51 protein-coding genes, 1 tRNA gene and 2 pseudogenes (2 of these 54 only partly in view) are annotated in these 50,136 nt (G+C 59.0%); 36 read left to right on the plus strand and 18 right to left on the minus strand.

Going from position 1 to position 50,136, the window contains the following annotated elements; all coding sequences use genetic code 11:
• A pseudogene (locus A3H92_08135) lies at positions 1–61 on the minus strand (hypothetical protein); it reaches 347 nt to the left of the window's first position.
• A gap of 308 nt (positions 62–369) precedes the next feature.
• Between A3H92_08135 and A3H92_08140 the strand changes: the two are divergent.
• From A3H92_08140 to A3H92_08170, 7 genes are all read left to right on the plus strand, one after another.
• Positions 370–1,188 (plus strand): hypothetical protein, encoded by an 819-nt coding sequence (locus A3H92_08140; GenBank protein OHC74765.1) that lies wholly within the window; start codon positions 370–372, stop codon positions 1,186–1,188.
• A 9-nt stretch (positions 1,189–1,197) separates the two neighbouring features.
• Positions 1,198–1,503: a hypothetical protein gene (locus A3H92_08145; protein OHC74766.1), complete on the plus strand. Its 306-nt coding sequence runs from the start codon at positions 1,198–1,200 to the stop codon at positions 1,501–1,503.
• Between the two features lie 78 nt (positions 1,504–1,581).
• Positions 1,582–2,694: a hypothetical protein gene (locus tag A3H92_08150; protein ID OHC74767.1), complete on the plus strand. Its 1,113-nt coding sequence runs from the start codon at positions 1,582–1,584 to the stop codon at positions 2,692–2,694.
• A gap of 5 nt (positions 2,695–2,699) precedes the next feature.
• Positions 2,700–3,119 (plus strand): hypothetical protein, encoded by a 420-nt coding sequence (locus A3H92_08155; protein ID OHC74768.1) that lies wholly within the window; start codon positions 2,700–2,702, stop codon positions 3,117–3,119.
• An 8-nt stretch (positions 3,120–3,127) separates the two neighbouring features.
• Positions 3,128–3,652 (plus strand): hypothetical protein, encoded by a 525-nt coding sequence (locus tag A3H92_08160; protein OHC74769.1) that lies wholly within the window; start codon positions 3,128–3,130, stop codon positions 3,650–3,652.
• A 79-nt stretch (positions 3,653–3,731) separates the two neighbouring features.
• Positions 3,732–3,807, plus strand: a tRNA-Glu gene (locus tag A3H92_08165).
• 20 nt (positions 3,808–3,827) lie between these two features.
• Positions 3,828–4,604 (plus strand): short-chain dehydrogenase, encoded by a 777-nt coding sequence (locus A3H92_08170; protein OHC74770.1) that lies wholly within the window; start codon positions 3,828–3,830, stop codon positions 4,602–4,604.
• Here A3H92_08170 and A3H92_08175 read toward each other — a convergent pair.
• The gene (locus A3H92_08175) at positions 4,531–4,878 is read right to left on the minus strand and encodes an addiction module antidote protein, HigA family (protein ID OHC74771.1); all 348 of its coding nucleotides are present in this window, start codon (positions 4,876–4,878) and stop codon (positions 4,531–4,533) included. The genes A3H92_08170 and A3H92_08175 overlap by 74 nt on opposite strands.
• A gap of 20 nt (positions 4,879–4,898) precedes the next feature.
• On the minus strand, positions 4,899–5,180 hold the full coding sequence (locus A3H92_08180; GenBank protein ID OHC74772.1) for a plasmid maintenance system killer: 282 nt from the start codon (positions 5,178–5,180) through the stop codon (positions 4,899–4,901).
• 136 nt (positions 5,181–5,316) lie between these two features.
• Here A3H92_08180 and A3H92_08185 point away from each other — a divergent pair, with 136 nt between their 5' ends.
• Genes A3H92_08185 through A3H92_08195 form a run of 3 tightly spaced genes read left to right on the plus strand, consistent with a single transcriptional unit; the run spans position 5,317 to position 9,043 of the window.
• Positions 5,317–7,035, plus strand: a complete 1,719-nt coding sequence (locus tag A3H92_08185; GenBank protein ID OHC74863.1) for a thiamine pyrophosphate-binding protein — start codon at positions 5,317–5,319, stop codon at positions 7,033–7,035.
• Positions 7,032–8,369: a methylenetetrahydrofolate--tRNA-(uracil(54)-C(5))-methyltransferase (FADH(2)-oxidizing) TrmFO gene (locus A3H92_08190; GenBank protein OHC74773.1), complete on the plus strand. Its 1,338-nt coding sequence runs from the start codon at positions 7,032–7,034 to the stop codon at positions 8,367–8,369. The genes A3H92_08185 and A3H92_08190 overlap by 4 nt, the downstream gene beginning before the upstream one ends.
• A gap of 5 nt (positions 8,370–8,374) precedes the next feature.
• Positions 8,375–9,043 carry a hypothetical protein gene (locus A3H92_08195; protein OHC74774.1) on the plus strand — a complete coding sequence of 223 codons (669 nt, stop codon included), beginning with the start codon at positions 8,375–8,377 and terminating at the stop codon, positions 9,041–9,043.
• 36 nt (positions 9,044–9,079) lie between these two features.
• Here A3H92_08195 and A3H92_08200 read toward each other — a convergent pair whose 3' ends face one another.
• The 7 genes from A3H92_08200 to A3H92_08230 all read right to left on the minus strand — a co-directional run bounded on the left by A3H92_08200 (position 9,080) and on the right by A3H92_08230 (position 15,094).
• Positions 9,080–9,817, minus strand: coding sequence for a 23S rRNA methyltransferase (locus A3H92_08200; protein OHC74775.1), 738 nt, complete (start codon positions 9,815–9,817; stop codon positions 9,080–9,082).
• On the minus strand, positions 9,814–10,842 hold the full coding sequence (locus tag A3H92_08205; GenBank protein ID OHC74776.1) for a hypothetical protein: 1,029 nt from the start codon (positions 10,840–10,842) through the stop codon (positions 9,814–9,816). Before A3H92_08205 ends, A3H92_08200 begins: the two co-directional genes overlap by 4 nt.
• 28 nt (positions 10,843–10,870) lie before the next feature.
• Positions 10,871–11,692 (minus strand): CDP-diacylglycerol--serine O-phosphatidyltransferase, encoded by an 822-nt coding sequence (locus A3H92_08210; protein ID OHC74777.1) that lies wholly within the window; start codon positions 11,690–11,692, stop codon positions 10,871–10,873.
• A 4-nt stretch (positions 11,693–11,696) separates the two neighbouring features.
• Entirely contained in the window at positions 11,697–12,380 is a 684-nt protein-coding gene (locus A3H92_08215; protein OHC74778.1) for a phosphatidylserine decarboxylase, read from the minus strand.
• Positions 12,377–13,399 carry a hypothetical protein gene (locus A3H92_08220; protein OHC74779.1) on the minus strand — a complete coding sequence of 341 codons (1,023 nt, stop codon included), beginning with the start codon at positions 13,397–13,399 and terminating at the stop codon, positions 12,377–12,379. The genes A3H92_08215 and A3H92_08220 overlap by 4 nt, the downstream gene beginning before the upstream one ends.
• Positions 13,400–13,495: 96 nt before the next feature.
• Positions 13,496–13,876 (minus strand): hypothetical protein, encoded by a 381-nt coding sequence (locus A3H92_08225; GenBank protein OHC74780.1) that lies wholly within the window; start codon positions 13,874–13,876, stop codon positions 13,496–13,498.
• Between the two features lie 9 nt (positions 13,877–13,885).
• Positions 13,886–15,094, minus strand: coding sequence for a hypothetical protein (locus A3H92_08230; GenBank protein ID OHC74781.1), 1,209 nt, complete (start codon positions 15,092–15,094; stop codon positions 13,886–13,888).
• 146 nt (positions 15,095–15,240) lie between these two features.
• Between A3H92_08230 and A3H92_08235 the strand changes: the two genes are divergently transcribed.
• From A3H92_08235 to A3H92_08290, 12 genes are all read left to right on the plus strand, one after another.
• Positions 15,241–16,230, plus strand: coding sequence for a protein CapI (locus A3H92_08235; protein ID OHC74782.1), 990 nt, complete (start codon positions 15,241–15,243; stop codon positions 16,228–16,230).
• A 128-nt stretch (positions 16,231–16,358) separates the two neighbouring features.
• Positions 16,359–18,011: a flagellar M-ring protein FliF gene (locus A3H92_08240; GenBank protein OHC74783.1), complete on the plus strand. Its 1,653-nt coding sequence runs from the start codon at positions 16,359–16,361 to the stop codon at positions 18,009–18,011.
• Positions 18,012–18,025: 14 nt separating this feature from the next.
• Positions 18,026–19,048 (plus strand): flagellar motor switch protein FliG, encoded by a 1,023-nt coding sequence (locus tag A3H92_08245; GenBank protein OHC74784.1) that lies wholly within the window; start codon positions 18,026–18,028, stop codon positions 19,046–19,048.
• A gap of 67 nt (positions 19,049–19,115) precedes the next feature.
• Entirely contained in the window at positions 19,116–19,754 is a 639-nt protein-coding gene (locus A3H92_08250) for a hypothetical protein (GenBank protein OHC74785.1), read from the plus strand.
• A gap of 31 nt (positions 19,755–19,785) precedes the next feature.
• Positions 19,786–20,166 carry a flagellar motor switch protein FliN gene (locus A3H92_08255; GenBank protein OHC74786.1) on the plus strand — a complete coding sequence of 127 codons (381 nt, stop codon included), beginning with the start codon at positions 19,786–19,788 and terminating at the stop codon, positions 20,164–20,166.
• 27 nt (positions 20,167–20,193) lie between these two features.
• Positions 20,194–21,021: a flagellar motor protein MotA gene (locus tag A3H92_08260; protein ID OHC74787.1), complete on the plus strand. Its 828-nt coding sequence runs from the start codon at positions 20,194–20,196 to the stop codon at positions 21,019–21,021.
• An 18-nt stretch (positions 21,022–21,039) separates the two neighbouring features.
• The gene (locus tag A3H92_08265; protein ID OHC74864.1) at positions 21,040–22,398 is read left to right on the plus strand and encodes a sigma-54-dependent Fis family transcriptional regulator; all 1,359 of its coding nucleotides are present in this window, start codon (positions 21,040–21,042) and stop codon (positions 22,396–22,398) included.
• 93 nt (positions 22,399–22,491) lie between these two features.
• Entirely contained in the window at positions 22,492–24,552 is a 2,061-nt protein-coding gene (locus A3H92_08270) for a flagellar biosynthesis protein FlhA (GenBank protein ID OHC74788.1), read from the plus strand.
• A gap of 15 nt (positions 24,553–24,567) precedes the next feature.
• The gene (locus A3H92_08275) at positions 24,568–25,566 is read left to right on the plus strand and encodes a hypothetical protein (GenBank protein ID OHC74789.1); all 999 of its coding nucleotides are present in this window, start codon (positions 24,568–24,570) and stop codon (positions 25,564–25,566) included.
• Entirely contained in the window at positions 25,566–26,357 is a 792-nt protein-coding gene (locus tag A3H92_08280) for a cobyrinic acid a,c-diamide synthase (GenBank protein OHC74790.1), read from the plus strand. Before A3H92_08275 ends, A3H92_08280 begins: the two co-directional genes overlap by 1 nt.
• 13 nt (positions 26,358–26,370) lie before the next feature.
• Entirely contained in the window at positions 26,371–28,056 is a 1,686-nt protein-coding gene (locus A3H92_08285) for a hypothetical protein (protein OHC74791.1), read from the plus strand.
• Between the two features lie 8 nt (positions 28,057–28,064).
• Positions 28,065–28,442 carry a hypothetical protein gene (locus tag A3H92_08290; GenBank protein OHC74865.1) on the plus strand — a complete coding sequence of 126 codons (378 nt, stop codon included), beginning with the start codon at positions 28,065–28,067 and terminating at the stop codon, positions 28,440–28,442.
• Positions 28,443–28,644: 202 nt separating this feature from the next.
• On the opposite strand, the gene A3H92_08295 is transcribed toward A3H92_08290, so the two are convergent.
• On the minus strand, positions 28,645–30,483 hold the full coding sequence (locus tag A3H92_08295; GenBank protein ID OHC74792.1) for a GTP-binding protein TypA: 1,839 nt from the start codon (positions 30,481–30,483) through the stop codon (positions 28,645–28,647).
• The gene (locus A3H92_08300) at positions 30,476–31,468 is read right to left on the minus strand and encodes a carbohydrate kinase (protein ID OHC74793.1); all 993 of its coding nucleotides are present in this window, start codon (positions 31,466–31,468) and stop codon (positions 30,476–30,478) included. Before A3H92_08300 ends, A3H92_08295 begins: the two co-directional genes overlap by 8 nt.
• Before the next feature lie 158 nt (positions 31,469–31,626).
• On the opposite strand from A3H92_08300, the gene A3H92_08305 reads away from it, so the two are divergent.
• Positions 31,627–32,439 carry a hypothetical protein gene (locus A3H92_08305; GenBank protein OHC74794.1) on the plus strand — a complete coding sequence of 271 codons (813 nt, stop codon included), beginning with the start codon at positions 31,627–31,629 and terminating at the stop codon, positions 32,437–32,439.
• Between the two features lies 1 nt (position 32,440).
• On the opposite strand, the gene A3H92_08310 is transcribed toward A3H92_08305, so the two are convergent.
• Together A3H92_08310 and A3H92_08315 are read right to left on the minus strand one after the other, a co-directional pair.
• Positions 32,441–34,813 (minus strand): hypothetical protein, encoded by a 2,373-nt coding sequence (locus A3H92_08310; protein OHC74795.1) that lies wholly within the window; start codon positions 34,811–34,813, stop codon positions 32,441–32,443.
• Positions 34,810–36,102 carry a diaminopimelate decarboxylase gene (locus A3H92_08315; GenBank protein ID OHC74796.1) on the minus strand — a complete coding sequence of 431 codons (1,293 nt, stop codon included), beginning with the start codon at positions 36,100–36,102 and terminating at the stop codon, positions 34,810–34,812. Before A3H92_08315 ends, A3H92_08310 begins: the two co-directional genes overlap by 4 nt.
• A gap of 227 nt (positions 36,103–36,329) precedes the next feature.
• On the opposite strand from A3H92_08315, the gene A3H92_08320 reads away from it, so the two are divergent.
• Both A3H92_08320 and A3H92_08325 read left to right on the plus strand, forming a co-directional pair.
• Positions 36,330–36,632: a hypothetical protein gene (locus A3H92_08320; GenBank protein ID OHC74797.1), complete on the plus strand. Its 303-nt coding sequence runs from the start codon at positions 36,330–36,332 to the stop codon at positions 36,630–36,632.
• Positions 36,632–36,976: a hypothetical protein gene (locus A3H92_08325; GenBank protein OHC74798.1), complete on the plus strand. Its 345-nt coding sequence runs from the start codon at positions 36,632–36,634 to the stop codon at positions 36,974–36,976. Before A3H92_08320 ends, A3H92_08325 begins: the two co-directional genes overlap by 1 nt.
• A 252-nt stretch (positions 36,977–37,228) precedes the next feature.
• On the opposite strand, the gene A3H92_08330 is transcribed toward A3H92_08325, so the two are convergent.
• Positions 37,229–38,620, minus strand: a complete 1,392-nt coding sequence (locus A3H92_08330) for an argininosuccinate lyase (GenBank protein ID OHC74799.1) — start codon at positions 38,618–38,620, stop codon at positions 37,229–37,231.
• 36 nt (positions 38,621–38,656) lie between these two features.
• Between A3H92_08330 and A3H92_08335 the strand changes: the two genes are divergently transcribed.
• From A3H92_08335 to A3H92_08375, 9 genes are all read left to right on the plus strand, one after another.
• Complete coding sequence (locus A3H92_08335; GenBank protein ID OHC74800.1) at positions 38,657–39,220, plus strand: hypothetical protein; 564 nt, start codon at positions 38,657–38,659, stop codon at positions 39,218–39,220.
• A gap of 70 nt (positions 39,221–39,290) precedes the next feature.
• Positions 39,291–40,541 carry a hypothetical protein gene (locus tag A3H92_08340; GenBank protein OHC74801.1) on the plus strand — a complete coding sequence of 417 codons (1,251 nt, stop codon included), beginning with the start codon at positions 39,291–39,293 and terminating at the stop codon, positions 40,539–40,541.
• 25 nt (positions 40,542–40,566) lie between these two features.
• A complete protein-coding gene (locus tag A3H92_08345; protein ID OHC74802.1) occupies positions 40,567–40,887 on the plus strand; it encodes a hypothetical protein in 321 nt (106 codons plus the stop codon).
• Entirely contained in the window at positions 40,884–42,929 is a 2,046-nt protein-coding gene (locus A3H92_08350; GenBank protein OHC74803.1) for an X-Pro aminopeptidase, read from the plus strand. The genes A3H92_08345 and A3H92_08350 overlap by 4 nt, the downstream gene beginning before the upstream one ends.
• A gap of 87 nt (positions 42,930–43,016) precedes the next feature.
• Complete coding sequence (locus A3H92_08355; GenBank protein OHC74804.1) at positions 43,017–43,424, plus strand: hypothetical protein; 408 nt, start codon at positions 43,017–43,019, stop codon at positions 43,422–43,424.
• Between the two features lie 96 nt (positions 43,425–43,520).
• On the plus strand, positions 43,521–44,054 hold the full coding sequence (locus A3H92_08360; protein OHC74805.1) for an ATP:cob(I)alamin adenosyltransferase: 534 nt from the start codon (positions 43,521–43,523) through the stop codon (positions 44,052–44,054).
• A gap of 75 nt (positions 44,055–44,129) precedes the next feature.
• Positions 44,130–44,888, plus strand: coding sequence for an electron transfer flavoprotein subunit beta (locus tag A3H92_08365; protein OHC74806.1), 759 nt, complete (start codon positions 44,130–44,132; stop codon positions 44,886–44,888).
• Positions 44,885–45,823 carry an electron transfer flavoprotein subunit beta gene (locus A3H92_08370; GenBank protein ID OHC74807.1) on the plus strand — a complete coding sequence of 313 codons (939 nt, stop codon included), beginning with the start codon at positions 44,885–44,887 and terminating at the stop codon, positions 45,821–45,823. The genes A3H92_08365 and A3H92_08370 overlap by 4 nt, the downstream gene beginning before the upstream one ends.
• On the plus strand, positions 45,820–46,707 hold the full coding sequence (locus A3H92_08375) for a 3-hydroxybutyryl-CoA dehydrogenase (GenBank protein OHC74808.1): 888 nt from the start codon (positions 45,820–45,822) through the stop codon (positions 46,705–46,707). The genes A3H92_08370 and A3H92_08375 overlap by 4 nt, the downstream gene beginning before the upstream one ends.
• Before the next feature lie 20 nt (positions 46,708–46,727).
• Here A3H92_08375 and A3H92_08380 read toward each other — a convergent pair whose 3' ends face one another.
• Both A3H92_08380 and A3H92_08385 read right to left on the minus strand, forming a co-directional pair.
• Entirely contained in the window at positions 46,728–47,393 is a 666-nt protein-coding gene (locus tag A3H92_08380; protein ID OHC74809.1) for a hypothetical protein, read from the minus strand.
• 2 nt (positions 47,394–47,395) lie between these two features.
• Complete coding sequence (locus A3H92_08385; protein ID OHC74810.1) at positions 47,396–47,587, minus strand: hypothetical protein; 192 nt, start codon at positions 47,585–47,587, stop codon at positions 47,396–47,398.
• A gap of 168 nt (positions 47,588–47,755) precedes the next feature.
• Between A3H92_08385 and A3H92_08390 the strand changes: the two genes are divergently transcribed.
• Positions 47,756–48,448, plus strand: coding sequence for a DNA-binding response regulator (locus A3H92_08390; GenBank protein ID OHC74811.1), 693 nt, complete (start codon positions 47,756–47,758; stop codon positions 48,446–48,448).
• A gap of 6 nt (positions 48,449–48,454) precedes the next feature.
• Positions 48,455–50,065, plus strand: a complete 1,611-nt coding sequence (locus A3H92_08395) for a histidine kinase (protein ID OHC74812.1) — start codon at positions 48,455–48,457, stop codon at positions 50,063–50,065.
• On the opposite strand, the pseudogene A3H92_08400 reads toward A3H92_08395, so the two are convergent.
• A pseudogene (locus A3H92_08400) lies at positions 50,037–50,136 on the minus strand (hydrogenase); it runs 396 nt beyond the window's last position. The gene A3H92_08395 and the pseudogene A3H92_08400 overlap by 29 nt on opposite strands.

Raw genomic sequence — 50,136 nt, forward strand, 5'->3', positions numbered from 1 at the left:
CCATCGCCGTCGCCGTCGCCATCGCCGTCACCGTCGCCGTCACCATCGCCGCCGCCGCCACCGCCGCCGGAAGCCGAGGCCGGGGTGAGTCCCAGCAATGCCGGCGCCATGTAAACGGCCAGCGCGGTAAGGCCAAGCCTGGTCAGCGCGGCCCTGCGGCCCTCGTTGATTTCGCAAGTTTCCTTGGAGGTTTCATCAGTCGGAACGGTCTGTTCGATAAGGTTTTCGGTGGTGGTCATCGTGACATCCCTCATGTTTTATAATTCAACCCGGACAAAATGTCGCGCTCATGCGAACCTTACCGTATAGTTTGACAAAGCGATCATTAACCGACGATGAATAATATAAATGCTCCTTTCATTTGAAGGAATGTCCCGACCGATTTCCCTGATCGGATGCGGGGAATTAAAGCCGATGATCATGGCGGTTCTTCGCGGCTGGCAAATCCGGGAGGTTGCGTCCGGCGGATCGCCGTTGCCGATCATCGAGATCGAGAAAACCGACAAGGGATACCGCCGCAAATCGCCATGGGTCGATAAACCGGCCGTCTTCACGGACGGCGTTGACGCCGTTTGTGATTTTCTGGTTGACCTGATCAGATACCACATTTCAGACGGGATTCCGCAACTATGCCTTCATTGCGCGGCGGCGGCTTTCACCTCCGACCTGATGATCTTTCCCAGCGCCTACGAGGCCGGAAAAAGCACCCTGTCCGTCCATTTGGCGGCGCACGGCGCACGGCTGTTCGCCGATGATGTCCTCCCTTTGGAGAACTCAAGCAATAACGGCATTGCGCCAGGAATCCTGCCGCGTTTGCGCTTGCCCCTTGCCGACGACGCCGGCAAGATTTTTCATGATTTCGTCGCCCGCCGCCAAGGATTGCAAAACGACCGTTTTCTCTATGTGGGCCTGAAGGAGAATGAATTAGCGCCGCTGGGAACAACGGCGCCGATCCGCAATATCATTATGCTCAAGCGTGATCCGGGAGGAAAAACCGAGTTGGTCCCGGCCAAAAAAAGCGACACCCTCAGGGATTCCATCATGCGAAACTTTTCCGGCAACGTGCCGGCGATCAAGATACTTGACCGTCTGCACGCCGTCGTCGAATCCGCCCGATGCTACGCCCTGCACTACACTTCCGGCGATGACGGCGCCCGCGTGTTGCGCGATGCCTTCGCTCGGGAATAAGATCGGAACATGAACCTTACCCGGCGCTATGTCCGCAACCCGAATGTCGTTGAAAGGACTGTTGATGACGCAACTTTTCTCGTCGGTGCCGACAACAAATCGCTGTATCACCTGAACCCGTTGGCCGCCGCCCTGTGGACGCTGCTGGCCGATCCGATCTCTGTTAACGAGGCCTGCGCCGTCATCCATCAAGCCTTTCCGGACGCAGGAAGGAAAAACATCAGGAACGACGTTGCCGCCCTGATTTCCGACCTGAAAACCAACGACCTTGTCATCATCGGGAAACGGCCTGAAAATACCTCTCGGCAAAGATGAACACAGGATGAATTGCCCGCTCAGCATTAATTCACATTGAACAATGTATTAAGTTGAGTCGAAGGGAGTAATGCAGCCATGTCCGACGGCAGTCACAATGTAAAAGTCTGGGATGCTCCCACCCGCATATTCCATTGGCTGCTGGCGGCGCTGGTGATTCTCGGCATAATCACCGGCTTCCTGTCTCCGGAATGGTGGATGGGCGTTCATATCTGGGCCGGCTACGGCATTGTTGTCCTGATCGTCTTCCGTCTGGTCTGGGGCGTCTATGGTTCGGAATACAGCCGCATCGGCAGCTTCGTCTTTCCGCCGCGCAGAATCGTTGAGCACCTTCGCGGCGTGCTGATGATGCGCCCGCCCCACTATCTGGGCCACAATCCCACCGGCGCCGTTATGATTTTCGCCCTGATGATCTTCCTCGTCGTCATCAACGTCAGCGGCCTGTTGGTCCTCGGCGGCGAGGAAAAGCAGGGTCCGCTGGCCGGAATCGCCCGCTATCCCCTAGGCAACGCCGCTAAAAACATTCACCTGTTTCTGGTAATTACCTTGATGACGATGATCGTCGGCCATGTTGTCGGCGTCATCGTCGAGTGCTGGATAACCAAAGAAAACCTGGTGAAGTCGATGATCACCGGCATGAAGTCGCTGCCTGACGGGACGCCGGTTCCCGAACACCGCGCTTCCCGTCCCTTGCCGGCGATGATTACGATGGTCCTGTTCACGGCAATAGCGGGGGCCATTCTGGGATTTCTGGGCCAGATGCCGCCTGTCGGCCACCAGGCGCTGCCTGATTTCCCCGTATACAATACGGAGTGCGGCGACTGCCACATGGCCTATCACCCCAGTCTGTTGCCGGAAAAATCCTGGAAAGAATTGATGTCCGGTCTGGATGATCACTTCGGCGAGGCCGCCACCCTGGATGACGCCACAGTCCGCGACATAACCGCGTATCTGAGTTCATACGCCGGGGATTACTGGGACACCGAGGCTTCCAACCGCTTCCTTAAGGTTTCTCCGGAAAAGCCTCTGCAAATTTCAGAGAGTCCTTATTGGGTAATCAAACATGAGAAAGTCAACGATATCGTATTCAAACGTAGGAGCGTTAAAGGAAAAGGGAACTGCATAGCTTGCCACAAGGACGCGGCGACAGGCCGCTTCGATGATCAAAAAATCAACATTCCGGAGAACTGACAATCATGAAAAAAATCAGCGTTTTTGTTCTGTCCTGCGCCGTCGGCGGACTCCTGGCCTCCCCCGCTTTCGCCGGACCCCGCGAGTCCATCCTTGGCGATCTGGCGGCCCAGGCGAAGGCGGCTGACCCCGGCTTTTCGGCTTTTTCCGCCGAGCGCGGCAAAGCCCTGTTTACCAAAAACTTCGGCACAGGCTCGCCTGAAACTCCGGCATGCACGTCCTGCCACGGCACGACGCCCCAGTCCGGCGGCCAGACCCGCGCCGGCAAGCCCATCGACCCCATCGGCGTCTCCAAGACCCCCGACCGCTACACCGATCCCAAGAAGGTGGACAAGTGGTTCGGCCGCAACTGCCCCAGCGTTATCGGTCGTGAATGTACGCCCATTGAGAAGGGCGACTTTATTACCTTTATGGCCGGCCAGTAAGGATAAGCATGATGAAATTTGTACTGGCGATCCTTTTGACGCTGTCGGCGCTGCCGGCTCTGGCCGGCGGACCATTCCCGGCGATTGCCGACGAGGCCGTCGCCAGGGAATGCGGCGAGTGCCATATGCTGTACTATCCGCAGATGCTTCCCCAAAAGTCGTGGAAGATCATCATGGACGGGCTGGCCGACCATTTCGGCGAGAACGCCGCCCTGGAACAGGATGTCCTCAAGAAGGTCACCGACTACCATGTCGCTAACGCCGCCGACGTGGACGACAACAGGTTGGCCAAGAAGTTCATGGAGGGCGTGGACTTGAGCAATCCGCCGCTCAAAGTTACCACGACGCCGCGTTTCATCAAAAAGCACAGCGGCATCCCGGATCAGGTTTTTACTCAGAAAGAAGTCGGCTCCAAGGCCAGATGCGGCGCCTGCCACCTTAACGCCAAGGACGGCAGGATTGACGATGACGACGCAGTAATTCCCGGATACATCAATCTGTTCGGCGTCACCAGCATCAAAAAGTTCTGGTAGAGCGCCCGTTAATATAAGCGGCGCGGCCTAAACGGCTTGATTTTTTGACGAATGCCGTTTACGACACCGACACTCTCTAGTCCCCATCGTCTAGAGGCCTAGGACACTGGCCTTTCACGCCGGTAACACGGGTTCGAATCCCGTTGGGGACGCCAGTCATCAAGGTCAGCCGATCATGACCGAAAACCGCAAGGCGTTGCGCTCCATCCTGATTACCGGCGCTTCAAGCGGCATCGGCGAGGCGCTGGCCATGGCTTATGCAAAGCCGGGCGTCTTTCTGACGATATCGGGCCGTGACGAAGAACGGCTGGAGGCGGCAGCCGAAAACTGCCGCCGCCGAGGGGCCGAGGTCGTCGCCGGAATCATCGACGTCACCGAACGCGCCGCGATGCTCAAGTGGATAAAAGACGCCGATGACAGGCATCCGCTGGACCTGGTCATCGCCAACGCCGGAACCTCGGCGGGCAGCGGCGGCGCCGCCGGCGAGAGCGAGGAACAGGTCCGTGAAATCTTCGCCGTCAATCTGACCGGCGTACTGAATACGCTGCTGCCGGCCATCGCCCTGATGCGCCCCCGCAAACGTGGACAACTGGCCATAATGAGTTCCATCGCCGCCTTTCGCGGAATGCCCGGCGCTCCCGCCTATTCGGCGAGCAAGGCGGCGGTAAAGGCCTACGGCGAGGCCCTGCGCGGCCTGCTGGCGCCGGAAGGCGTTCAGGTATCGGTGATCTGCCCCGGTTTCGTCGTCAGCCGCATGACCGCTGAAAATAAATTCCCCATGCCTTTCCTGATGGATGCCGGGAAAGCGGCGCAAAAGATCATTCACGGACTGGAAAGCGACCGGCCGCTGATCGCCTTCCCATGGCCTATGTACATGGTCATGCGTATAATCGGCGTCCTGCCGGCGCGGATGGCGGATCGGCTGCTGAACCGGATGCCGAAAAAGGCTTGATCTTGCCGATAGCCTTGCCGACTTCACGCCGGGCTTCCATCATGTCGTAGACATTTTGCAGGCGCAGCCAATACCCTTCGGACAGGGCAAAAAACCTGGCAAGGCGCAGGTCGGTGTCGGCGGTAATGCCGCGCCGTCCGCGAATGATTTCATTGATCCGGTTGGCCGGAACGCCGATGGCTTGCGCCAGCGCGTTCTGGGACAGGCCCAGCGGTTCCAGAAATTCCTCTTGCAGGATTTCGCCGGGGTGCGGATTTTTCAAAAGTTTAGCCATGTTCTTCTCTATTTTTCCCGTCAGTGATAATCCACAATCTCGACATCAAAAACTTCGTTATCCCGCCGGACAAAGCAGACGCGCCACTGATCGTTAATCCTGATGCTCATCCGGCCCTTGCGGTCGCCTTTCAGATGCTCCAGCCGGTTGCCGGGCGGATTTTTCAGATCATCAAGGGTCTGCGCGGCATCAAGCTGACGCAGTTTCCGCAAGGCCCGATCCTGCATGTCGCCGGGAAACTTGCGGGACTTTTCACCGTTCCAGATTTTCTCGGTATCCTTGCATCTAAATGACCTGATCATCCGTCAATTCTCATTGTAGCGGTTGTATGCAGTCCGTACAACATAATAATTTCACATCCGCAACCGGCGGGGTAAATTCGGTGATTTGTTCTTTTACCGCTTTCAGGACGGAAAAGCTTCGGTTATTCATCTCCGTATGCCGAAAAAGGATTGTGACGCTCACCCGAAGTTCCCGGCCAACCCTTCCCGAACCGGCGGGCGTCTGGTTGTCGCCTCCCTGCTCGCCCACGGCGTCGATGCCGTGTTCTGCGTACCCGGCGAGAGCTACCTGGAGGTGCTGGACGCGCTGCATGACGTAAGCGACCGGATCAGGCTGATCGCCTGCCGCCACGAGCACGGCGCCTCCAATATGGCCGAGGCCTACGCCAAGCTCACCGGCAAGCCCGGCGTCTGCATGGCGACTCGCGGACCCGGCGCCTGCAACGCCGCCATCGGGGCGCATACCGCCTTCCAGGACTCGACGCCGATGATTCTGCTGATCGGACAGGTGGCGCGCCCCAACATAGGCCGCGAGGCCTTCCAGGAAGTTGACTTCAGGCGCATGTTTGCTCCGCTGGCCAAACGGGTGGAGCAGATTGACGACAGCGGACAGGTTCCCGAAATCATGGCCCGCGCCTTTCATGACGCCGTTTCGGGACGCCCCGGCCCGGTAGTGCTGGCATTGCCCGAAGACATGCTGCGCGAGACAACCGGGGCGCCGGACGTCGGCCCTTTCAAGCCGACCCATGCCGAACCCGACGCCGCCGACATGGAAGCGATGATGAAGCTGCTGGCGAAATCCCGGCGACCTGTGGCAATGCTCGGCGGCGGCGGATGGACTTCGCAGGCGCGCCTCGACATCGCCTCCTTCGTCGAGGCCAACGCCCTTCCCGTATGCGCCTCGTTCCGCTGCAACGATCTGCCGGACAATCGCCATCCCTGCTACATCGGCGAGATGGGCATAAGCCCCGACCCGGCGCTGGTCCGGCGCATCAAGGACAGCGACCTGCTGCTGGCGGTGGGGGCGCGACTCGGCGAGAAAACCACCCAGGGCTATACCCTGATCGGCTGTCCCACGCCCGAACAGACCCTGATCCATGTCTACCCGTCCGCCGAAGAACTTGGGCGCGTCTTTCACCCGAATCTGGCTATCCATTCGGCTATGGCCGGCTTTGCCGCCGCCGCCGCCGGCCTCAAGCCGATAGCCGGCAGGCAATGGCGCCGGTGGACCGAGGAAGCCCGCAATGACTACATAAAGAACTTTGAGCCGCCTGCCTCCGGCGGACCATTGGACCTGGGCCGGGTCATGGTCGAGCTGGACAAAATGCTGCCCGCCGATGCGGTAATCACCGTCGACGCCGGCAACTTCTCGGGCTGGCCGCAGAGGTTTCTTACTTTCGGCGGCGGACGCCGGATGCTGGGGGCGACCAGCGGCGCCATGGGTTACGGCGTGCCGGCGGCGGTAGCTTCCATGATCGCCGATCCCAAGCGGTGCGCGGTGGGAATGGTCGGCGACGGCGGCTTCGCCATGACCGGCCAGGAACTGGCGACGGCGGCGCTGTACGGCGTTGCCCCGATAATTCTCGTTTTCAACAACCGCATGTACGGCGCCATCCGCATGCACCAGGAACGCCGCCATCCGGGGCGCGTCATCGGCACCGACCTCTATGATATCGACTTTGCCGCCCTGGCCGAAGCCTACGGCGCTCACGGCGAAAGGGTAAAGAAAACCGAGGACTTCGCCCCGGCGTTCTCCCGCGCCCGCGCCTCCGGCAAACCGGCGCTGATCGAGTTGAGATACGATCCCGATATCATCAACACCCGCACCACCCTATCCGCCGTCAGGGCGGCGGCGCTTCATCCGTCGGCGTCATGAATAACTCTCAACCGATTCACATCATCGGCGGCGGTCTGGCCGGCTCGGAAGCCGCCTGGCAGACGGCCCGTTTAGGCGTTCCGGCGATCATTCACGAGATGCGTCCGAATCGTCTGACCGAGGCTCATGTCACCGGCAACTTGGCCGAACTGGTGTGTTCCAACTCGTTGCGCTCCGACGATGCCGAATACAACGCCGTCGGCCTGCTGCACGAGGAAATGCGGCGGATGGGATCGCTGATCATGCGCTGCGCCGACGCCAACAAGGTGCCGGCGGGGGCCGCCCTCGCCGTTGACCGGGAGGGGTTCAGCAAGGCGGTCCAGCAGGCGCTGGAAGACGAACCGCTGGTCACCATCAGGCGCGAGGAAGTCACCGAATTGGATGACCGGGATTCGGTGATCATCGCCACCGGGCCGCTGACCTCGCCGGCGCTCGCCGAAGCCATCCGCCGGATGACCGGCGAGGACTCGCTGGCCTTCTTCGACGCCCTGGCGCCGATTGTTTACAAGGACTCCATCGACTTTACCAAGGCCTGGTTTCAGTCCCGCTACGACAAGGGGGAGGGCAGCGACTACATCAACTGTCCGTTGGATCATAACCAATACGAGACCTTTGTCGCCGCCCTGACCACCGCCGCCACCGTCGATTTCCGCGACTGGGAGAAGGACACTCCCTACTTTGAAGGCTGCCTGCCGATCGAGGTGATGGCGTCGCGGGGGCCGCAGACACTGGCCTATGGCCCGATGAAGCCGGTGGGCCTGACCAACCCCCGCAACCCGCAGACCAAACCCCGCGCCGTGGTCCAACTGCGTCAGGATAATGCGCTGGGGACGTTGTACAACATGGTCGGTTTCCAGACCAAGATGACCCATGGCGAGCAGAAACGCCTTTTCACCACCATCCCCGGCCTGGAAGGGGCCGAGTTCGCCCGCCTCGGCGGTCTGCACCGCAACACTTTCATCAACAGCCCCAAACTGCTGGACGGCACGTTGCGTTTACGACAATCCATTCGTTTCGCCGGGCAGATCACCGGCTGCGAAGGCTATGTCGAGAGCGCCGGCGTCGGCCTGCTGGCCGGCCGTTTTGCCGGTCGGGAGCGTCTTGGCCGGGAGCCGTCGCCGCCGCCGCCGGAAACGGCGCTGGGCGCTATTCTCGGCCACATCACCGGCGGCGCCAACCCGGAAACCTTTCAGCCGATGAACGTCAACTTCGGCCTGTTCCCCCCCATCGACGCCAGAAACGACAAGGGCCGCCTGTTAAAAGGCCGCGACCGCAAACAAGCCATGTCCAAAAGAGCGCTGGACGCGCTGGACGCATGGCTGAAGGCTACTTAAGCCATATGTCCGGCGATTACGGTTTCCCTTGTCATGGGGAAATCTGCTATAGTTCCAACCATGCGGCAAGGTTTGAGAAAGGCATCAGCGTGGGACGCACGGCGCTAAAGCAGCCACCTGCCCGAATGACGGTGGAGGAATTCCTGGTCTGGGACGGTGACGCCGACGCTCGATACGAGTTGGTGGGCGGCGAAGTTTTCGCCATGGCTCCGCCGGGACCGGGGCACAGCAAGATAGCCTTCAACTGCGGTCACGAGATCGCACGCCGGTTGAGGCCTCCATGCGGTGGGTTTTCGGAAGCCGGCATACGAATTCCCGGCAGGGATGACGCCTACTACCAAGCCGACCTTGCGGTAAGTTGTACGCCGCCGGCAGCCGGTTCTGCTCATGTTTTCGACCCGGTCGTAATTATCGAAATTCTATCGCCGTCTACTGCCGCCCATGACCGGGCAATCAAGCTGCCGGACTATCGCAGGATACCATCCGTCAAAGAAATCATTCTTATTTCATCCGATGCCGTCAAGGCGGAACAGTGGCGTCGTTCGGCAGAAACCTGGACTGTTATCGACGTGGAGGGGAAAGACGCAGTTCTCCTCCTCTCATCCATCGGCATCGAGATTCTGTTGGGAGCTGTCTATGAAGGCGTAGCGTTTGAGGCGGATAAAACGGGATGATTTTGAAACAGGGCTGAGGTCACGCAGCTTGCAAATTCACAATTCAAGACCTGACCTCGATGCGCACTCCCCCTTAAACCCCATCGCCACCAGATACATCTCGGCGGAGTCTGAGCGGCTTGCCGGCGGCTTGGCGTGGCGCACATTTTTGAACAGGCGGTTGATATCGGCGAGAAGCTGCTGTTCGGTTCCGCCTTGCAGCACCTTGCAGACAAATGCTCCGTCCGCCGCCAGTATCTCGCAGGCGAAGGCGAACGCCGCCTCGCACAGGCCCATGATCCGCAAGTGATCGGTGGCGGTATGGCCGGTGGCCGGCGACGCCATATCGCAAAGCACCGTATCCGCCGGACCGCCGAGGGCTTCCCTGATAAGGGCCGGGGCTTGGTCATCAAGGAAGTCACAGTGAATGATCTTGGCGCCGCTTACCGGCTCCATTTCACAAATATCCAACGCCGCCACCAAGGCTTCGCCCTTATCCGCCTTCACCCGTTCGACGGCGACCTGGGTCCATCCTCCCGGCGCCGCGCCCAGGTCCACGACTCTTGAGCGCGGCTTGAGAAAATGGAAACGGTCATCCAGTTCAATCAGCTTGAAGGCGGCGCGGGAGCGATAGCCCCGCCGGGCGGCTTCGGCAACGTAGGGATCGTTGAGTTGGCGCTTGAGCCAAAGCGTTGAAGAGGTCTTGCGTTTCTTGGCCGTTTTTACACGGGTGGCGACGCCCCGACCGCTTAGACGTACGCCGCCCTTTGAACCCTTGCCCCGACCGGCGGTCATCGTCCGGCGCCGGAAGAAAGCTCGCCGTCCTCGGCCATCATCCCAAGCAGCAACCCCTCGCGGATGCCGCGATCAGCGGCGCGCAGCCGCTTCACCGGCCAGCGCCGCAGAATGGCTTCGAGAAAGGCGCACCCCCCCACCGCCAGTTCGGCGCGCTGGCGACCGATACATGGAATGACGGCGCGCTCGGCGCGGTTCATGGCGGCGAGGCGGGAAGCGATAGCCAGGACAGGCTCAACGTCCATGTCCAGACCATCAACCATGGAGCGGCTGTAGTGCGGCAGATCCAGATACAGGCCGCCGAGCATAGTCACGGTGCCGGACGTTCCCAGCATCTGAACCTTGCCGCCGGCGATCTCGCCGTAAATCGAGTTCCTGGCGTCGAAATCCGACAGGCCGGTATCGATCAGCTTCATCATCTCGGCGTAAGAACGGCTTGATATCGCATCGCAGCCGAAACGTTCGGCCAGAGCAACCACGCCTAATGGAATCGATATCATATCAAGCAATCGCGGCGGTCGGCCTTGGGTCAACTCGATCCACATCAATTCGGTGCTGCCGCCGCCGATATCAACGATCAGCCCGTAGGGAGTATCGGCGCTCAACAATATTGCGCAACCGGCAAGCGTCAATTCAGATTCTTCCTTGGCCGATATCGTCTCCAGAACGATCCCGGCTTCCGCCTTAACCTTTTCCGCGAACTCCCGATTGTTGGCGGCGCGACGGCAAGCCTCGGTGGCGACGGCGCGGATTCGACGCACTTTTCCTTTATGTATTTTTGCGGAACAAACCTTAAGGGCGTCGATAGCGCGTTCAATGGCGGCGTCGCCGAGGCGGGAGCCGGTCGATAATCCCTCGCCCAGGCGGATGATGCGCGAGAATGAACCAAAAACGCAAAGCTCTCCATTAACGGAGGAAGCCATCAACATGCGGCAATTGCCGGTTCCAAGATCGATTGCCGCGTAAGCGGGCGCGCTACGCAAGTCGGCGTCGCCGGCGCATTCTTCCTGCGGATAAATCCCCACTTTGCGCGACACCCGGATAGCCCCCCAGCTATTTGGATAGATTTTCTTTACTTTTATCACCGTCGGCAGGATTAACGGCGGCGCCCTGGATGTCTTCCGCCTGACGCTGCAGGGAAGCATAGGCGCGAACGGAGAACGGAATAGTTACAAGGTAGACGGACAAACTGATCGACAGAGTCGCCCACGGGGCGCTGGCCAGCGAAGCGACAACCAGACCGACGATCAGCATCATCGGCAACACCCAAGGGATGGGAACCTTGAACTTCTTGAAGGCGAAAGTGGGAATGCGGCTGACCAGCAGTCCCGCCACCGTTACCAGAAAGATCGATGTCACCCACGGCTGCCGGAAAAAGCCATCGCCTAACTGAAGGGAAAAGATCAACGGCAAAAGCACCAGTCCGGCGCCCGCCGGCGTCGGAACTCCGGTAAAGAAATTATAGGACCAGGGCGGGGCGCCCGGCTCATCTATATTGGTATTGAAACGCGCCAGCCTGAGCACGCAACACACGCAAAACAACATCACCAGCAACCATCCCGCCCTGCCGGCGTCTTTCATCGTCCATAGATACAGGATTATCGCCGGCGCCACCCCGAAGCTGACAAAATCGGCCAGCGAGTCCAACTCGGCGCCGAACTTGCTGGTGCCCTTGAGGATGCGCGCGACGCGACCGTCCAGGGCGTCCAGAATGGCGGCGACGACGATAGCCAGCACCGCATGTTCCCATCTGTCCTGAATGGCGAAGCGGATCGCCGTCAGGCCGGAGCACATGGCCATAAGAGTGAGGATGTTGGGGATCATCCTGTTGAAGGGAAGCCCCTTCAGGCGAGGGCGGCGAGGGCGTCTTGCCATGTTTCTAACGCACCTCCCCGACGCGCGGCGGTTCCTTGGCGTTGATGTCGGCGATGACGGTCTCTCCGGCCGTCGTAAGTTGTCCGACGGCGACCAGCGGCGACACGCCCTCGGGCAGGTAGACATCGACCCTGCTGCCGAAACGGATAAGACCGAAACGCTCACCGGCGCGCACCGTCTGATTTTCACTGAGCAGGCACAGGATGCGCCTGGCGACCAGTCCGGCAATCTGGACGAAGGCGATGTCGTGACCTTCCGCCGTTTTCATGCGTACGCCCTGGCGTTCGTTGAACTTGCTGGCCTTATCCAGCGAGGCGTTGAAAAACTTGCCCGGCGTATAGACCAGCTTGGTGATGACGCCGTCGCACGGCGCCCGATTCACATGAACGTTAAAGACATTCATAAAGATACAAACCCGCAGCCTCGCTTCGTCGCCCATATCCAGTTCCGGCGGCGGCGGCGCCCGGTCGATAAACTGAACAACGCCGTCGGCGGGGCTGACGATCAGCCCTTGACGGGTCGGCGTCACCCGCTGCGGATCGCGAAAGAAATAGACGCACCACAGGGTCAAAACAACGCCGACCCAGCCCAGGGGCCGGGCGACAAGGGCCAACGCCACAGAGACCGCCGCGAACAAAGCGATAAACGGCAGACCGGCGCGGTTGACGGGAACCAGGATGGTTTTCAATCTTTGTTTCCTTGTTTTGACGGCAAGGTAAAAATTTGTCCCGGATAAATCAGGTCCGGGTTTTTGATCTGCTCTGCATTGGCCTCATATATGACGGTAAACTGCGTTCCTTGACCATAGGTATTGCGGGCGATGCGCCACAAACTGTTGCCGGGCTGGACAATAACGGTAGCGGCATTTTTTTCCTTCGGCGATTCGGCGCGGGTGAAAGGAATTTCAATCCGCGCCAGCACCTTGCCGGCGGCATCCACCTGATCGGCCCTAAGGGAGTAGTCGCCGGGCGCGATCACTGATTGGGGACTCATGCGCCAGCCGCCGTCGCCGCCGGCCCGGACGCGGCCGATAAGGCCGTTGTTCAGGTAAATTTGCAGTAATCCGCCGGCCGCCGCACGACCGCTGATAAACAGTTTGCCGGAGTCGCCATAGTCGATGGAGTCGATGGAAATGGAGAAGATATTTTCTTTTGCCGAAGGCGTCGGTTTCTGCAACACGACGCCGGCGCCCTGACCGTCCTTGGCGACCTTCACCGCCAAGGCCTGGGACGGCTCCGCCGTTTCACGACCGGCAATATCCTTGTTCTTCTCCGGCGCCACCAGCACGACCATATCCGCAGAGGCCAGCGGCGCCGCCCCCCCAAAACGCATTTCCAGGCTTAGTTGGTGGCTGCCCGGCTCCAGCGGCTTGGCGGGAATAAACACCCATTCGCCGCTCTCATCGGCAGTAACAACTCCGATTTCCTTGCCGTCGTCCAGGATGGCGACGACGCTGCCGGGCATAGCCCTTCCGGCAATGACGGTATCTCCCTTGGGGTTGATGCGGGCAATGTCAAAACTCGGCGGAACGACAGGAGCGGCTTTTGCGGGTTGTTCAGGCTTTGTCGCGGGAGCCGCCTTCTGTTTTGCGGGCGGTCGGGCATTTTGCATATCGTCGCCGCCGTTCCGCCACAGGGGGAAGTTCAATCCGATGGCGACGGCGACGACGCCGGCGCCGATAACGGCGAGCAACAGCGGACGATTCACTAAAATCACCTCAAGCCAAGCGCGTCCCTGATCGGAACCGCCATAAACTTACGTCGTTTACATTAATACGGCGCTTCATACGGCGCAACGCCTGCCCTACTTCTTGCCGGGCATTATGAGTTTTTTCGCCATCAGATGGAGCCTGAGCCTGTCATCGGGGCTGAGGTCGCCGAGGACTTTTGCCTTGTCGCGCTGAGTCGCCAGGGCCTGACGGATCAATGCCCGGCGGGTGTCCGTTATTTTCGGGCTGCTGCCGCCGCCGGGCGGCGCTGGTCGCCCCTGAGCCGCAGGCGCCGCATTCAAGGTTCCTTCGTCAAGGGCCTTCTCCAGTCTGGTTAAAGCATCAAACAGACGATCCGGCTCGACCGGCTTCGCAACTCTCTCGTCCGGACACAGTAATTCATTCTGGTTTTTGGGAGCGGCGCTTTTCCCCGTGACCAGCGACATTATGGCCTTGGAGACAAATTTCTTCAGCATGGCCGTTGGTCAGGATAATCCGCCGGCATCGGTGGAAACCCAGCGGAAAAAAACGGGCAGACGGCGTCTGCGGGAGTCGGCGGTGGTGCCTTGAGAGGCGACGAACGATTTCTGGACTTTAGTCGAGAAATCCTGCGGACAGGCGAAATAGGCCCAAAGGGAGAGAAGTTCCCCGCAATGGGGCGGCATTTTATTGATCAGGTCACACATGAACTTGCGCCCCGATCCGTCACGCCCCTCGCCCTCGGTAATCTCTTGGCGCAGCATCTGCCTGATTCCATTCATGCCGTTGCGGATTTTTTCAGGGTCGTATTCAGGCAGAGCTTTATAGACCATGATGTCGGTAATATCCGGCGGGTCGAAATTGTTCTCTACGGCGCCGGTCTTGATGATGTCCCAGACCTGCGAGGCTTCCTTTTCAAGTTCTTCGTTAAGTTTGATCGCGGTGGTCAGGTAAGTCTTTTTCTTATCGCGTTTGAACACATTAAGCAGGGACTTTTTTTTATGTTTGTCCCTCTTTCTTGCCTCTTCGGCCTTGTTTATGGCGCTTATGGTATTCTTGATGTTATCCCAGCGGTTTTCCCAGACGTAGCGGACGACGTTTTCCTTCAGCGGCTTTTCAAATTCGGCCATGAAGGCGTTTTCGTCAGCTTCTTCCATGTTCATGCTCTGAGCCATAATCCTGATGCGGCGATTATCGAGCACGGCGGGTATGATGTAGGCGCGGATGGCCTTTTCAAAAACATCGGCGAATCCCGGCGCCAGGATAAACGGCAACGGCGTCGAATGTTCCGTAGTGATTTGCCAGGGCGTGAGCTTCTCGCGGAGAAAAGCGCACAAGCTTTCGGTGAATGCCGCCTCAAAGCTTGCGTTGAGCTTGGGCGCGTCTTCCGCCTCATTTTCAGCGGGGACGACCGCCAAAGCGGGTTTGGCGGACTGGGTGAGCGCCCTGGCGGCTGTTTCGAGAGCCGCCGCCCGACTGATCTGGGTAAGAGGCTCAATCACCTTCAGCGCCCGCTGTTTTCTTTCTGTAAAGTCCTGCTTTTTAGAGATGAATTCGATGACCTGCTTGGAAAGCTCGGAATAGGTCTCCGGGTTTGCCTGGAGAGATTCCAGCAATACCATGACCGCGTCCCGCACGGTGCCGTCCAACTTGTCGGCATCCGGCGTTTCTTCGATACGCTGACGCCAATATGTGAAGTTTTTTTGCAGCGGCATAATTACCTTATAGCCAATGTTGCCGCGATAGTGTCAAGGTTTTGAAGTTAACCCGATATAATGCCGCCGATTGTCGTCTTAGGGCGTGATTTTTGCGCCGCCGACGGTTATATGGATGGCAATATCTTTTTGCGACGGACATAAACATGACGGTCCTGGTTACCGGCGCCGCCGGCTTCATCGGTTTTCACGTTTGCCAAGCGCTTGTTAAGCGGGGCGAGCGGGTGGTCGGCGTTGATAACCTGAATGACTACTATGATGTTTCCCTGAAAAAGGCGCGCCTCGCCGTCCTCAAGGATGAGGACGGGTTCTCCTTCGAGCGTCTGGATATCGCCGAGCGCGCCGATGTGGATAGTCTGATCAAAAACCACGGGGATATCGACCGAATCGTTCATCTGGCGGCCCAGGCGGGGGTGCGCTATTCCCTGATCGACCCCTACGCCTACACCCGCGCCAACATCGAGGGACATCTGGTGCTTCTCGAAGCCTGCCGTCGGCTGAAACCTTTTCATCACATGGTTTACGCCTCGTCATCATCGGTCTACGGGTCTAACGAAAAAATGCCGTTCGCGGTGGATGACCGCACCGACTCCCCGTTGTCCCTTTACGGCGCCACCAAAAAGGCAATGGAAGTGATGAGCCATGCCTATGCTCATCTTTTTGAACTGCCGCAGACGGGGCTGCGCTTCTTTACGGTATATGGCCCTTGGGGGCGGCCCGATATGGCGGCCTTTATATTTGTGCGCAAGATACTGGCCGGCGAGCCGATCCCCGTCTTCAATAACGGCGATATGAAGCGGGACTTTACTTATATCGACGATATCGTTGACGGCGTGCTGCGCTGCCTCGACCACCCGCCTTCCATCGGCAAAAAAGGAGATGGGCCGCCGTGCCGTCTTTATAATATCGGCAACAGCCGCTCGGAAAACCTCATGGATTTCATCGCCTTGATCGAAAGAGAACTAGGGAAAAAGGCCGGGATCGCGTTCAAGCCCATGCAGCCCGGCGACGTCAAGGAGACTTACTCCGACATCGCCGACGCCCGGCGCGACTTCGGCTACATGCCCAAAACCACCATCGAGGAAGGCATTCCCCGTTTCGTCCGGTGGTATCGAAATTATTATGAAAATTACTAGGCAAATTTTGCCGGGTTGTTAACGTCTTTTTCACGTTCCATGCACTATATTATGAAAATCAAGCAGGAAATTCCCCGTCGCATGGTGGACGGGGGCAGTTTTTCTAACGCCGGATAAGGGGACGATTAGTGGAAACTTTAGTGCAGGCCCTTCGCAATCTCGGTCCTATGCGCCTGGCCGTAATGGGAGCCATGGTCTTCGGGCTGGTCTTCTTTTTCATCTATCTCATCACCCGGTTCGGGACGCCGCAAATGTCGCTGTTATACGGCGATCTGGCGCAAGGCGATTCATCCCGCATCATATCCCAGCTTGACAGCCAGAACATCCCTTATGAATTAAAGGGCAACGGCGCCCAGATATTCGTCCCCGGAGACAAGGTTGCAAAGCTCCGCATGGATATGGCCGGCCAAGGGCTGCCCAGCGCCGGCGCCATCGGTTATGAAATTTTCGACACCGCCAGCACGTTAGGCACAACCAATTTCGTCCAGAATATCAATCTGGTGCGCGCCATGGAAGGCGAACTGGCCCGAACCATCGGCTCCCTTGATATGGTGAGATCGGCCCGGGTTCATCTGGTGCTGCCCAAGCGTGAGCTGTTCTCCCGTCAACAACAGCCGCCCAGCGCCTCAATCATCATCAAGATGGGAGGGGCGGGCCGTTTGAGCAACGAACAGGTTTTAGCCGTTCAACATCTGGTGGCGGCGGCGGTTCCGGGACTGGCGCCCAACCTCATTTCCATTATCGACAACAAGGGCGCTTTGCTGGCTCCCGGATTCGACGGCGGCGGAACCGCCGGCTCACTCGACGCCAAGGCCGAGGAACGCAAGCGGGGATTTGAAAATCGTCTGGCCCGCACCATTGAGGGATTGCTCGAAAAGACAGTGGGCTTCGGTCGGGCGCGCGCCGAGGTGACCAGCGAGATGGACTTCGACCGCATCGATACAACCGAAGAACAGTTCATTCCCGACGGTCAGGTGGTGCGCTCGACGCAGAGTATCGAAGAATCAGCCAATTCCAATGAGGCCGACTCCTCTCAGCAGGTAGGCGTCGCCAATAACCTTCCCGACCCGAATATCGCCGCAGGCGGGGCCGGCGGCGCCTCCGCCAAAACGGCGCAAAACCGCACCGAGGAAACGATCAACTTTGAAATTTCCAAGAAGATCATTAACCATGTGCGCGAATCCGGCATCATCAAACGCCTTTCGGTAGCCGTGCTGGTGGACGGCGTTCGCACGAACGACCAGGAAACAGGTAAACAAATTTACGCGGCGCGTCCCGCCGCCGATATGGAGCTTCTGGCCACCCTGGTTCGAAGCGCCATCGGCTTCAATGCCGACAGGGGGGATTCCGTTGATGTGATCAACATGGAGTTCGCCGACCTCGGCATGGCGGAAGAAAAACCCCTGGAGTTGTTCTTCGGCCTCGACAAGAACGATATGCTGCGCATCGCCGAATTCCTGGTGTTGGGCATCGTCGCCATCCTGGTTATCCTGCTGGTGGTGCGTCCGCTGGTCAGCCGCGCCTTCGAGTCCATCCCGACAGGAATCGCCGTCACTCCCGACGGGCGGCTGCTTGCCGACACCTCCGCGCCGGCCCTGGGCGCCCCGATGCCCAAGAGCATAGCGCCGGTCGAGGAAGAGCATTTCGAGGAACTGATTGATATCGACCGCGTCGAAGGCCGGGTTAAGGCCTCCTCGGTGAAGAAAGTCGGCGAAATCATCGGCAAGCACCCTGACGAGGCATTGTCCATCATACGCTCCTGGATGTATCAGGAAAGCTAGGATAGAATTGAATTATGGCCAGAGTTAAAGACGACGCACGCTCGCTATCCGGTCCCCAAAAGGCGGCCGTCTTCATGCTGGCGCTGGGTCAGGAGCACTCCGCCACCCTGTTCGAGAAGATGGACGACGAAGAAATCCGGGACATGTCCCAAACCATGGCGACACTGGGCAACATCAGCGCCACTGTCGTTGAGCGTTTATTCGTCGAATTCGCCGATCAGCTTTCCGGCGGCGGCAGTTCCCTGACCGGCTCCTTCGACAGCACCGAACGGCTGCTGTACGCTTCTCTGCCCCAGGAGCGCGTCAACCAGATCATGGAAGAAATCCGTGGTCCCGCCGGCCGCACCATGTGGGACAAGCTTGAGAACGTCAACGAGACGGTGCTGGCCAACTATTTCAAGAACGAGTACCCGCAGACGGTGGCGGTGGTTCTTTCCAAGATCAAATCGGATCACGCCTCAAAGGTGCTGGCCCTGCTGCCGGAAAGCTTCTCGATGGAAGTAATCATGCGCATGCTGCGCATGGAGGCCGTGCAAAAAGAGGTTCTGGACAACGTCGAGCAAACGCTGCGCTCCGAGTTCATGAGCACCCTGGCGCGCTCGGCCAGACGCGATTCTCACGAGATGATGGCGGAAATTTTCAACAGCCTGGACCGCAACACCGAAAACCGTTTCATGACGGCGCTGGAAGAACGCAACCGGGAATCAGCGGAAAAGATCAAATCACTGATGTTTACCTTCGACGATCTGGCCAGACTGGACATGGCCGGCGTCCAGGCCGTGCTTCGTCAAGTGGACAAAGGTCAGTTGGCGCTGGCCTTGAAGGGAGGGTCAGAAGACGTCAAGAGCCTGTTCTTCAAGAACATGTCGGAGCGCGCCGGCAAGATGATGAAGGAAGACATGGAGGCGATGGGCGCTGTTCGCCTCAAGGACGTGGATGAGGCCCAGGCGGGCATCGTTCAAGCCGCCAAGGCGCTGGCCGACGCCGGAGAGATCGTCATCGCCAGCGGCGGCGAGGAAGACGAACTGGTGTACTGACCGACCGAATCAGGCCATTAAGACGGGCTGACAAATAAATTGATTTGCATGATCGGATATATTGAGCATGACGGTCGTAAGAAAGTTCCTCTTTGATGTCGACTTTAAAGAAGAAACGCCGCTTATTGAGAAAACTGAAGATGTCGTTGAGGATGTCGAGCCTGAGGTAATCGAGCCTGTTTTTAAGGGATATAATCTGGAAATTTCATACGATGCGGGGTTTGACGACGGCAAGGAAGAAGGCATTCGCGAGGCATCAAGCGCTGTTCAACAACAGACCTCTGAAACACTGAAGACGATAATGAAGAATCTGTCGGATATCTACGGCATTCAGGAAAAAGCCAATGTTGTTGAAGCGCGAAACGCCATGGCGGCGGCCCTTGCCGTAGCGCGTAAGGCGCTTCCGGCACTCGGCGAGCGCAACGCCTTGGGCGAGATTGAGAGAATGATTGAAATGATCCTTAAAAAAGTAATTGATGAGCCGCAGGTCACCGTTCGGGTCAACGATAAACTGCACGATCAAATACTTGAACATGTCGAAGCGCTGGTCAAGAGCGGTAATTTCAAAGGCAAGCTGATCCTGCAACCGGATTCCGCCCTGCCGATCAGCGATTGCAAAATCGATTGGGGCAGCGGCGGCGCCGAGCGCAATATGGAGGTCCTGTGGCAGGAAATCGACGCGATTATTGAGCGCAATTTCAACTGAGGCGATTAACATTTAATCTTGGGAGTCGGCTATGGCGGAGAATAACGCGGATAAAGGAGCAAGGACAACGAATCTCCAGCTTTCCGAATTGGAAAGCGATACGGGTCCGTCGTCCGCTGCCTCCGGAACAGGGCAATCCGCTCCTCCCGATTTCGGCGGCGACATCACCCCCCAGAATCTGGAAGCGATCTACGACATCCCGGTGCAGGTTTCCGCCGTGCTTGGAAAATCCTCCATGCAGGTGAGCCAGCTTTTGAAACTGGGCCGGGGCGCCGTGGTTGAATTGGACCGCAAGGTAGGCGAAGCCATTGATATTTATGTAAACAACCGTCTGGTGGCTCGCGGCGAAGTCGTGGTCGTTGACGACCGTCTCGGCGTGACGATGACGGAAATTATCAAAACCGACAGATAGCAATAATGCCGCAAGAAAGCAGACGCCATGACGAATAGTGAGACAAATATCGATTCCGGCATTCAGGCGGGAAGGGTCAAGTTCTCCATGGACATGGCGACTGTTATCGGCCTCTTTTGCGGCTTCGCGCTGATCATGTCGGCGATTGTCATGGGCGGCGATGCAAAATCTTTCATTGATATACCCTCGATCCTGATTGTTTTCGGCGGCACCTTGGCGGTTACCACCGTATGCTTCTCGTTCGCTGAAATCGGGCACACTTTCAAAGTCATAATGAAGACGGTTTTCTACGGCAGACGCGATGCCTCCGAGGCCGCGATCCAGATTTTGCGCGTCGCCGAGATGGCCCGCAAGCAAGGCGTTCTTTCACTTCAAAACGTGCTTGAATCCATAAGCGCCGATGCGTTCATGCATAAAGGAATCTCTATGGTCGTTGACGGCACGCCGGGCGAAGAGGTGGAAGCCATCCTGTGCCGCGATATACAGGCTACCATCATGCGTCACATCAAAAGCACCAGCGTCCTTCGCAAGGCGGCTGAGTTTGCTCCGGCGATGGGCCTGATCGGCACCCTTGTCGGTTTAGTGCAGATGCTGGGGCATCTGGACGATCCGTCCACCATCGGACCCAGCATGGCGGTGGCTCTGCTCACCACCTTTTACGGAGCGGTACTCGCCAACATAGTTTTTTTGCCTTTGGCGTCAAAGCTTGAGCGGAATTCCGCCGAAGAGACCCTGGTCAACAATGTCTATCTGATGGGAGCGGCGTCAATAGGCAGGCAGGAAAACCCCCGCAGACTGGAAATGCTTTTGAACAGCGTCCTGCCGCCGGCGAAGCGCGTACGATATTTTGATTAAACTTGAGAGAATTTGAATATGCGGTTGCTTATTATCGGAACCCTTGAAGGACAGCTTGGAAATGCCGGCCAGATCGCCATTTCCCATGGCGCCGATGTGCTTCAGGCGGATGATGTAGAAAAAGGCCTCGCTGTTCTCAGGTCGGGTCAAGGCGCCGATTTGGTAATGATCGATGTCAAATGGGATGTCGGCCTTCTGGTTCAGAGTCTGAAGTCGGAACGCATCAACACGCCGGTGGTTGCCTGCGGCATCGGCGCCGATACGCAAGCTGCGGTTCGCGCCATCAAAGCCGGGGCCAGGGAATATATCCCCCTGCCGCCCAACGCCGATCTCATCGCCGCCGTGCTGGCCGCCGTTTCCGAGGAAAGCCACCCCATCATCCTCACTGACGAGAGCATGATCAACTTACTAGCGCTGGCCGACAAGGTGGCTTCCAGCGACGCCGGCATCCTGGTGACGGGAGAATCCGGCACCGGCAAGGAGCTGCTGGCCCGCTACCTGCACGATAAAAGCCGCCGCTCCGGCGGTCGCTTTATCGCCGTCAACTGCGCCGCTATCCCGGAAAATCTTCTGGAATCAGAATTATTCGGTCATGAAAAGGGAGCTTTTACGGGGGCCGTGGCGCGGCGCATCGGCAGATTCGAGGAAGCTGACGGAGGCACGTTGCTGCTGGACGAAATCAGCGAGATGGACATTCGTCTCCAAGCCAAGATGCTGCGCGTCATCCAGGAGCGCGAGGTCGATAGAGTCGGCGGTTCAAAACCGGTTAAGGTGAACGTGCGGATCATCGCCACCTCCAACCGCAACATGGAAGACGAGGTGGCCAAAGGGAACTTCCGCGAAGACCTTTTCTTTCGCCTCAACGTCGTCAACCTGGTAATTCCCCCGCTTCGCGAACGCCCCAAGGATATTGAAGCGCTGGCCGCTCACTTTATCGCCAAATATGCCGAGGCCAATGATGTGCGGGCGCTGCCCCTTTCGCCCAAGGCCAAGCAAAAGCTGTTGAACCACTCCTGGCCCGGCAATGTGCGCGAGCTTGAAAACACCCTTCATCGCGCCGTGCTGTTTGCCGGCGGCGAAATGATTGACGCCGATAATATCCACATCGCCGGACCTTCGCCGTTCGCGGCTACGCAGGGCCGGACGGCGCCCGCCGGCGGCGTAGACGGCGAACGGGGCGGGCTGGTCGGACAGACCGTCTTTGAGGTCGAACGGGGGCTTATTATTGATACGTTGAGTTACTGCGTCGGCAACCGCACTCACGCCGCCAATATTTTAGGTATTTCCATACGCACTCTAAGGAACAAGCTGAAACTATATAACGAGCAAGGGTTTAACGTGCCTGCGCCCGGCGATGCCGAGCAGGCGGCGGTTTAAATAATTAATCACTAAAAGGTAATGGCGTTCATGGCCGTAGTTTCATCTAAAGCCGCAGCGGCGGGACCGGCAGACGTAGACTTCCGCCATTACATGTCTGTGCTGTTGACGCGGCCCGACATCGCCATGGCGGCCGGCGTCGTCATCATTCTTATGGTGTTGATCCTGCCCTTGCCGTCCTGGTTGATGGATATCGGCCTGGCCATTTCAATCATGATCTCCGTGCTTATCCTGATGACGGCGCTGTTCATCGCCAAGCCGTTGGAATTCAACGCTTTTCCGATCGTATTATTGCTCGCCACGATGTTGCGGCTGTCGCTGAATCTGGCGTCGACCCGGCTTATTCTGGCTGAAGGCCATCAAGGCACGCACGCCGCCGGCAGGGTTATTGAGGCCTTTTCCGGCTTCATAATGGGCGGCAACTTCGTCATCGGCATTATCGTCTTTTCCATTCTGGTTATCGTCAACTTTATCATTATCACAAAGGGTTCAGGGCGCATCGCCGAGGTAGCGGCGCGCTTTACCCTGGACGCCATGCCGGGCAAACAAATGGCTATAGACGCCGATTTATCGACCGGATTGATTGATGAAGCGGAAGCCAAGCTGCGCCGCAAAGAACTGGAGGATGAAAGCACCTTCTTCGGAGCCATGGACGGCGCGTCCAAGTTCGTTCGCGGCGATGCCGTCGCCGGCCTTTTGATCGTCTTCATCAACATTATCGGCGGCATAATCATCGGCGTCGCCCAGAAGGGCCTTACCTTCTCTGCGGCAGCCGACATTTATACCAGACTGACCATCGGCGATGGTCTGGTCACGCAGATTCCGGCCTTGATCGTTTCCACATCCGCCGGTTTGGTAGTCACCAAGGCGGGACTTACCGGAGCAACCGAAGCGGCCCTGTTCAAACAGCTCGGCAACTCGCCGAAGTCTTTGGCGATGAGTTCCTTTCTGCTGCTTGCCCTGGGGGTGCTGCCGGGCATGCCTTTGCTTCCTTTCACGGCCATAGCGTCAATGTTGGGGGGATACGCCTTCTTCCTCAACCGCAGGCAGGATACGGTAATCGAGGAGGCGCGCGCGCGCACCGAAGAAGATGAGGCCGGCGTGTCGCCGATGGAAGAAGAGCCTATCGCCTCCGCCTTGCGCATCGACTATCTGCGTCTGGAACTGGGGTACGGGCTGTTAAACCTGATCAACAATCCCCGCGAGGGGCAAAGACTCACCGACCAGATCAAGGCCCTGCGTCGTCAGATGGCCGCCGACGTCGGCTTTATCATGCCCTCGGTGCGCATTCAGGACAACATGCAGCTTCAACCCAACACTTACATCATCCGCGTCAAGGAGATTGACGCCGGACGCGGCGACCTGCGTCCCAACATGATGCTTGTCATGGACCCTCGCGGCGAGGACATCACCATTCCCGGCGAGAAAACCACCGAGCCTACATTCGGACTGCCCGCCGTGTGGATTGATGAACCCAATCGCGAAGAAGCCCTGTTCCGTGGCTACACGGTGGTTGATCCGGCGACGGTGATCACTACCCATCTTACGGAAGTAATCAAGGACAACATGGCGGAACTGCTTTCCTACGCCGAGACTCAGAAGCTTATGGACGAGTTGGACAAGGATCAGCAAAAATTGATCGCCGATATGGTGCCGACGCAAATTTCCATCGGCGGCATCCAGCGTATCCTGCAAAACCTTCTGGCCGAACGGGTTTCCGTCCGCGATCTGCCGACCATACTTGAGGGCATATCCGAAGGTTGCGGCCATAGCCGCAGCGTGATGGTGATTACCGAGCATGTCCGCGCCCGTCTGGCTCGCCAGATCAGTGATATGAACACCAACGAGCAGGGATTTATCCCCCTGATCACCCTGTCGCCGGATTGGGAACAGAGGTTTGCCGAGTCGCTGGTCGGCCAGGGTGACGACCGCCAGCTTTCAATGGCGCCGTCGCGTCTACAGGAGTTTATTACGACGCTCCGCAACTCCTTTGAGCGTCAGGCGATGGCGGGAGAATCTCCGGTCTTGCTGACCAGTCCGGGCATCCGCCCCTATGTGCGTTCAATAGTCGAGCGATTCCGGCCCATGACCATGGTTATGTCGCAAAATGAGGTCCATCCGAAGGCGCGCATCAAGACCGTCGGGAGCGTATAGGAAAAGTGACCTGATATGCGCCTGAAAACTTATTCCGCGCCGACAATGTCCGAAACCATGGAACTGGTTCGCCGGGAGATGGGCGAAGACGCCGTTATCGTTTCCACCCAAAAAGGCGCTGACGGCCAAGGGGCGCGGGTGATCGCGGCTATAGAGGAATTGCCCATTGACGAGGCCGCCGTCTGCGAACGCCCGGAAGACGAAAAGATAGATGTCATAGCCACTATCCGCCAAGCCCTGACCTATCACGGCGCTCCGTCCAGGCTGATTGACCGTCTTATTGACGCCGCCGGCGACCTGGATGAAGAAGACCCGACCATGGCCTTCGCCGGCGCGGTGGACTCCAGCTTCAGTTTTGAGCCTTTATCCGAGCCGAATGAGGGCAAGCTGATCATGCTGGTGGGGCCGCCCGGCGTCGGCAAGACCATTACTACCGCCAAACTGGCCGCTCGCGCCGCCTTGTCCAGTCAGCCCGTGGAAGTGATAACCACCGACACCCGCCGCGCCGGGGGCGTTGAACAACTTGAAGCCTTCACCCGCATCCTCGATCTTGGCCTCAAGACCGCCGATACCGTTAAGGAACTCGGCGATATGGTGAAGGCGTTAAGGGGAAGCAACGGCGCCTCCTCCGTTCAGATTATTGTCGATACTCAGGGGACAAACCCCTTCAGCGACACCGAGATGGACCACTTGAGAGAACTTATCAAAGTTTCCGGCGCCGAGCCTGTTCTCGTCCTGGCCGCCGGAGGCGACGCCTTTGAGATGGCCGACATCGCGGCTTCTTTCGCCGCCATCGGCGTCAGGAGACTGTTGCTGACGCGCCTTGATATAGCGCGCCGCCTCGGCGGCGTCCTGGCGGCGGCCGACGCCGCCCGGATGACGTTTTGCAATGTTTCCATCACGCCCCACGTTTCCGACGGGCTAAGTCCGATCAATCCGGTCTCACTGGCCCGTCTGATCATGCCCTACTCTTCCAGTTCAGTTGAAACCCCTTATAAGATCGAGGCCGCATAATGACGCCGGATCCCCTGATAGCCCCCAATCTCGCCGCCCGCACCAAGGGACGCAACATATTCGCCGTTGCTTCCGGAAAGGGGGGCGTCGGCAAGACGTGGTTCTCCATTACCCTGGCCCACACGCTGGCCAGCAAAAACGTCCGCGTCCTGCTGTTTGACGGCGATCTGGGCCTGGCCAACCTTGATATCCAACTCGGCCTGATGCCCAAGCATGACCTCGGCAGCGTCGTTACCGGCCGCTTGACCCTCAATCAGGCGGTGGTTCACTACGATGAGGGGAACTTTGACGTTATCGCCGGACGATCCGGTTCCGGCGGCCTCGCCAATATAGCGTCGGGACGCCTGCAAATTCTCGGCGACGATCTGGCCTTGCTGGCCGCCGGTTATGACAAGGTGATCATGGATCTCGGCGCCGGCGTGGAGCGGACGGTTCGCCAACTTACCCATGGCGTCAACTCATGTCTGGTGTTGGCCACCAACGAGCCGACTTCACTGACCGACGCCTACGCCTTTATCAAGATCACTCACATGGAGCGTCCGGACACCAAAATCAAGATTGTTATCAACATGGTTAACTCCATCCGCGAGGGCGAACGCACCTATAACACTCTGCTCAAGGCCTGCGAGGGTTTCCTCAAGATTTCTCCGCCTTTGCTCGGCATCATCCGCCGCGACAACAAGGTGGCGGACGCGATCCGCAACCAGGTGTCTATTTTAACGCGCTCGCCCAATGCCGAAGCCGTCGAGGATGTCGAAAAGATAGCAGTAAAGATGATTAGATCAGATTAAACCTGAAGGCGTCATGAGCACCATCGTTCCGCTGCCCCTGCCTTTGCCGATAATGACATCTTCGACGCCTTTGCCGTCGGCGACCGTGCTTAACCCGCCGACGCCGCTGACCCTGCTTGCCGTGGGAACCAAACTCGAAGGCACCGTCATACAGCAAGACGCCAAGAGCGTTTTCCAGGTGCAGACTTCGTTAGGCGCCTTTGCCGTTCAGACCGCCGTTTCCTTGCCTCAGGGAGCAACGCTGTCCTTGCAGGTCAGCGCCTTCATGCCCCAGATACAGATGCAGATCATTTCCGTGAACGGTAAAACTCTGCGTCAAGTCGTTGCTCAACAAGCCGCCGGCAAGGAAATCGCCCCGACCGCCGCCGGCGGCGCGACAGCCGGGGGCAGAGCGTCCCCGCCAAGCCTGATTGTCGGCGGCACGGTCACCGCCACCCTGTTGAGGCCACCCTCGGGGCAAACCGGCGGCTTTTCGGCGGAAGCCTCACGGGGACCGCAAGGAGCATTGTTACCCCAGGGAGCGCCCGGCGCACCTCAAGACCTACGGCAGGCACAGCAGGCAGCCATGACTGCGCCGCCGCCTCAACAGGCGGGCATCCGGACGGCCCAAGTCGCTTTGCCGGGACAACAGGGCGCCCCCAACCGACCGGCGACATTGTTATCCGCAGCTCCCGCCGCCGTTCATCGTCCCGGCGCGGCGCCCGGAAATCCGGCGGCTGTTCCCGTCGGCGCCCAGGTTACGGTTAAGGTCATTTCCTTACAGTTCCCCCGACCCGACGGTCCTCTTCTGTCTCTGCCGCAAGCGGGAACTGCCGGCCTTGCCGCCGGACAGAATTTGAACGGCATTGTCATCGGCGCATCGCCCTTCGGGCGAACGCTGGTTATGACCGAGGCCGGAGAGTTGTCCCTGGCTGTCCGCTCATCTCTGCCCGAAGGCTCTGCGCTGACCCTTCAGGTAACCGGCAAGCCGCTGTTGCCTGCTACTCCGGCTCAAGTATTCACTTATGGTTCCGGCGAAGGCATGTTCGCGTCGCGCGATTGGCCCGCCTTCAGGGAAGCGATGGCGGCCTTGCAGGACGCCGACCCCGTCGCCGCCCGGCATTTGTTAAACAACATAATTCCGCGCCCCGATTCACAGTTGGCGGCCAACGTCTTGTTCTTCCTGACGGCGTTGCGGGGCGGTAATTTGCGCAGTTGGTTCGGCGATGAACCGGCTTTGGCGCTGCAACGCGCCAGACCTGAGTTGCTGGCCCGCCTCAAGGATGATTTCAACACGCTCGGCCGCATGTCCAAGGAGCCTTCCCCCTCCGATGACTGGAAGATTACATTGGTTCCTTTTTTCAACGGCGCCGGGCTTGAGCAGATTCGTCTGCTGACCCGCCGTCATGGCGGCGATAACGAGAAAGGCGAGGAACAGGAGAGCACCCGTTTTGTAATTGATGTTGACCTCAGCAAACTCGGACGTCTTCAACTGGACGGATTGTTGCGTAATAAAGGCAAGCATATGGACTTGATCGTTCGCACCGACAGCCGTTTACCCGATCAAATGCAGAATGACATCCGCAATATCTTTCAGGACGCCGCCGAACTGACCGGAATAAAGGGAGGCGTCGGCTTTCAGGCGTCGCCTCCCAACTTCACCGAGGTCTTGCTTGAGAAAATCATCGTCGAGAGTGATCGTGACGGGTTGATTGTCTGATGGACAGAATGGAAAGACGCGGAATTCTGAAAGCCCGGACCAGCCCTGATTTCAAGCTGGATTGCATCAGCACGCTGGAGGGCAAGATCGGCCTTTCCTCGGTCAGTCTACGCTATGTTCCCGACAAGCATATCCTTGATCCCAAGTCCTTCGGCGCCTATCTGAAGGCTATTAACGATCTGCCGTGGGAGTCGCCGGAGGCGATGACGCTGGCCATCCTTGATGACGTCAACAACGAGATCGTGGCGCGCTGGACCCGGATTACGGTAACCACTGCCCCCGAAACCTCCGTTGATAAAGGCATCGTCGCTCATAGCGTCATGGTCGAGGACCGCCAGCCCAAATGGGATAATCCTGCGCTGCTGTCCGGGCTTAAAAGAAATTAGGGCGCGTCAGGATTGATTGGGATCACCCGCGTTGCGCCTTGCCGTCATTGCGACCGTGAGAGCGTCAGCGACACGGGAAGCAATCCAGTGGCCGGTGGCGCTCTCTGGATTGCTTCGTCTTGCTTCGTCGCTCCGCTCCTCGCAATCCTCGCAAAGACGGGAAGGCGTGTCCCACAGCGGCCTTGGGCGATTCCAATCAATCCTATTCATTCTCCGCTTTCCTCGATTCCCGTTTGCGGTCGTGGGGGGAAAGCATGGCCTTGCGCAAACGGATATTTTTAGGAGTTACTTCGACCCGTTCATCATCCTTGATGTAAGCGATGGCCTGTTCCAGGCTCATGCGCCGGGGCGGCGTCAGCGTTACCGCGTCGTCCTTGCCCGCAGCGCGGATGTTGGTGAGTTGCTTGGACTTCATGGGGTTTACTTCGAGATCGTTGCCCCGGCTGTGCTCGCCGATGATCATGCCCTCATAAACCTGGACTCCGGAGCCGATAAAAAGCGGCCCGCGCCCTTCCAGGCCCATCAGTCCGTAAGCGACGGTCTTGCCGCCGGAATTCGAGATCAGCACCCCGTTGCGTCGCCCCGGAATCGGCCCCTTAAAGGGGGCGTAGCCGTGAAATATGCGGCTCATGACGCCGGTGCCCCTGGTTTCGGTCATGAACTCCCCGTGGTAGCCGATCAGCCCGCGCGAGGGCGCCAGAAAGGTAAGTCTTGTCTTGCCGCCGCCTGACGGACTCATTCCTTTCATCTGTCCCTTGCGGACGTTCAGCGCCTCGACCACCAGCCCCGAGAACTCCGCATCCACATCAACCTGCACTTCTTCGACAGGCTCCAGCAGCCCGAGTTCGGGATCGTCCTTGAACAGCACCTTGGGGCGGCTTACCGAAAGCTCGAAGCCCTCGCGGCGCATGGTCTCGATGAGGACGCCCAGTTGCAGTTCGCCGCGCCCGGCGACCTCGAAGGCGTCTTTATTGGCGGTCTCGCTGATGCGAATGGAAACATTGCCCTCGCCTTCGCGCATCAGCCGTTCACGAATCATCCGCGAAGTAACCTTGGTCCCTTCCTGGCCGCAAAGGGGCGAATCGTTGACGGAAAAGATCATCGACAGGGTCGGCGGGTCAACGGGATCGGCGGCAATCGGCTTCACCACGGAGGGGGCGCACAAGGTATCGGCGACGGTAGCGACGGAGAATCCGGCCAAGGCAATGATATCGCCGGCCCCGGCGCTGTCCAGCGACATCCGCTCCAGCCCCCTGAAGGCGAAAATTTTGGTCACCTTCGTCTGTTCCACTATTTCGCCGTTATGACGGATGGCCTTGACGACCATGTTGGAGGTAACCGCGCCGGACTGGATGCGCCCGGTCAGCACCCGCCCGAGGAACGGATCATTTTCCAACGTCGTCGCCAGCATGGTGAAGGGGCCTTCCGAATCGGCCTTGGGGGGAGAAACATACTCGGCAACGACTTTAAACAACGGGTCAAGGCTGTCGCCCCGTTTATCCGCCTCAAGGCTTGCCCAGCCTTCTCTGCCGGAAGCGAAGAGTATCGGAAAATCCAACTGTTCATCACTGGCCTCCAGCGCCGCGAACAGATCAAACACCTCTTCATGCACCTCAAGAATGCGGGCGTCGGGACGATCCACCTTGTTGATCACCACGATCGGCTTGAGGCCCAGCTTCAAGGCCTTGGCGGTGACAAACTTGGTCTGGGGCATCGGCCCTTCGGCGGCGTCCACCAGCAACAGCACGCCGTCGACCATGCTCAGGATGCGCTCTACCTCGCCGCCGAAATCGGCATGGCCGGGGGTATCAACGATGTTGACGCGCAGACCCTGCCACTCAACGGAGGTGCACTTGGACAAGATGGTGATGCCGCGCTCGCGCTCCAGCTCGTTGGAGTCCATGGCCCGCTCCGCCACCCGTTGATTATCGCGGAAAGTGCCGCTCCGGCGGAACATGGCGTCGACTAATGTGGTCTTGCCGTGATCAACGTGGGCAATAATAGCGATATTGCGTAAATTAACGCTTTTGCTTTCAACCAAGCTTTTTCGCCACCAGTTTGGCGAGGGATACTTCAGGCCGGGCGCCAAAATGCCCGATCACCTCGGCGGCGGCGATAGCGCCGATACGCCCGCAATCATAAATACTCTTTCCGTTGACCAGTCCGTAAAAAAAGCCGGCGGCGTAGGCGTCGCCGGCGCCGGTGGTGTCAACCACCTTTTCCAACGGCTCGGCGTCAAGCACATGCACCTCATCGCCGGAAATCAACACCGCGCCCTTGGCGCTGCGGGTGAGAGCCGCGATTTCGCAGTGGCCGCGCACTTTCTGCAAGGCGGCGTCAAAGTTGCTCACCTGATAGAGCGACGTAATCTCGGCCTCGTTGGCGAACAGGATATCGACATGGTTGTCCACCAGATCGATGAAATCGTCCCGGTGACGGGCGACGCATAACGGATCAGACAGGCTGAGCGCCACCTTGCGTCCGGCCTTGCGGGCGACAACGGCGGCCTTGACGAAGGCCTCTTTAGCCTTCGGCGGATCCCAAAGATAGCCCTCCAGGTAGGTGATGTGGGAGTCAGCGATCAGGTTCTCATCAATATCGTCCGGTCCCAGTTCGACACAGGCGCCCAAATACGTCTGCATGGTGCGCTGGGCGTCCGGCGTCACCAGAATCAGGCAGCGGGCGGTGGAGGCGCTGTAGCGTGACGGCGTGCTGTTGAAAACGATGCCCAACGCCGCGATATCCTTGCGGAAGATGGCGCCGAGCTTGTCGTCGCATACCTTTCCGATAAAGGCTCCGCGTCCGCCCAGCACGGCCAGCGCGGCGATGCTGTTGGCTGCCGAACCGCCGGAACATTCGAGCGTCGGCTCTATTTCTTCGTATAATTTGTCCGCAGCCTGTGAATTGATCAACGACATCGTTCCCTTCACAAGCCCGTGGGATTTAAGAAACGAATCCTCGGCGTGGGCGAGAACGTCAACAATGGCGTTGCCGATACCTACGACATCATATTTTGCATTAGGCATTTTCGATTTTTTCCTTGGCGAAATCTGCAAGCGGCGCAGTATAGCTACGAAGCGTTTAACGACAAGGGGGATAAATCAGGACTTTCCCCGAAAATTTCAACAAACGCCGATAGTGAACATGGTAATTTTTATCGGAAGGCAATAATCTCAATACCGTCATGAATGTAAAAGACCAAAAGCCGGCCCACAAAAAAGCGATGACCCCCGCCGCCCAAAGCAGGGCGCTGGCGGAGACGGTGACCGCGTCATTTCTTGATCGCCTCAAATCGGAAGCGACGCGCCGGGGAGGCTATCTGACCATTCAGGATATCGACGAACTCGGCGAGGAATTCGCCAAAAAAACGGAAGCCCTGAAGGCGGTCTTTGAAAAATCGTTCGAGGAATATGTGCAGACCCGCGAGCGGGCCTCGATGAACCTGTCGCGTGACTATCCCTTCGACCGGCTGTTTGTTTCCAAGTTCGCCCGTCTGTTCAAGGATGATAACGAGTTGTTGCAGGATGACGACACCATTTCCCGCCGCATCCTGCCCGGCTTCTTTATGGCCGTAAACATAATGCTGGGCGTAGAATCCGTCGACAGGCTCCAGAAGAATACCGGCGCCGTCGTCAAGCGTCTCAGCAAGGGACGTGAGCTGGAATTCGACTGGTACGAGGTCTATGGCGACAAAGAGGGCAAGGAACTGATCCTCGACGCCCTGGTCGGCATGGCCCTGTATTTCGAAAACATCAAGAAACGCACCATTTGGTTCATCGCCATGATAAACGACAACATACGTCCGTTCGAGGAAGGGTCCAACCCGGACCTGCGCGCCTGGACCTTCACCGAGGTGGCCTTCAAAAAGCTGCTGAAAGCGCTGTTCTCCGACCTCAAGGAAGCCATCTCCAACGAGGCGGGCAGATTGATGATCTCGAAGAGATACAGCGTCGACACCTGCGTCACCCTGGCCGAAATCCTCAAGCATTTCGACTGAATTAGAACCGTCTAAGCAGTCTTTCGAGATAGTCCAGTTCGGTTTTGGGGCGGCGCTGGTCGCCGGCGCGGCGGTGAAGTTCTTTCAGTATTTCCCGCGCCTCGCGCGCCTCCGTGGGGCCGGGTAATTTCAGCGAGCCGCTGATGGAGCCGAAGGCGCGGCCCGACCCTCTCCCGAAGGGGTCAAGGCCGCCGGATTCCGGCCCGGCCATCATCATGGAACGCCTTCCACCCAGTTTTTGAGCCAATTGTTCGCCCAGGTCTTTCATGCTCCGGCGCAGTTCCTCCAGTGCTTTTGATTGTTCCGGCAAGGCCGAATGCGCCCGGTCATGGTTCAATTCGTCAACCGCCCTGCGCATGGCCAGTTCGGCTTCGCCGAGGGAGCGGGGAATTTTGTCCATAAACTCGCCGAGACCCTGCATCATTTGACCCAGGTCGCGGCGCAACGATTCCTGTCCGGCGGCGCTGTTATCGGGCTGTCCGGGCTGCCCCTTTTTCGGGCGGCTTTCCCGCAATCGGCTGAAGTTGTCGTCCAGCAGGCGCTGCTGGCGCCCGCTCAATTGACGCAAGTTTTCGATCAGTCGGCGAGCCTCGGCTGTTTCACTTGCGGAATTATCCGTTAAGATGCCGGACTGAATATCGTCAAGAATTTGTTGTAACTGCGACAGCATTTGACGAGCGCCGTCAACGGCTCCGGCGCGCGCAAGTTCGCGGGCGTTATCAACAAGGCGTTGCAGGTCGTCGCCTCCCAGCGTCCGCATGGACGAATCCGCCAGCTCCGGCGGCATGTCCTGCTTCTTCAGATGGCCGGCAAGGGCAGCAAGATAGTTGTTCAACGCTTGTTGCAATCGGTCCATCAGGCGCTCAATTTGTTCGCCGGCGGCGCCGTCGCGGAGCGCCTCGGTTAACTGCTCCTGCGCCTCCCGCAGCGCCGTCTCGGCAAGGGAAAGCCCGCCGTCCTCAAGGCGCAAGGCCGTACTCCACAGGATTTCCTGAACCGATTTATCGGCATTAACGCTCTGATCATGAGCGAGGCGGAAGCGGGCCACCCTCAAGGCCAGATAGACCACCGTGTCATCGGCAAACCGTTCGGGGGCGGCGGAGACGGCGTCAAGGTCGATAACCGTCTCGACGCGCCCCCCGCGCAGGGGATCGGCCAGCTTTTTTCGCGCAGCGATGATCGCTTTTGCCGTCGGGTGGGTGAAAATGCGCTCGGGCAGCTTCATTTCCACCGTCCCGCTTTCTCCCTTTTGGCCGATGATGTCGGAAGCTTCAAGGCGCAACGTCGCCGTCAGCCCGGCCCAGGGATGGGCGGTGATATCCCTGACGGCGGTTCCATGAGACGAAGCCTCCCCCCGCTTGCCGAGAGGCAACGGCAGCCTTAATTCACCTTGGTTTCCATCGGAAAGCCTGATAATTGCCGTCAGCCCGGTCACGCCGTAATCATCTTCGGCGGCATATTCAATGCTCAGCCGTTGCCCATTGTCTTCCGCCGGGTTTTTGCCGAGAGTCACATGGGGAGGGGCGTCAGGAATCACCTGCAACGGCCACCCGGCGATTTCCCGTTTTTCGTATTCCAGCGAAAGCCGCTCGCCTTCTTTAATGATTGTCTCGGCCCGGTAGTCGCTTTGGCCGATGGCCTTGAATTCGGCGACGGTTCCTCCCAGCTTCAGCCGGGGCGCCGTTTGAGCGCCGCCGACCCGGGCCAGCAAGGCGCCGCCTGCCGGCGTCTCTATGAGTTGGCCGTTTTTCATCGCCTCGCCGCCAAGGAAAACAGGGGGGCGTCCGGTGTATGCCGGCGGCGTGATCCATGCTTCTATGGTCGGGGGCTGATCGGTAGCGTTCCCTAAACGGGGAATCAACGCATTCTTCAAACGCTCCGGCGCCCGGCTCCCGGCGGCGGCGAGGCCGACTGCCAGAAACAGCAGGACCAGCGCTCTCAACCCGTAGGGGTCGCGGCTTGCCAGTCCGGGGGCGGGAAGACGGAGGCGCAGGTTCCGCGCCGCCTCGGCCATGCGTTCAAGATGAACGCCCCACAGCGTGGCGGCGGCTTCATCGGCGGGGCCGTCGCCAAGACGATCCTCAAGAGCGTTTAAAGGCCGATGTTTTAGCCCGCTGTCCGTTTCCAGACGACGGCGCGCCGCCGACCCGCTCACCGGCGTCAGTCCCCGCAAACCATAAAACAGGGCGACCGCCGCCCCGGCGGCGAAGATCAACAGAATCAGCCCGTGCAGCCGACCGCCCGGTCGAGGAAGGAAATCCAGCAGCGCGATTGTTACAAAAAGCCCGAAGACGCCGACGGTCGGCCACAGGCGCGGCCACAGACGCTCCCAAAAAACAGCCGCCGCCGCCGCCTTCAAATAGAAGCGGATCACCGATCCGTCCCGCCCGCTTCCAGCCATGGGGGAGAGGATTCATAGGCCATCTGATCATCGACGGTAACCCGGCGGCGGATCACGGCGAAGCCGCCGCCCTTGACCAGCACCTCGGGGATCAGGGCGCGGGAGTTGTAGGTGGAACTCATTGCCGCCGAATAGGCCCCGGCGGTGCGTATGGCCAAAAGGTCGCCCGCCTTTATCTCCGGCAGCGGCAGTTGTTTGGCGAAAGTGTCTCCGGTTTCGCACACCGGCCCTACTACATCCATCTCTCTCCGCCGGGCGTTCGGCCGCGCTTCGATTATGGGAACGACGGCATGAGCGGCGCCGTAAAGAGCCGGACGCAACAAGTCGTTCATGGCGGCGTCGATAATGACGAAGGTGCGGCTTGCCCCCTCTTTTATGTAAAGAACGCGGGAGACCATGACGCCGGCGTTGCCGGCAATGGCCCGGCCCGGTTCAAGAATCAGCCGGCAGCCGAGATTGCCGAGAATTGACTTGACCGCATCCGCGTATTCGCCCGGCGTCGGCGCGATATTTATCAAATTACCGATGTCGTAAGGAACGCCGAGACCGCCGCCGATATCAAGGCTGTCAATGCTGTGTCCGTCGGCGCGCAGGATGGCCGTCAGGTCGCGCATCCTGACAAAGGCGTCGGCAAAGGGTTTGATGTCGGTAATCTGTGAACCTATATGCACGGCGATGCCGGTAACGGCGACAGACTTCATGGCGGCGGCGCGGCGGAATACTTCATGCGCCCGCGTCCATTCGATGCCGAACTTGTTTTCACGCCTGCCGGTGGTGATCTTGTCATGGGTATTGGCGTCAATGTCGGGATTGACGCGGATGGCGGCGGCGGCGATGACCCCCATCGAAGACGCCGCCTTGTTGAGGACATCCAGTTCCGGGTCTGACTCGACATTGATCCGCGCTACGCCGGCCTTCAGCGCCGCCGCTATCTCGGCCTCGCTCTTGCCGACGCCGGAGAAGACGATTTTCGCCGGGGAGACGCCCGCCGCCAGGGCGCGCTTCAGTTCGCCGCCGGAGACCACGTCGGCGCCGGCGCCGATATTCGCCAGGGTGCGGATAACGGCGATGTTGGAGTTGGCCTTCACCGCGTAGCAAATCATCGCGTCGAGGCCGGCGAAGGCGTCGGCGAAGGCGCGATAATGGCGCTCCAAAGTCGCCGTCGAGTAACAATAAAAGGGCGTGCCCACCTTGTCGGCTATAACCTCAAGGGAAACATCCTCGGCGCACAGCCTGCCGTCACGGTATGTGAAATGATCCATGTTTGCTCCAGCATTTTATCGCTCACGGCGACAAAGTAATCACCCCCGCGCATGACGATAGCGGGTGAGCGTTAAAAACCCAACAGTCATATTTCACTATTTCGCCGCAACCGGCCCCTGAAATGCTCCCCGGCTTCCTGAATGGGAACGGGAAACGGAGATGTCGTGAGAGCGTTGATTTCACCGGCTCTTTCAGCCTATCCTTGCCGAAAGATGGGAGATAGGACATGGCAACGGTGCTTGATGACGTCATGCGGCGAATCAGGGCGGAAGAGGCGGAACTCCGCCGACGCGGCGTTTGCCACGTTGCCGTGTTCGGGTCGGTGGCGCGTGGCGATGAGCGCCCCGACAGTGACGTGGATATTGCCGTCGAGATCGAATCCGGACGATCATTTTCGCTAATTCGGATGGAAGACACCCGTCTGCTGCTGGAGGATGCGCTCGGCAGACCTGTCGATATCGGCGAGACCGACAGCTTTCGGCCTCAGATACGGGCCTCGTTCGAGCGCGAGCGGGTGTCGGTGTTCTGATGGTGCGCAAAGAGGAAACACGCATCGGAGACATTCTCGCGGCCATAGCCGACATTCGCGCCGATACGACGGAAATGGATTTCCACAGGTTTTCCCAAAATCCCGTTGTCGTCCGCTCAGTTCTTTATTCCATCGGCGTTATTGGCGAAGCAGTGAAACATCTTGGCGCGGATTTTAAGGCGGCTCACCCTGAAATCCCGTGGCGCGCCGTTGCCGGCATCCGCGACCGGGTTGTCCACGAATACTTCTACACCAACACCCGCCGCATATGGGACGTGGTGGCGGATGACCTTGATCCCCTGGAGCGCACTCTACGCGCCGCCTTAGGGGCTATGACAAAATAATTGAATCTATTTCTGAGATTTTTTATGGGCCACAGGTAGACACCGACAGGCTTTAGCGTGACGGAAAGACGTATGGGCGCGGGGTCTTCCCGGACTATTGGGTCGGGTAGTCACGCGGGTATTCGGCCCCCGGAGGCGCCTTGGGCGTCGATTTGCGTCCGCAACCGGCAAGCGGCGACGCCACGGCGGCGATAAGCAGGATAATCAGAAGTTTTTGTACCATGTTCATGATCTTACTCTTGTTTCCCGCCGTTATTCCAGAAAGCGTTTTCGGGCGTCGGTCGCCGCCCGGCGCACGTTATCAGGCGCCGTGCCGCCGAAACAGGCGCGGGCGGCAACCGAATTATCGACGCCCAGCACGTCAAATACCGTCTTGTTAATGGAAGACTCCACCGTTTGCATGTCTTTCAATGACAAGGCATCCAGGGCTACGCCTTTATTCTCGGCCATCTTGACGATACGCCCGCTGATATGATGGGCGCTGCGAAACGGCACGCCGAGAACCCTGACCAGCCAGTCGGCAAGATCAGTGGCGCAGGCATGGCCCCTTGACGCCGCTTCCCGCATATTCCCGCAATTGAACTTTGCGTCTTTCAACATGCCGGTCATGGCGGCGACGCTCAGGGCCAGCGTATCGGCGGCGTCAAACACCGGCTCCTTGTCTTCCTGCATGTCCTTGCCGTAGGCCAGCGGCAATCCTTTGACGGCGATAAGAAGGGTGTTGAGGGCGCCGATCACCCGTCCGCTCTTGGCGCGCACCAGTTCAGCGGCGTCGGGATTGCGCTTTTGCGGCATGATCGAACTGCCGGTAGAAAAAGCATCAGCCAGACGAACAAAGCCGAACTGATCCGAACTCCACAACACTATCTCCTCGGCCAGGCGGGACAGATGGACGGCCAGGATTGCCGCCAGGGATAAAAACTCCATGGCGAAGTCGCGATCCGACACGCCGTCCAGGGAATTGGCGCAGGGGCGGTCAAAGCCCAACGCGGTCGCCGTCATATGGCGGTCGATATTAAACGAAGTGCCGGCGAGGGCGGCGGAACCCAACGGACATTCGTTAAGGCGGCGTCGGCAGTCGGCGACGCGCCCGCGATCACGCCCGATCATTTCTACATAAGCCAGAAGATGGTGGCCGAGGGTCACCGGCTGCGCCGCTTGCAGATGGGTGAACCCCGGCATCACGTCGGCGGCGTGTTCCTCGGCCCTGGTTATAAGAACTTCCTGGAAATTCCTGAGGCCGACGTCCAGTCTTTCCAGCGCCTCGCGCACCCACAGCCTGAGGTCGGTCGCCACCTGATCATTGCGCGAACGCGCCGTATGCAGGCGTTCACCCGCCTCGCCCGCCAGTTCGGTAAGCCGGGCTTCCACATTCATGTGGATGTCTTCCAGTTCCCGCTTGAACTCGAAATCGCCGCTTTCCATTTCCTTGAGGACCGCATCGAGTCCTTCGAGGATGGCGTCCGCATCTTCTTGCGTTATGATGCCTTGGCGCGCCAGCATGGCGCAGTGGGCTTTGGAGCCGGCAATATCCTGGGCGTAGAGACGTTGGTCAAAACCGATGGAAGCGTTGATTTCCTCCATGATTTCAGAAGGACCGCCGTCGAAGCGCCCGCCCCACATATTTGATGGTTTATCAGTCATGACACGACCAAAGGAGAAGTTTGAGTGAACCCGAACATGTTGCGCGCCTTGCTCTTGGGGTTGATCGCCTCGGCAATTCTGGTCATATCCCCGCCGCATGCAAGCGCCGATAACAAAAAATGCGCTGACGACGGTAAAGTAATAAAGGATTTTCAGCCCCAAGAGAAGCCCGCGCCGGCCCCTTCGGCGCCCTTTTTTACCGCCGAGGGGGCGGAGCGGACCTTTGCCGACTATCGCGGCGCCGGTCTGGTCGTAAACTTCTGGGCCACATGGTGCGCCCCATGCGTACGCGAAATGCCGTCGCTTGACCGCCTGCAATCCAAGGTTAAAGGAGACGCCATACTGGTATTGGTCATCTCCGAGGATCGTGACGGCGCCGAGGCGGTCAGGAAATTCTACGCCAAGGCAAACATCGCCAACCTGCCGATCCTGCTGGATAACCGCAGCAAGCTGATGCGCCGAGCCGAAATCAACGGACTGCCGGCGACGCTGCTGATTGATCCGCAAGGCAATCTGGCGGGGCGGGTCGTCGGAACCGTCGAATGGGATTCCCCCGAAGTCGTCGCCTTTATCCGCCGCTGCTTGGGCGCCGTTGACTAACAGGCTTTGGTTGCTTGAGAGAGCTTTTTTGTTATAACCTTTCCAGAGAAAGGCCGGAACAAAATCAGCCATGCTGGAAAAGAGGAACCCTAACGCGCAGCGTCGTAAGGTTTCGTGCGGGGAAAAGTCCTTGCCGGAGGGGGGCGTTCATTACCTTTCCATAAAGGAACCCCTTAAAAACAGCCGCCATGATTTACGCGACGGCGCGGCTCACTACCAGGAACTGGTCGATTTGACGCCGGATATTTTCTGTATCCTCAAGGGCGGGGTTATCGTCCTGATCAACAAAGCCGGCATACAAATTCTGGGCGCCGCCGACAATGAAGACCTGATCGGCCGACCTCTTGCCGAGTTCATTCATTCCGACTTCCATACCTTGCTGGAGGACGGCATGAAAGTCCTTATCGAAGAGCCGGGATGGGCGCCGTTGAAGATGGTCAAGGTCAATGGAGGGGTGATCGACGCCGAGTTGCAGGTGCGGCCCTTTAATCCGTTCGGCGATGACGCGGCGGTGCTGGTGGCCCGCGACACCACCGAGCGGCGGCGGGCGGCGGAGACCATGCTAAGTCACGAAGAAAGTCTGCGCGAGGCCAAGGAACATGCGGAAATAGCAAACCGGGTGAAGAGTGAATTTCTGGCCGCCATGAGCCATGAACTGCGCACTCCCCTCAACGCCATCATCGGTTTTTCGGATGTTATGAACGGAGAGATTTTCGGCGCCCTCGGCTGCGCCAAATACAAGGAATACGCCGGGAATATCGCTGATTCCGGACGCCGCCTGCTGGATATCATTACCGACATTCTTGATGTGGCCCGAATCGAGACAGGCAAAATGGAATTCCGCCCCGAACGCATGAAGGTCGCCCCGGCGGTGGAATCCTGCCTGCTTTTGATCAAGGACCGCGCCGCCGGCGCCGGAGTGAAATTGCGCTGCCGGATAAGCAGGGACTTGCCGGATATTTTTTCCGAACCTCGCCGCTTCAAGCAGATCATCCTCAACCTGTTGTCCAACGCCGTGAAATTCACGCCGGAGGGCGGTCGCGTCGGCGTCAATGTAATTTTCTCGGAGAAGACCCGGCAGTTAATAATTTCAATCAGCGATACGGGCATCGGCATCAAGGCCGAGGACATACCGAAAGCAATGTCGCTCTTCGGCCAGGCGGACAGCCGGCTGGCCAGAAAATATGAAGGCGCCGGCCTGGGCCTGCCGTTGGCCAAGGCCTTCGTCGAGTTGCACAACGGGGTTCTGAAGCTTAGAAGCATCCGGGGCGTCGGCACCACCGTCACCGTACATATACCCCCCGATTCACTGATGTTTTGACGGTCGGATAGATAAAATCATCGTCATGTCTTTATCAAAATTATCGGCCTTTTTGGTTATTGTTTTATCGGTAGCGTCTTGCGCCGCGTCCGGCCATTGGGAAAATCCGAACGCGCCCGTGGGCCAGTGGCCCGGCGATCAGGCCGCCTGCGCCCGAAAAGCCAACGCCGAGGCTGAAAGGGAAATGGTCTATAATCCGAATTATCAGGACATGGATATGGGGCGCACCGATACGCTGGGGGCTAACATGGCCCGCTATAAAGCCGGCAAAAGCGGCGAGCATACGCTGGATGCCTGCATGAGGCGCCTGGGATACGCCAAGGTCACAAACAAGAGAAAAAATTGACCGACAAAGACCCATTATCGGCAAACGAAGCCTGTCAGGAGAACGAGACGCTTGAGCGTCTCTTGCGTCAGGCCGGATCGCGCCTGAGGGTGGACGAAGTCCGCGCCCTGGCTCACGGCGCCGCCGCCGCCGCCGCTTTTGATCCTGACTCATGGCTGACCCTTGTCGATGCCGGAGGAGATGTAAGGCTTGAAACCCGACTGAAGGCGCTTTACGCCGAAATGGCGGCGTCCCTTGACGGCGGCAAGGGCGATAGCGCGATCAGACTCGCCGCGTTGCGCAAAGAATTAAATCGTCGCGGCGTGCAGGGGTTCATCGTGCCTCACTCTGATGAATGCCAGGGTGAATATGTCCCCAGATGCGCCGAGCGATTATCATGGCTTACCGGATTTACCGGGTCCGCCGGCGCGGCGGTGATTCTTGAGGACAAGGCCGCCATATTCGTCGATGGCCGTTACACTCTTCAGGTTCGTGAGGAAGCCGACGGCGCCTTGTTTGAATTTGTGAGCCAGGGCGACGGCCGGCCCGGAGAATGGATTTCCCGGAATCTGGCCTCTGACGCCAGACTCGGCTACGACCCCCGGCTGCATACGCAAAATCAGATAATGAGATTGGAGACCGCCTGCAAAAAGGCCGGGGGCACGCTTGAGGCTCTTGATGACAATCCGCTGGACGCCGTCTGGTTCGACCGGCCGCCGCCTCCCATCTCGCCGACGGTCCCCCACGAGATCGTCTTTGCCGGCGAATCTTCCGACCGCAAGCGTCAGAGGATTGCCGAAGATATAAAGCAGGATGGGCTGGGCGCCGCCGTTCTCACTGCTTCTGATTCCATAGCATGGCTTTTGAACATACGCGGCGGAGATGTGCCGTTTGCTCCCCTGACGCTGGCCTTCGCCGTCATTCACGCCGATGCCGCCGTCGAGCTGTTCATCGACCGCCGGAAACTTACGTCTAAAACCGTCCGTCATCTGGGCGATGGAGTCAACGTCGAGGATATTGAGGCTTTCGGCGCCGCCCTGGACAGGCTGGGGGCAAAGAAGACCAGGACGCGCCTCAACCTTGACGGCGCCTCGGCCTGGGTCTTTGCGCGGCTGAAAAAAGCCGGCGCCGATATTGTTCCCGGCGTCGATCCGTGCGCGCTTGCCAAGGCATGCAAGAACACGATGGAGCTGGACGGCATCCGTAACGCCCACAAGCGCGACGGCGTCGCCCTCTGCCGCTTCCTCGCCTGGTTGTCCGGGCAGGCGCCGGGATCGGGGCTTACCGAAATGGCCGCCGCCGAGCGACTGGACGCATTGCGCCGCGAGGGGGAGCATTTTCGCGGGCCGAGTTTTGCCACCATCTCCGGCGCCGGCGCTAACGGCGCCGTCGTCCATTACCGGGTCAGCGAAAAAAGCAACCGCCGGATCGAGAACGGAACCCTTTATTTGGTTGATTCCGGCGGCCAGTATCTGGACGGCACCACCGACGTCACCCGCACCATCGCCATCGGCAACCCTTCGGTCGAGATGCGCCTCAACTTCACCCGCGTGCTCAAGTGTCACATCGCGCTGGCGTCGGCCCGTTTCCCGGAAGGCGCCACCGGCTCACAGCTTGATGTTCTGGCCCGCAAGGCGCTGTGGGACGTCGGCCTGGATTATGATCACGGCGCCGGCCACGGCGTCGGAGCCTATTTAAACGTCCATGAGGGGCCGCACAGGATTTCCAAGCATCCCAACCGGGTTGCGCTCAAACCCGGCATGGTGACTTCTATCGAGCCGGGCTATTACAAGACCGGGGCCTACGGCATCCGCATCGAAAATCTGGCGGCGGTGGCGTCGCTGCCGTCGCCCCGCTCCCGGGAAAAAGAAATGCTGGGATTTGAAACCCTGACCATGGCTCCCATCGACCTGTCGTTGGTGGAAACAGCGCTGCTTGATGTAGGCGAAGCGGTGTGGCTGGACGCCTATCATGGCCGAATCAGGATGGAACTGAAACCGCTGGTCGACGCCGAAACCGCCCGCTGGCTGGAACAGGCAACCCGGCCCGTCGGCTGGCTTTAAAAGGCTGAATATTAACTAATCAGCAATCACTTGGCCGTAAACCTGATAGACGCTGTGTTATGAGAAACGGTCGGGGATCAAACGGCGATGTCAGTTGATTCAAGCAATATCCTTGATCCCAACTGGGCGAGATCGAAAAGCGGACGGTTCCACCGCTTCATCAATCTCGACCCCGAGGAAGAAGGGCTTAGCAACATCAGCGGCGTCTATGTAATCTGGCACGCCGGCATCCGCCCGGCCTGGGTCTACATGGGCAAAAGTGACGATTTGGCCGCCGCCTTCCATGAACTCGGCAATAATCAGGAAATACTCGATTACGAAGTCAACGGCGGCCTGTTCGTGAGCTGGTCGCTGGTGCGCCCCCAACACCAGGACGGCGTGCTGCGTTATCTGGAAACCGCCCTTCATCCGCTGGTGACCAATCCCGACGGCCCCGGAGAAGACGTCGCCCCGATCCCCGTATACGCCCCCGGCCATGCCGCCAAGATCGAGTAACCGCCGCTCCGTTTCCCCTGCGCCCACGCTGAAAATAACCGACTATTCGTTCGTTTTGCCATAGGAAGCGTGGCGCTTGCAGCATATGGTTAAATCATGGTGAAGCTGGATAAAATCTACACACGCGGCGGAGATGGCGGCAAAACCTCGCTGGGCAATGGAAAGCGGGTGGTCAAGCATGATCCCGCCGTCGTCGCCTGCGGCGCTATCGACGAGGCCAATGCGGCTATCGGCGTGGCCCGTTTGCATACCGATGGCGAGGCCGGCGCCATGCTGGGGCGCATCCAGAACGATCTCTTTAACCTGGGCGCTGATTTGAGTTGCGGCGGTACGCTGCGTATTACGGATCAGCAGGTGAAACGCCTGGAATCCGAGATCGACGCCCTTAACGCCGGTCTTGAACCGCTTGATTCCTTCATCCTGCCCGGCGGCTCGCCGGCTTCCGCCTGTCTGCATATGGCGCGAACCGTGACGCGCCGCGCCGAGTGTCTGATCAGCGGCCTGGCCGGAGTCAACCCGGCGGCATTGTGCTATGTCAACCGCCTGTCCGACCACCTGTTTGTGCTGGCCCGCCATCTCAACAACGACGGCGCCGACGATGTGTTATGGGCGCCGGGGACCAACCGCTGACGCCGAATGGACTTGACCGACCGAGGCCTTGCCCCTCAAGATGTCATTATACAATGAATTCATGGTGTTAGAGAAATGAAGATCATCGTCGCCGTCAAGCGCGTGATTGACTACAACGTCAAGGTCCGCATCAAAGCCGACGGCTCGGGAGTCGAGACGGCCAACGTCAAGATGTCGATGAACCCCTTCGATGAAATCGCCGTCGAGCAGGGAGTCAAGCTCAGGGAATCCGGCGTCGCCTCGGAAATGATCGCCGTCTCCATCGGCCCCAAGCAGTGTCAGGAGACCATCCGCACGGCGCTGGCCATGGGCGCTGATCGCGGCATCCATATAGAAACCGACGCCGAGATTCAGCCGTTGGCCGCCGCCAAGCTGCTGGCCGCCGTGGCCAAGCGCGAAATGCCGGAATTGATCATCCTCGGCAAGCAGGCCATCGATGACGACGCCAACCAGACCGGCCAGATGCTGGCCGGATTGCTGGGCCGTCCCCAGGGAACCAACGTCTCCAAACTTGAATTCACCCCCGATAAAAGCGCCTGCGTAGCATCCCGCGAGGTTGACGACGGCCTGGAGGTATTGACCATAAAAACGCCGGCGGTGATCACGGTTGATCTTCGATTGAACACGCCCCGGTTCGCCACCCTTCCCAACATCATGAAGGCCAAGAAAAAGCCCATCGCCGTCATTACCCCGCAAGAGATGAACGTGGACATCGCTCCCCGGCTGACCACCATTAAGGTGGCGACTCCGGCCAAGCGCCAAGCCGGGGTCATTCTGAAAAGCGTCGCCGAACTGGTGGACAAGCTGAGAAACGAGGCGAAGGTGATCCCATGAGCGCCCTAGTCATCGCCGAACATGACAATGTATCCCTGAAGTCCGCCACCCTGAATGCCGTTACGGCGGCGGCGCAGCTTGGGGAGGTCGCCGTTCTGGTCGCCGGACATAATTGCCGCGCCGTCGCCGAAGCCGCCGCCGGGGTCAACGGCGTCGCCAAGGTATTGCTGGCCGACGCCGCCGTCCATGCGCATCCGCTGGCCGAGGTGCTGGCGCCGCTGATCGTCAGGCAGGCTCCCGGTTTTGAGCATATATTGGCGTCGGCCACCACCTACGGAAAGAATCTGATGCCGCGAGTGGCGGCGCTGCTGGACGTGGCGCAGATTTCAGAAATCACCGCCGTCGAAAGCCGTGATGTCTTCGTCCGTCCCGTCTATGCCGGCAACGTCATGGCCACCGTCCGCTCCGGCGATGCCGTAAAAGTAATCACCGTACGCGCCACCGCCTTCGCCGCCGCCTCTTCCGAAGGCGGAAGCGCCGCCATTGCCGTCATCGAGCCGGGCGCGGATTCCGGCATATCCGTCTTTTCCGGCCGGCGGTTGACCAAGTCCGAACGTCCCGAATTAACCGGCGCCAAGATCGTGGTTTCCGGCGGGCGCGGCATGCAGAGCGCTGAAAAATTCAAGCTTCTCGAAGGTCTGGCCGATAAACTGAACGCCGCCATCGGCGCTTCCAGGGCGGCGGTGGACGGAGGCTTTGTCGCCAACGATTCCCAGGTCGGCCAGACCGGCAAGATAGTGGCCCCGAATCTGTATATCGCCTTCGGCATCTCCGGCGCCATCCAGCATGTGGCCGGAATGAAGGACAGCAAGGTCATCGTCGCCGTCAACAAGGATGAGGACGCGCCGATCTTCCGGATTGCCGATTATGGGCTGGTGATGGACCTGTTTCAGGTTATACCTGAATTGTCGGCGGAACTGGACAAGCATCAATGACCGGTAAGATTTCCATAAAAAAGATCGGCGTCATCGGCGCCGGGCAAATGGGCGGCGGCATCGCCCATGTGTGCGCCCTCGGCGGTTACGACGTTCACCTGATCGATATCGACGAAGATCGTCTTGAACAGGGCGTGCGGACCATCGAAAAAAACATGTCCCGTCAAATAGCCAAAGGCAGGATTTCCGAAGGCGACAAAACGGCGGCGCTGGCGCGTCTCACCACCGGACTTGGAGCGGACGGCTTCAAGGACTGTGATCTGGTTATCGAAGCCGCCATCGAGGATGAGGAGACCAAAAAGGCGATTCTCAAGAATCTGTGTCCTCACCTCAAGAAAGACGCCCTGATCGCCACCAACACCTCGTCCATTTCCATCACCCGCCTGGCGGCGCGCACCGACCGCCCCGGCAAGTTTATCGGCCTGCACTTTATGAACCCGGTGCCGGTGATGGAGCTGGTGGAGCTGATTCGCGGCATCGCCACCGAGAACGATACCTACGAAGCGGTGCGCGAACTGACCTTGAAGCTGGGCAAAACGCCGATCAACGCCGAGGACTTTCCGGCCTTTATCGTCAACCGCATCCTGCTGCCGATGCTGAACGAGGCCATCTATGTCCTGTACGAGGGCGTCGGCACCGTCGCCGCCATCGACGGGGCGATGAAGCTGGGCGTTCACCATCCCATGGGACCGCTGGAGCTGGCCGACTTCATCGGCCTGGATATCTGTCTGGCGATCATGAACACCCTGCACGAAGGCCTGGCCGACGCAAAGTACCGCCCCTGCCCGCTGCTGGTGAAATATGTCGAGGCCGGCTGGCTGGGCCGCAAGACGGGTCGCGGATTCTATGACTACGCCGGGGCGATTCCGATACCGACGCGGTAGGGTTTGCGCGACTTAGAGCGTTAATCCGGCCCGTTCGCGGCGGATAATCTGCAATAGACAAAACCCGAAAGCCCACCAAGAGCGAGCCAGAAAAGGCCGGTGGTTACCAGCGAAGCGGTGATGAACTCGACAACGACCTCCGCCGGAACGGTATTGTCGCCTATCGGCAGCGGCGCGCCGACCGCATGGGGCAAGATCATCGCCGCCACGCCCAATAACTTGAAGCGCCGATTTCCGAATGCCAGCAAGGCCAGTCCGGCGGCGGTCGCTGCGGCGCAGGCCAGCCACCACAATTGGCTTTCCTGCAACGGCATATGCGTCGATCCGGGCGGGGCGGGCGGCAGGCCAAGGGCCGGGGCCAGGGAGAAGGCGGCAAAACCGGCAAGCCCCCAGACAATCCCCTGCTTCCAGCTTATCGGCTCTCCGCGCAAGGCATATCCGGCGGTCAGCAACAAGCCGAAAGCCACCCCGGAAAGGATGTTGAACAGCGCCGTGTAGCCCAACCGCTCCACAGGCATGGCGTCTTTCAGGGCGGCCCCCGGAGGGCATTCCAGATCGGGGGTGCAGAATTCGTAGGCCTCCGCCTGCTCGATCAACGGAATAACCCACCTCGCCTGGATGGCGGACATGAAAAGACCGGCGATGAATCCGGCCGCCAGCGCCGTAATCAGGATTCGCTTAAGCAACGTCAGTGGCAAGGAAATCCGAAAGAATGACGGGTATCATGGGCGACGTCATGGGTGGTCCCGGCGAATCCGACGCCGATCAACATAAAAAACCCCAGCAACAGGGCTAAAACTACAGGCAATCCGGCGACGAGCCGTTGAGCGCCGACAGCCTGACCGGATACTTTTTGGGCAATGACTACGGGGGATTTCATCGTATGATCTCTCCGCTATAAAACTGACGGCATGGATAATTCCAAAAACCGTCTTCACAATTACACAAGCAGAAAATTATTAACCGGACTATAATTTCAGCGTAGCCCCTGCGTCAAATGCTGATAACGGCTTGACGTTATTTTTTACGGATACAAGGGATTAACGGCATGTCCCATACCATTGCTCTCGTTGATGACGATCGTAATATCCTGACCTCGGTGTCGATGGCGCTTGAGGCCGAGGGATATAAAGTGCGGACCTACGTCGACGGCATGGAGGCGCTGGACGGCCTTGAGAAAAAGCCCGCTGACCTGGCGATCCTCGACATCAAGATGCCGCGCATGGACGGCATGGAATTGCTGGACCGAATCAGGAAGAAGAGCGATATGCCGATAATCTTCCTTACCTCCAAGGATGATGAAATCGACGAAGTGCTGGGACTGAGAATGGGCGCTGACGACTACATCAAAAAGCCGTTTTCCCAGCATCTGCTGATCGAGCGCATCCGAGCCGTTTTGCGGCGCCGCGAACTTTCCGCCGACGCCGACGACAATACGGACATTCTGTCGCAAGGCGATCTGACGTTGGATTCGGCCCGTCACCTGTGTACCTGGAAAGGCATGGAAGTGAACCTGACGGTAACCGAATTCCTGCTGGTGCAGGCCCTTGCCAAGCGCCCGGGGCATGTCAAGAACCGCGATCAATTGATCGACGCCGCCTATGGGGAAAACATTTATGTCGATGACCGCACCATCGACAGCCACGTCAAACGGCTGCGCAAGAAATTCAAGGACGTCGATTCCGCCTTTGCGCAGATCGAAACGTTATACGGCGTCGGCTACCGCTACCGCGAAAGCTGAGCTGTTTTGCAAACATATCCTTACCTCCATATTAAAAAACGCACCCTATCGCCGATCACCCGGCGGATTCTCGCCGTCAATCTCCTGGCGCTGGGAATTCTGGTGGCCGGGCTTCTGTATCTCGGCGAGTACCGGCGCAGTCTGGTGACAGGCGAACTGGAGGCGCTGAATACCCAAGCCGACATGTTCGCCGCCGCTCTCGGCGAAGGCGCCGTCAGCGCCGAGGGGTTCACCGGCGAAAGACTGGTAAATGAACTGGTGCGCCAAATGGTTCGCCGTCTGGTAAAGACCACCGGCACCCGCGCCCGCCTGTTCAATAACGCCGGCATGTTGATCGCCGATTCGATGGCGTTGGTCGGCCCCGGCGGCATGGTGCAGATCGTTGATCTGCCGCCGCCGCGCCTTGATACCGGATATATCGGCGCCGTCCTCGATGTGTATGACCTTCTGGCCCGATGGCTGTCCGGCGAGGATCAAATACGCCCCTATCGTGAAAGGCCGCTGCAAAAAGCCGAGGACTACGACGAGGCGCTGGCGGCCCTGTCCGGCGACAACGCGGGAATGGTGCGCAGTTACAACGGCGGCATGATTCTCAGCGCCGCCGTGCCGATCAGGCGTTACAAGCAGGTGCTGGGAGCGTTAATGCTGTCCAAGGACTCCAGAGACATCGACGAAACGGTGCTTCAGGTGCGCCTTGATATCCTCAAGGTGTTCGCCGTGGCGCTGGCGGTGACCATCGGTCTTTCCCTCTATCTGGCGCGAACCATAGCCCGGCCCCTGCGCCGTCTGGCCGAGGCTGCCGAGAAAGTGCGTCACGGCCACCACCGCCGGCACGCCATCCCCGATATGTCGGAGCGCAACGACGAGATCGGCGAACTGGCCAAGACCCTCGATGATATGACCGAATCACTGTGGCAGCGCATGGACGCCATCGAAAGTTTCGCCGCCGATGTCGCCCATGAGATCAAGAATCCCCTGACCTCGTTGCGTAGCGCCGTAGAGACCGCCGCCAGGGTCAAGAACCCGGACCAGCAGCGCGAGTTGATGTCAATCATCAAGGAAGACGTGCTGCGCCTGGACAGGCTGATCAGCGATATTTCCGATGCGTCCCGCCTCGACGCCGAGATGTCCAGGGCTGAGGAGGCGCCGGTTGATCTGAGGCCGATGCTGGCGACGTTGGTCAGTATATATACCGCCGGCGACGATGCGCCCCGCCTTCGTCTGGAAAGCGGCGGCGTCGATAGCAAGTTAATGGTCAACGGCGTAGAAGGACGTCTCGCCCAGGTATTCCGCAACATCATCGCCAACGCTGTCTCTTTCTCGCCCAAAACCGGAGAAATTATCATCGGCGTTTCATCCGCCGACGGCTGGATCATCGTCAATGTGGACGACCAAGGCCCCGGCATTCCCGAGGGCAAGGAGCAAGCCATCTTCGACCGCTTCTACTCGGAACGCCCGGAAGAAGAAAAGTTCGGCACTCATTCCGGCCTCGGCCTCAGCATCTCCAAACAAATAGTCGAAGCCCACGGCGGCGCCATAGTCGCCCAAACTCTGAAAAATGAAGCCGGTAAAACTGCCGGAAGCCGCTTTACCGTGCGCTTGCCGATGGGTTCTTAGCGTACTTTGAAAGCAGGGCCATAAGCCCTCTCAGCATCATGTCCGGGGACGGCGGGCAGCCGGGAATGTGC

The sequence above is a fragment of the Rhodospirillales bacterium RIFCSPLOWO2_02_FULL_58_16 genome (assembly GCA_001830425.1).
Classification (GTDB): domain Bacteria; phylum Pseudomonadota; class Alphaproteobacteria; order Rhodospirillales; family 2-02-FULL-58-16; genus 2-02-FULL-58-16.

What these genes read in the sequence shown, in the direction of transcription:
- A3H92_08275 (OHC74789.1), top strand. Translation starts at nt 24,568, where the DNA reads ATGCGCCTGAAAACTTATTCCGCGCCGACAATGTCCGAAACCATGGAA.
- A3H92_08155 (OHC74768.1), top strand. Translation starts at nt 2,700, where the DNA reads ATGAAAAAAATCAGCGTTTTTGTTCTGTCCTGCGCCGTCGGCGGACTC.
- A3H92_08385 (OHC74810.1), bottom strand. Translation starts at nt 47,587, where the DNA reads ATGAAATCCCCCGTAGTCATTGCCCAAAAAGTATCCGGTCAGGCTGTC.
- A3H92_08290 (OHC74865.1), top strand. Translation starts at nt 28,065, where the DNA reads ATGGAAAGACGCGGAATTCTGAAAGCCCGGACCAGCCCTGATTTCAAG.
- A3H92_08145 (OHC74766.1), top strand. Translation starts at nt 1,198, where the DNA reads ATGAACCTTACCCGGCGCTATGTCCGCAACCCGAATGTCGTTGAAAGG.
- A3H92_08365 (OHC74806.1), top strand. Translation starts at nt 44,130, where the DNA reads ATGAAGATCATCGTCGCCGTCAAGCGCGTGATTGACTACAACGTCAAG.
- A3H92_08210 (OHC74777.1), bottom strand. Translation starts at nt 11,692, where the DNA reads ATGGCAAGACGCCCTCGCCGCCCTCGCCTGAAGGGGCTTCCCTTCAAC.
- A3H92_08190 (OHC74773.1), top strand. Translation starts at nt 7,032, where the DNA reads ATGAATAACTCTCAACCGATTCACATCATCGGCGGCGGTCTGGCCGGC.
- A3H92_08170 (OHC74770.1), top strand. Translation starts at nt 3,828, where the DNA reads ATGACCGAAAACCGCAAGGCGTTGCGCTCCATCCTGATTACCGGCGCT.
- A3H92_08250 (OHC74785.1), top strand. Translation starts at nt 19,116, where the DNA reads ATGACGGTCGTAAGAAAGTTCCTCTTTGATGTCGACTTTAAAGAAGAA.
- A3H92_08160 (OHC74769.1), top strand. Translation starts at nt 3,128, where the DNA reads ATGATGAAATTTGTACTGGCGATCCTTTTGACGCTGTCGGCGCTGCCG.
- A3H92_08285 (OHC74791.1), top strand. Translation starts at nt 26,371, where the DNA reads ATGAGCACCATCGTTCCGCTGCCCCTGCCTTTGCCGATAATGACATCT.
- A3H92_08375 (OHC74808.1), top strand. Translation starts at nt 45,820, where the DNA reads ATGACCGGTAAGATTTCCATAAAAAAGATCGGCGTCATCGGCGCCGGG.
- A3H92_08325 (OHC74798.1), top strand. Translation starts at nt 36,632, where the DNA reads ATGGTGCGCAAAGAGGAAACACGCATCGGAGACATTCTCGCGGCCATA.
- A3H92_08185 (OHC74863.1), top strand. Translation starts at nt 5,317, where the DNA reads ATGCCGAAAAAGGATTGTGACGCTCACCCGAAGTTCCCGGCCAACCCT.
- A3H92_08225 (OHC74780.1), bottom strand. Translation starts at nt 13,876, where the DNA reads ATGCTGAAGAAATTTGTCTCCAAGGCCATAATGTCGCTGGTCACGGGG.
- A3H92_08335 (OHC74800.1), top strand. Translation starts at nt 38,657, where the DNA reads ATGTTGCGCGCCTTGCTCTTGGGGTTGATCGCCTCGGCAATTCTGGTC.
- A3H92_08330 (OHC74799.1), bottom strand. Translation starts at nt 38,620, where the DNA reads ATGACTGATAAACCATCAAATATGTGGGGCGGGCGCTTCGACGGCGGT.
- A3H92_08200 (OHC74775.1), bottom strand. Translation starts at nt 9,817, where the DNA reads ATGACCGCCGGTCGGGGCAAGGGTTCAAAGGGCGGCGTACGTCTAAGC.
- A3H92_08355 (OHC74804.1), top strand. Translation starts at nt 43,017, where the DNA reads ATGTCAGTTGATTCAAGCAATATCCTTGATCCCAACTGGGCGAGATCG.
- A3H92_08300 (OHC74793.1), bottom strand. Translation starts at nt 31,468, where the DNA reads ATGCCTAATGCAAAATATGATGTCGTAGGTATCGGCAACGCCATTGTT.
- A3H92_08245 (OHC74784.1), top strand. Translation starts at nt 18,026, where the DNA reads ATGGCCAGAGTTAAAGACGACGCACGCTCGCTATCCGGTCCCCAAAAG.
- A3H92_08370 (OHC74807.1), top strand. Translation starts at nt 44,885, where the DNA reads ATGAGCGCCCTAGTCATCGCCGAACATGACAATGTATCCCTGAAGTCC.
- A3H92_08230 (OHC74781.1), bottom strand. Translation starts at nt 15,094, where the DNA reads ATGCCGCTGCAAAAAAACTTCACATATTGGCGTCAGCGTATCGAAGAA.
- A3H92_08345 (OHC74802.1), top strand. Translation starts at nt 40,567, where the DNA reads ATGTCTTTATCAAAATTATCGGCCTTTTTGGTTATTGTTTTATCGGTA.
- A3H92_08305 (OHC74794.1), top strand. Translation starts at nt 31,627, where the DNA reads ATGAATGTAAAAGACCAAAAGCCGGCCCACAAAAAAGCGATGACCCCC.
- A3H92_08175 (OHC74771.1), bottom strand. Translation starts at nt 4,878, where the DNA reads ATGGCTAAACTTTTGAAAAATCCGCACCCCGGCGAAATCCTGCAAGAG.
- A3H92_08340 (OHC74801.1), top strand. Translation starts at nt 39,291, where the DNA reads ATGCTGGAAAAGAGGAACCCTAACGCGCAGCGTCGTAAGGTTTCGTGC.
- A3H92_08260 (OHC74787.1), top strand. Translation starts at nt 20,194, where the DNA reads ATGACGAATAGTGAGACAAATATCGATTCCGGCATTCAGGCGGGAAGG.
- A3H92_08315 (OHC74796.1), bottom strand. Translation starts at nt 36,102, where the DNA reads ATGGATCATTTCACATACCGTGACGGCAGGCTGTGCGCCGAGGATGTT.
- A3H92_08235 (OHC74782.1), top strand. Translation starts at nt 15,241, where the DNA reads ATGACGGTCCTGGTTACCGGCGCCGCCGGCTTCATCGGTTTTCACGTT.
- A3H92_08255 (OHC74786.1), top strand. Translation starts at nt 19,786, where the DNA reads ATGGCGGAGAATAACGCGGATAAAGGAGCAAGGACAACGAATCTCCAG.
- A3H92_08270 (OHC74788.1), top strand. Translation starts at nt 22,492, where the DNA reads ATGTCTGTGCTGTTGACGCGGCCCGACATCGCCATGGCGGCCGGCGTC.
- A3H92_08390 (OHC74811.1), top strand. Translation starts at nt 47,756, where the DNA reads ATGTCCCATACCATTGCTCTCGTTGATGACGATCGTAATATCCTGACC.
- A3H92_08280 (OHC74790.1), top strand. Translation starts at nt 25,566, where the DNA reads ATGACGCCGGATCCCCTGATAGCCCCCAATCTCGCCGCCCGCACCAAG.
- A3H92_08140 (OHC74765.1), top strand. Translation starts at nt 370, where the DNA reads ATGTCCCGACCGATTTCCCTGATCGGATGCGGGGAATTAAAGCCGATG.
- A3H92_08180 (OHC74772.1), bottom strand. Translation starts at nt 5,180, where the DNA reads ATGATCAGGTCATTTAGATGCAAGGATACCGAGAAAATCTGGAACGGT.
- A3H92_08360 (OHC74805.1), top strand. Translation starts at nt 43,521, where the DNA reads ATGGTGAAGCTGGATAAAATCTACACACGCGGCGGAGATGGCGGCAAA.
- A3H92_08150 (OHC74767.1), top strand. Translation starts at nt 1,582, where the DNA reads ATGTCCGACGGCAGTCACAATGTAAAAGTCTGGGATGCTCCCACCCGC.
- A3H92_08320 (OHC74797.1), top strand. Translation starts at nt 36,330, where the DNA reads ATGGCAACGGTGCTTGATGACGTCATGCGGCGAATCAGGGCGGAAGAG.
- A3H92_08195 (OHC74774.1), top strand. Translation starts at nt 8,375, where the DNA reads ATGTCCGGCGATTACGGTTTCCCTTGTCATGGGGAAATCTGCTATAGT.
- A3H92_08265 (OHC74864.1), top strand. Translation starts at nt 21,040, where the DNA reads ATGCGGTTGCTTATTATCGGAACCCTTGAAGGACAGCTTGGAAATGCC.